The organism is Mesorhizobium sp. M1027 (genome assembly GCF_040318745.1).
GTDB lineage: Bacteria > Pseudomonadota > Alphaproteobacteria > Rhizobiales > Rhizobiaceae > Mesorhizobium.
In genome coordinates, this window is record NZ_JAMYMW010000021.1 from 1 (window position 1) to 47,314 (window position 47,314).

Here is a 47,314-nt window from a genome sequence, read left to right on the forward strand (position 1 = left end):
TACTGGTGCGCTACAGCTTTCCCGGCCGCCGCATCGTCGATGCCATGGTCGACCTGCCCTTCGCGCTGCCGACAGCGGTCGCCGGCATTGCGCTGACCACGCTCTACGCACCGAACGGCTGGATCGGAAGCCTTCTGACACCGCTCGGCATCAAGGTCGCCTACACGCCGCTTGGCATCGTAATTGCGCTGATCTTCATCGGCCTGCCCTTTGTCGTACGAACCGTGCAGCCGATCATGGAGGAGATCGACAAGGAGGTAGAGGAAGTGGCCGCCACGCTCGGCGCCAATCGCTTCCAGATCATCAGCCGCGTTCTGCTTCCCGGACTGGCGCCGGCCATCGTCACCGGTTTCGCGCTGGCCTTCGCGCGCGGCGTCGGCGAGTACGGTTCCGTCATCTTCATCGCCGGCAATCTGCCCTATAAATCCGAAATCGCACCGCTTCTGATCGTCATCCGGCTGGAGGAATATAATTACGCGGCGGCGACCGCGATCGCGGCGATCATGCTGGTGCTGTCATTCGTCATGCTGCTGGTCATCAACCTGGTGCAGACCTGGAGCCGCAAGCGCTATGGCTGACCCGGAGATCAAATCCTACGCGCCGCACCATGAAAGCCAGTCGCCGGCGGTGACCGAAAGCCGCACGGCGAGAACCGTGCTGATGGCCGTAACGTTTGCGTTTCTTGCCATCTTCCTGCTCTTGCCGCTGATCATCGTCTTCAAGGAAGCTTTCGCCAAGGGCATCGAGGCCTACACACAGGCGCTAGGCGAACCGGATACGCGCTCGGCGATCCGCCTGACGCTTCTCGTCGCGGCGATCTCGGTGCCGCTCAACATCGTCTTCGGCATTTCCGCCGCCTGGGCGATCGCCAAGTTCGAGTTCAAGGGCAAGGCGTTCCTGACCACGCTGATCGACCTGCCCTTTTCCGTCTCGCCGGTCATTTCGGGGCTTGTCTACGTGCTCTTGTTCGGCGCGCAAGGCCTGCTCGGCGCCTGGCTCAAGGCGCATGGCATCGTCATTCTGTTTGCGGTGCCGGGCATCGTGCTGGCCACGATCTTCGTCACCTTCCCCTTCGTCGCCCGCGAGTTGATCCCGCTGATGCAGGAGCAGGGCAATGGCGACGAGGAGGCGGCCCTGTCGCTCGGGGCCAATGGCTGGCAGGCGTTCTGGTACGTGACGTTGCCCAACGTCAAGTGGGGATTGCTCTACGGCGTGCTGCTGTGCAATGCCCGCGCCATGGGCGAGTTCGGCGCGGTCTCGGTGGTGTCCGGCCACATACGCGGATTGACCAACACCATGCCGCTGCATGTCGAAATCCTTTATAACGAGTACAATGCCGCCGCCGCCTTTGCCGTCGCTTCGCTGCTTGCCGGCCTGGCGCTCGTCACGCTGGTCTTGAAAACACTTCTCGAGATGCGCTACGGCGCCGAGATCGCCGCGACGCGCGGACACTGACAAAATGCATGTCGCCCAAAAGTGGGAACCGGTTTTGGGATAACGACATGCATCAACTACAAAAGGGATTTGCATGGAAGTTCGCGTTGCCAACGTGCGCAAGGAGTTTGAGCGGTTTCCGGCCCTCCGCGACGTTTCGCTCGACATCAAGTCGGGAGAACTGATCGCTCTGCTGGGACCGTCCGGTTCCGGCAAGACGACGCTGCTCAGGCTGATTGCCGGATTGGAGCGGCCGACCCGCGGAAAGATCTTCTTCGGCGAAGAGGATGCCTCGCAAAAGTCGATCCAGGAGCGCAATGTCGGCTTCGTCTTCCAGCACTACGCGCTGTTTCGCCATATGACGGTCGCCGACAATATCGGCTTCGGACTCAAGGTCCGGCACGGGCCGTCGCGCCCGTCGGCGAAGGAAATCCGCCGCCGCGCCTCGGAACTTCTCAACCTCGTTCAGCTCTCCGGTCTGGAAAAGCGCTATCCGGCGCAGCTTTCGGGCGGCCAGCGCCAGCGCGTGGCGTTGGCCCGCGCCATGGCGATCGAACCTGCCGTGCTTTTGCTCGACGAGCCGTTCGGCGCGCTCGATGCCCAGGTGCGCCGCGAACTGCGCCGCTGGCTGCGCGACATCCACGACGCCACCGGCCACACGACGGTCTTCGTCACGCATGACCAGGAAGAGGCGCTGGAGCTTGCCGACCGCGTCGTGGTGATGAGCCAGGGCCGCATCGAGCAGGTCGGCACCGCCGACGAGATCTACGACACGCCGAACTCGCCGTTCGTCTACGGCTTCATCGGCGAATCGAGCTCGATCCCGGTCAAGGTCGAGGACGGCCAGGTCTGGATCGCCGACCGGCCGATCGGGCTCTCCGCGCCGCACGCACCGCAAGGCGAAGCGACGCTGTTCTTCCGCCCGCACGACGTCGATCTGGTGGAAGAATGCAACGGATGCATCGCCGGCACGGTCGCCGCCAGCCGCCGCGTCGCCGGCACCCGAAGGGTAGAACTCGAAATCGGCGGCGAGCGCCAGCGGGTCGAGATCGAATTGCCCGTCGACCATCCGGCGGCGCAGAAAAGCCGGGTAGCTTTCAGACCGCGGCGCTGGAAGCTTTTTCCGGCTGCTTGATCTTTTATCAGGCGCTACGCCAGCCAGTTCTCGACCTTCAGGCCTTTGATCCGGTTGAACGCCCCGGTATTGGCCGTCACCAGGGTAGTTCCCAGCGCACGGGCGTGAGCAGCAATAAAAAGGTCGTTTTGGCCGATGGTCTGGCCCCTGCCTTCCAGTTCTGCGCGAATCGCGCCGTACTCGGCATCCACTGGCACATCGAGCGGCAAGACGGGAATCTCAGCCAGCAATTCCTCGACCTTCTTGTGCAGTTTGGCCGATCTGTTCCTGACGCAGCCATATCGCAGTTCCGACGCGACCACGATGCTGGTACACACGGCGGCGTCTCCCACGCGCAGGACAGCGCTTGCGGCTTTCCCGGCCGGATTTCGGATCATGTCGCTGACAATGTTCGTGTCCAGCATGAACCGCATCAAAAAAATTCCTCGGATTTGACAGGCATATCCTCGACATCGGGAAAGTCTTCCTCGACACCGGGCGGTGGCTCTTTCGCCCATTGCGCGAGCAGTGCGGTGAGGCCAGGCTTGCGGACCGGCTCGATGATCAGGCGGTCGCCTTCACGGCTGATCAAGACCTTTTCGCCGGGAAGTTCGAACTCGACAGGAATGCGAACCGCCTGGCTGCGATTGTTACGAAACAGCTTTGCCTCTTTCGGCGGGGTTGTTGAATGGCGGTGTTGAGGCATGACAACAGCTCCTTGTATATACTATTTGTATATGCCAGACAGCGCGGCGATGCAATCGCATTGCACCGCGTTGGCCGGCCGGGAACCATCGTACACGCCGACGGGATCGGCACCCTGCCAAGCTGTCCTGAGACTCTGCTTGAAAGAAAAAACTAGAAATCGCCCACAGCGGGACTACTTTTTCTCGCGATAACGTCGAGGGGCCGCTCTGCGTGCCTCGTCGCGCACGAGGCCTTGCCGCTATGGTCCGGCAATAAGCGTACCGCATTGGAGCCCTGTTTTCATGAAGCGATTTTTGCTTGGCGTCGCCACATTGGCCGGCCTGGTCCTCGCATCCTCCCAAGCCTGGTCGGCCGACAGATTGCTGAACGCCTCTTACGATGTCGGTCGCGAACTGTTTGCGCAGGTCAACAAGGCGTTCGTCGCCGGCCATCCTGGCGTTACCATCGATCAGTCGCATGCCGGAACCTCGGCACAAGCACGCGCCATCGCCGAAGGCCTCGGCGCCGACGTGGTCACGTTCAACCAGGTCATCGACATCGACTTCCTGGTCAAGAAGGGCCTCATCTCCGCCGACTGGCAGAAGGACTTTCCGGACAACGCCTCGCCTTTCTATTCGCTGCCCTCCTTCCTGGTGCGCGCCGGCAATCCGAAGCACATCAAGGATTGGAACGACCTCGTGCGTGACGACGTCCAGGTGATCTTCCCTAATCCGAAAACATCGGGCAATGCGCGCTACACCTATCTCGCGGCCACCGCCTACGCCAAGGAAGCCTTCAAGGGCGACGATGCCAAGGTGAAGGAGTTTGTGACGAAGCTGTTCAACAACGTGCCGATCTTCGACAGCGGCGGACGCGCCGCGACCACCACCTTCGTGCAGCGCGAAATCGGCGACGTGCTGATCACCTTCGAGTCGGAAACGCGCGGCGTCCGCAGGGAGTATGGCGAGGAGAAGTTCGAGCAGGTGACGCCTTCGGTCAGCCTGTTGGCGGAATTTCCGGTGGCGATCGTCGACACGGTCGCAGACGCGCATGGCACGCGCGATCTTGCCAAGACTTATCTCGACTTCCTCTATACGCCGGAGGGCCAGGACATCGCCGCCCGCAACGGCCTGCGGGCCCGCGACCCGGCGGTCGCCGCCAAATACAAGGCTGAGTTTCCCGACGTCCGGCTGCTGACGGTGGAGGAGGTCTTCGGCGGCTGGGCCAAGGTCCAGGCCGAGCATTTTGCAGCGGGCGGCCTGCTCGACCAGACCTACGGCAGCCGCTGAGGTCGCCAACTTATTGAAAGCCGGCCCTTGCCGGCTTTTCCTTCATTTTGCCCGCCGAAATTGCAGCTTCCGCACGTTCCGGACCGCCCGCCCGCCAAAACGTTACGAAGAATCAACGCGTTTGCGCGCAATATGTCGTCGGGCGGCCTGTCTGCGAACGGCATCGCACGGCCAAACTGTCATTATTTGCACACAAACAGCCGCCAGATGCGGGTGGTTGGGGCTTTATGGGTTGGTTCGGGCATGCTTACCAAAAAAGGCAAATACGGCCTCAAGGCCCTCGTGCATCTGTCGGGCCTGCCGGTCGGCCAGCTCGCATTCGTCAATGACATCGCGGTCGCCAATAACATCCCGAAGAAATTCCTCGATGCCATCCTGGGCGAGTTGCGCAACGCCGGCTTCGTCCAGAGCCGCAAGGGCAAGGAAGGCGGTTACCGCCTTGCCCGGCCGGCTTCCGAGATCAAGATCGGCCATGTCGTGCGTGTCCTCGACGGGCCGCTGGCGCCGATCCCCTGCGCCAGTCGCACGCAATACCAGCGCTGCGAGGATTGCGACGAGGCGACCTGCCAGGTTCGGCACATGATGCTGGAGGTCCGGCAGGCGATCGCCGAGGTGCTGGACAACCGCAGCCTCGCGGCCATGCGCGACGCCGACAATGACGATTTCCCAGTCGAACTGACGTCGCAAATCTAGCGCGCGAGCAGGCTCAAGGCAGTCGCGACGGTGTCGGCGACCGGACGCGTGCCATCCAAGGTTATCGCCGCCTCGTCCGCCGCTGGCGCCTCGAGCGTGGTGAACTGGCTGTCGACCAGGCTTGCCGGCATGAAATGACCCTTGCGATTGCCGACGCGCTGTTTTGCCGTTGCCGGGTCGATCTCCAGGTAAACGAAAACGATATCCGGGCAAAAGCCGCGCAGGCGATCACGATAACTGCGCTTCAGCGCCGAGCAGGCGGCGACCACACCTTGCCCGCTTGCGACCGACGCGGCCATCCGCTGGCCGATCGCGTCGAGCCAGCCCTCGCGCAGCGCGTCGGTAAGCGGCTGCCCGCTCGCCATGCGCGCGACGTTTTCGGGCGGATGCAGCCTGTCGCCTTCGATAAAGACGGCGCCCAATGCCGCTGCAAGCGCTTCGCCGACAACCGACTTGCCGCAGCCGGCAACGCCCATCACCACGATGACGGGTATCGTTCGAACAGTGCTCGCCGGCTTATATGCCACGTCTTTACCGGTCATGCAGGTCAGCGGCTTGCCGGCGCGCGGCCATAGAGCAGCAGCATGGCGACGATGACGACGCCGTAGATGATCTGCCGTCCCGCCTCCGGCATCTGCATGACAGAGAGAATGGACTGCAAGAGGGTGATCAGGATTACCCCGGCGACGGTGCCGAGATAGGAGCCGCGCCCGCCGAGGATCGAGGTGCCGCCGAGCACCACCGCGGCGATCGACGGCAGCAGATAGGCATCGCCCATCGACTGTGCCGCCTTGGAGGCATAGCCGGCCAACAGCACGCCGCCGAAGGCGGAGAGCCCGCCCGAAACCGCAAAGGCGATCATCACCACGCGCCTTGTATCGATGCCGGAAAGATAGGCGGCACGCTCGCGATTGCCGATGCCGTAAACGGTGCGGCCGAAGCCGGTGCGGCTCAGCACGAACACCATTGCGGCGCCGATCAGCGCCCATATGAGAACTGCGTTAGGCACGGCAGGAACGGCAAAGCCGGTCGCCAGATAGCGCATCGCACCGGTCGCCGAATCCTGCGGCGAGAAACCGCCCGTGTAGACCACCATCAGCCCCTGCGCGACGGCGTTGGTGGCAAGCGTGATGATCATCGAGGGAATGCGCAGATAGGCGACGCCGATGCCGTTGACGATGCCGATCAGAACACCGCAGAAGATGCCGAACGGAATGGCAAGCGCCACGCCGACGGTACCGTATGCGGCCGCGGCGCAGGCCATCATGGCGCCGGCCGCCACCGACCAGGGCACCGACAGGTCGATCTGGCCGAGCAGGATGACCAGCATCATGCCGGTCGCGATGACGCCGAGAAACGACGCCACCTTGAGCTGCTGCAAAAGGTATTCAGGCGACAGGAAGCTGCGCGAATAGAGGCTGCCGAGGAACAGCAGCAGCACGATACAGGCGAACGCCGTCAGCACCGCCGGGTCGGCGCGGCGGAGGAATTTCGGCATGCGGCCGGCGAGACCACTCACAGTCGTTTCGCTCACAGGAACCACTCCAGCCGGTTGCGGACCCGAAACAGGGCGAACGCGCCGAGGCTGACCGCGATCAGCAGAATGACGCCCTGGAACAGGGGCTGCCAGAGCGGATCGAAATCGAAGACGAACAGCAGGTCGCCGATGGTGCGGAAGGCAAGCGCGCCGAAGATCGCGCCGATGGCGCTGCCCTTGCCGCCGAACAGCGACACGCCGCCAAGCACGACCGCGGCAATCGAAAACAGCGTATAGGCGTTGCCGCTGGCATAGGCCGCATCACCGGTATAGGTGAAGAACGTCAGGAACAGCCCGCCGATCGCGGCAAGCAGACCGGCAAGCGCATAGGCGGCGAACTTTCCACGCCGGATCGGCACGCCGGACATGTAGGCCGCCATCTCCGAGGAGCCGGCTGCATAAGCGGCGCGGCCTAGCACCGACCGGCTGAACGGCACCCAGACCACGAGCACGACCGCCAGCAGCGTCACCAGGCTCGCCGGCACAAAACCAAACAGGCGCCCGGTCAGCGCATCGGCGAGCCCTTCATTGACCGAGCCGCCGGGAAACGGCCGAAGCAGCAGCGCGATGCCGAAATAGACCGCGCCCGTGGCGATGGTGGCGACGATCGGCTGCAGGCGTCCATAGATGACGATCGCACCGTTGATTGCCCCGCACAGCAGCCCGGTGCCGAGCACGGCGAGGACGCCGAAAACGGTCTCGATGCCGGTGCCGACGACCAGCCACGAGGCCAGGCAGTTGGTCAGCGTGAAGATCATGCCGACCGAAAGATCGATGCCGGCGGTGATCACCACCAGCGTCTGCGCCATGGCGACGAAGGCGAGCAGCACGCCCTTGTTCGAGGCCGTCTGTACGACGTTGGCGGTGAAGCCCGCCGGATGGTTCGAGGTGTAGATGACGAACATGACGACGAAGATGCCGAACGCCAGCAGCGTTCCGCGCTGTTCGGCAAGCCAGTAGCGCCAATCCTTCACGCGTCCGCTCCTTGCTTTGGCATCTCTTCGTGAATGTTGAGCGCGCTGGCGATCAGCGCCCGCTCGGTGATTTCGGCGCCGACCAGTTCGCGCTTGACCGCGCCGTCATAGAGCACCAGCACCCGGTCGCAGCAGCCGATCAGCTCGTCATAGTCGGTCGAATAGAACAGGATCGCCGCGCCCTGGTCGGCAAGCTTGCGCATCAACTGGTAAAGCTCCTGCTTGGTGCCGACGTCGATGCCGCGCGTCGGGTCGTTAAGCAGGATGATGCGCGGCTGCCGCATCAGCCATTTGGCGATGACGACCTTCTGCTGGTTGCCACCGGATAGCGCGCCGACCGGAATGTCGAGGCCGGCGGTTTTGATCGCCAGAAGACCGACCATGTCGTCGATCAGCCGCTGCTCGGCGGCGCGATCGATGATGCCGGCCCTGGACAGCCGATCGAGGGCGGCAAAGGAGAGGTTTTCGCGCACCGTCATCGGCAGCATCAAGCCTTCGGTCTTGCGGTCCTCCGGGATCAACGCCATGCCGATCCGGTCATCGCGCGCCGCGGCCGGGCTGGCGATCGCCACCGGCCTGCCGTCGATCAGGATCTGGCCCGACAGGCCACGCAGCACACCGAAGAAGGCGAGCAGCAATTCGCGCTGGCCCTGGCCGTCGAGGCCGCCAAGCCCGACCACCTCGCCCGCCCCGACCGATAGCGAGACATCGTGCAGCCGATCCGTCCAGGACAGGCTGCGCGCCTCGAGAACCGGCGCGGCTGCGGCAGCCGCCCGCGCGGGCTTGGGCGGAAAGATGTGGCTATATTCGCGCCCGATCATCAGCTCGACGACCTCGTTGTCGCTTTTTGTACCGGCCGCGTAGCTGGCGACATTGCGGCCATTGCGGAACACCGTGCACTGGTCGGCCAGCTCGGCGATCTCGTTCATGCGGTGCGATATATAGAGCAGCGCCAGCCCTTCCGAACGCAGCCGCTTCAACACGGCAAAAACCCTGGCGACGTCAGCCGCGGTCAGCGCCGAGGTCGCCTCGTCCAGGATCAGGATGCGTGGCTTGCGCGCCAGTGCCTTGGCGATCTCGACCATCTGCCGTCTCGAAAGAGGAAGATCCTTGACCAGCGCCAGCGGATGGATATCGGAGGCGCCGGCGCGAGCAAGGGCTTCTTCGGCGATGCGGCGCTGCGCCTTGCGGTCGATCATGCCGAAACGCTTCGGCGGATCGGAAATGACGATGTTGTCGGCAACGCTGAGTTCGGGGACGAGCGACAGCTCCTGGAAGATGCAGACGATGCCGGCCTGGTTGGCGGCGGCCGGCGAAGCGAAGGTAACTTCGCTTCCGTCCAGCATCATCCGGCCCTCGTCGGGCGCAACGACCCCCGCCATGACCTTGATCAGCGTCGATTTGCCGGCGCCGTTCTCGCCGAGAATGGCGTGGATGCTGCCTGGAGTGACCGACAGTTCGGCCTTCTCCAGCGCCCTCACGCCGCCATAGCGCTTGGATATGCCTTCCATGCGGAAGAGCGGAACCGCACCGTCCATCGGCCCTCCCCAGGCGCTTGGCAATCAGGATGTCGACCGCCGACGCCGCGGGATCTCCCGCGGCGTCGGGCTGTCGGAGTTTACTGGTTTTCCTTGCTCTGGCCCATGATTTCCTGCGCCGTGAAATTGATGCCGCAGGTCGGGAAGGAATTGCCGACGAAGAAATTGTCGGATTGGTCGGGGAAGTAGTCCTGGCCTGCCTTGAAGTTCGGATCCTCGACGATCGCCAGCGGCAGCTTGACCGCTTGCGGCACGACCTGGCCTTCAAGTGCTGCAATCGCCGTCTTGATGGCAACCGCGACCTGCGCCGGGCCGGTGCCGGCCGACGAGCATTTCAGGCCGTCAGCGGCGAACTTGGCGCAGAATTTGCGGAAGCCGTTCTCCGTCTCGCCACCGAACGGCACGAACGGATGCTTGGCATCGATCATCGCCTGCACGATGCCGGTATCGCCGCCCTGTCCGGTAATGCCGTCGAAGGGGCCGTTGGTGGCAATGGCATCGGCCGTAGCCTTTTGCGCAACGCCGTCATCCCACTTGCCGACGACCTCGGTGACATCCCATTTCTTGCCGGAAGCGTCGAGAACCTCGTGGATGCCGTTATGGCGGTCGGTATCGACGGATGTGCCGGCGACGCCGCGCACTTCCAGCACCTTGCCGCCGTTCGGCACGTGCTTGACCAGCCAGTTGCCCCACAATTCGCCAAGGCCTTTCTGGTCGACATTGACGTTGATGGCATCCTTGGTGTCGAGGATGTTGTCGAAGGCGACCAGCACCACGCCGGCTTCCTTGGCCCGTTTGATGACAGGACCGAATGCGGTCGGGTTCTGGGCGTTGACGACAATCGCGTCATAGCCGGAATCGATGAAATTGTTGATCGCCGAAATCTGCGCCGGCACGTCTTCGCCGGTCGAGACCACCTTGAATTCCTTGAGCTTGGCCGCGACGTCCGGCTGCGCTGCATAGGCCTTTGCCGTCTGCACCATCTGGATGCGCCATGTGTTGGCGATATAGCCGTTGGCCAGAGCGATGCGGTACGGGCCGTCTTTCTTGGGGAACTTGAAGAACTGCGTATCGGCCGACCAGGGCGCGAAGCAGTCAGGCTCGGCCGATGGCCCCTTGACGATTTCAGGATCGGCGATCGCCGACGAGCTCAGCATGACGAAAGCAGTGGCGGCAACGATACCGCCAACGAGTGACTTGATCATCGATATTCCTCCCAGTTGCAGTTTTGTTTGTTGTTACGCCGATGAATTTGCGCTTTTCCGGCCCGGCACCTCCCGCCGTACCCGTCGCGCGTTCAGGTGGCCGAATGCCGACCCGATCCCCTCCTTTGCTGCCCGGCTAGTCCCGCAAAAACTATCATATTATACATAATAAACAAGCATGAGCTGTCGCTTATGTATAATAAACAGCCTCCCATCTTCTGAGCGATGTACCAACCGGCGGTAACTGGTAGCGCTACCATGACGTAGTGTAAAGCACCATTGCGTTGAAGCTCGGTTCAGCGCGCCGTGCTCTCACGTCGCTTGAGTTCGAAGCCGAGATCGACAACGCGCGACTCCGGCCTGTTGCCCTCGATCGCCGCAAGCGCCATGGCGACAGCCCGCCGGCCGATCTCGTAACGATAGGTCCGAACGCTGGTGACCGACGGAAACGCCACTTCCATCATGTCGAGATCGTTGAAGCCGACGATGCCGATCGTCTTCGGCACGGCGATCGAAGCCCGATGGCATTCGAACAGCACCCCGAGGGCTATGTCGTCATTGTTGCAGAACACGCCGTCGAGGCTCGGCACCTTGGCCAGCGCGTCGCGGAACAATTCTCGGCCGACGGTGACGCTGGAGGGCACCGGCGTGGTGGTGGTTAGCCGCGCATCGAACAGGCCGGCCGCCTCCATCGCCGCGCGATAGCCGGCCAAGCGCCGCTGCGAACGCGGATCCATGCGCGCCCCGATGAAGCCAATCCGCCGATAGCCTGCCTCGATCAGATGTTCGGCTGCCGCCTTGCCGCCCTCGAAATGTGAGAAACCGACCATCATGTCGACCGGATCGGGCCCGGTCTCCATCACCTGCACCACCGGACAGCCTGCCGTTTCCAGCAATTTTCGCGATGCCGGCGTCTGGTCGATGCCGGCCACGATCAGCGCCGCCGGGCGTTGCGGGCCAAACACCTGCAGCAGCCGCTCTTCCTCGAGGCCGGAATAGTGAGTGTTGCCAAGCTGGATCCGGAAAGGGCCGTCCGACAGGCTGTCGTAGATGCCGCGAACCACTTCGGCAAAGACGTTGTTGGTAAGCGACGGCACCAGAACGCCAAAGACCTCGGCGCGCGCCGAAGCCAGCGCCCGCGCATTCGGGTCGGGCACATAGCCGAGCTCATTCACGGCGGACTCGATCTGGCGGCGCAGATCTTCCGAGACACGCCCCGGCTCACGCAAGGCGCGCGATACGGTAATGGCGCCGACCCCGGCCTTGCGCGCGACGTCGGCGATGGTCGGGCGGCCGCCGCCGCGGCGCGAGCGCGGCTTGATCACCGCATTGGTCCCGAGGCCGGGCAACCGCCCAGATGCGACCGTGAGACGATGTTCAGCGTCTTTGCCACTGCTGCCTGCCAACCTGGCCCGTTGCCACACCTGTCTGGCGTCGCGCAGCCTTCGGCTATTGTCAAGCGACGGACGGAGAGGCTGTACCCGTACCGCTGTGCTTCAGGCCGTCACAGCAGCGCTGCGCCGGGCCTTCCACAGCAGCAGCGCCATGGCCAAAATGTTCAGCAGGTTCCAGGCAATGCCGTTGAGGAACGCGGCGGCATAGGAACCGGTCAAATCGTAGATCCAGCCCGACATCCAGCCGCCGATCGCCATGCCGAAAATGGTCGCCATCATGACGATGCCGACGCGCTGGCCAGCCTCTTTGGCTGGCATATATTCGCGCACGATGATCGCATAACAGGGCACGATGCCGCCCTGCGACAGGCCGAAGACCAGCGAGACGACATAGAGCGAGGCAAGCCCGTCGAACGGGATATAGAACAACAGCGACAGGCATTGCAGCACCGAGCCGATCAGCAGGGTTTTCACGCCACCGATGCGATCGGCAAGGAAGCCCGAGCCTAGCCGGCTGACGACGCCCGCCGCCAGCATGATCGACAGCATATCGGCGCCATGTGCCACGCCGTAGCCGAGGTCCATGCAATAGGCGACGATATGGACTTGCGGCATCGACATCGCCACGCAGCAGCCGAGCCCGGCGACGATGAGCAATGCCTGCAAGGCCGCCGGCGACAGTGAGATCGGCTGCACCACGCGGCTCCCCGGCGATCCCGGAGCCGCCTGGGGCGGTGCGCCGCGCCGGAGCAGCAGGATCAGCGGCACCATGGTAACCAGGCAGACGGCGCCGATCGCGGCATAGGTGAAGCGCCAGCCTTGCGCCTGCATGACATAGGGCATCGCCGTCGGCCAGATCGCTCCGGCGAGATAGTTGCCGGACGCGGCAGCAGTCACCGCAACGCCGCGGCGCCGGTTGAACCAGTGCGAGATGTCGGCAATCAGCGGCCCGAAGATTGCCGACGAGCCGACGCCGATCAACACGCCCTGGACGAGGGTGAACTGCAGGATCGAACTGGTCAGCGACGCCAGCAGGAAACCGGCGCCAAGTGTAATCGCGGCAATCAGCGCCGGCACCCAATACCCCATGCGGTCGATGGCGCGGCCGACCAGCACATTGCCGGCGGCAAAGCCTACCATCGTCGCCGTGTAGGGCATCGAGGCAGCGGCGCGACCGACGCCGAATTCTGCCTGCACGGCGGGCAGCACCACGACCACAGCCCACATGCCGACCCCGCCGATCGTTGCCAGCAGCATCGAGATGCCCAGCCGTATCCAGGCATAGGCACTGTCGATGCCGGAACTTTCTGCCTGGCTTGAGACGATTGGGGTCAAGAGCGTTTCCTGTCCGCAGTTCTTGAATCGGCGGTTCAGACCACTATCGGCGCATTCGCGTCGCCGAGCAGCGCCACGATGGGCAAATCCGTGGCTCCAGGGATTTCGGGCCGAAGTGGAACAGTGGCCCACCATGGGGCGTTTTCCCGGCAACGACCTAGTTGAAGGAGTTTGCCATGACCGCGCAACGGAAATGGTCCGCCGACGTCACCGAGCATAGCGACGCGCTGGACCTCGAGGAACACATCTTCGAATCGCACGATCCAAGGAAGATCGCCGCCTCGCTGAAGCGGTCGGCCGAGCGCAGCGACCGACGCAAGGCAGGGCCGTTTCAATCGGCCATGTCGATGCTGAATTTTTACATCAACCGCGCCGGCAAGAACCTGCCGGCGGCGCAGAAGAAAGTGCTGGAGGACGCTAAAGATGAACTGCGCGTCCTTTTTGGCCGCCCAAAGGAAGACTAGAATCGCTCACATCGATTGGTTCTGCCAAATTCGGCCGAACTGGACCTAGTGACGGGTCCTCATTGCCGCCAGTCTGCAGGCTCGGCTTGTAGTCCCAAGCCTGCAAAAGTCTGGCGCCATGACGGTCACGATCGGCATCAATCCCATCACCTGGAGCAATGACGACGTTCCGGCGCTTGGCGGGAATACGCCCCTGGACACCTGCCTGTCGGAAACGGCGCAGGCCGGCTACCGCGGCACCGAGCTCGGCGGCAAATTTCCGCGCCAGGCCGAAGTGCTTGGGCCGCTCCTGTCTTCCTATGGCTTGGAACTCGTCTCCGGCTGGTATGATGGCCGCATTCTCGACCGCACGGTCGACGAGGAATTCGCGGCGATCACTCCGCATCTGAAGCTGCTGCGCGATCTCGGCGCCAGGATCGTCGTCTATGCCGACACCTCGCGTGGTCGCCATGACGGTATTTTCGCACCGATCTCCGAGCGTCCGCGCCTCGCCGACAGCGACTGGCCGTCCTATGGCGAGAAACTTACCGCCCTCGCCGACCGCATGGCCGCATTCGGGGTCGGCATGGCCTTCCACCACCACATGGGCACCATTGTCGAGACGGACGATGAAGTCGACAGGCTGATGACGGCGACGGGCCGAAGCGTCGGCCTTTTGTTCGATACCGGCCACTGCCTGTTTTCGGGCGGCGACCCGCAATCGCTGCTGCAACGGCATCTCGACCGTATCGTGCATTTCCATTGCAAGGACGTTCGCAGGGCGGTGCTGGAACGGGCACGCCGCGAGGACATGAGCTTCATGGCGGCGGTAATGGACGGCATTTTTACCGTGCCCGGCGACGGCTCGGTCGATTTCCTGTCATTGCTGAAACCCCTCGCCGCGCGCGGCTATGAAGGTTGGATCGTTGTCGAAGCCGAGCAGGATCCGGCCAAGGCGCACCCGCTGACCTATGCCAGCAAAGGCTATGTCTCGCTGCTCGCCACCGCCCGCGAAGCCGGCTTCGAAGTGGCGACGCGGCAGGCAGACTGACCGGACCGCATTGCGAGCCGGAGGAACATAATGGGCGCGCGCCTCGATGGGGTTAGCGACGCGAAAGCGCCCGGCGATCCGCGCCGCCTTGCTCCCTGTGCGGCGCGGATCGCAGAAATCCCCGCTCTGGATTTCAAACCCCGACTTTCAAGCTTGAGGCCGGCCGGAGGCCGTGCCTTGATGCAACCGAGGAGGAGCGACATGGCTTTCGAAGCTGCGCTTGGCATGGAACGGCTTTGCACCTTCCGGGAGATTGCCGAGAAGGCGGAACTTGGCGCCGCCACCGTGCATCGCGCGCTGAAGAACAGCCGCGAGGTCCACCCCGAAACCAGGCGACTGGTGCTTGATACCGTCTGCCGGCTCAACGAGGAAAAGATCGTCCGCGCTGCCCGGTCCGTCGGGGGATAGTGCCGTGGCCGACCACATGCGCCTTTCCCTCGACATCATGTCGGTCGACCGCGCTTCGGAAGAACCGATGCATCGTCAGATCTACGGCGCGTTGCGACGCTTCATCCTTGACGGCCAGATCCCGCAGAACACGCTGCTGCCGTCGACGCGCTCGCTGGCCGAAGATCTGAAGGTCGGGCGCAACACGGTCATCGCCGCCTATGACCAGCTCCTTGCCGAAGGTTTTATCGAGGCGCGTGCCGGATCGGGCACCTGGGTGGCGCCGATCCAGCAGAACCGCCCCTTGGCATCCCTGCGCGCCGGATTGCCAGCGCCGCAAAAGCTGTCGCGGCGTGGCCAGACCATCGTCAACGGCCCGCAACCGCCGCGCAATGCCGGCGTCATCAATTTCCATCCCGGCGTGCCTGAAACGGCATCGTTTCCGTTTACCATCTGGTCAAGCCTCCTGGTGCGCAACGCACGCAGCCGCGACGAGAGCCTGCTTGGTTATCTGTCCTTTGCCGGCCACCCCGGCCTGCGTCAGGCCATTGCCTCGACCATCGGCCTGTCGCGCGGCATCAGCTGCACCGCCGACCAGGTGATCATCGTCACCGGTGCGCAGGCAGCGCTCGATCTCGTCTCGCGCGTGCTGATGGACGAAGGCGACCATGTCTGGATGGAAGAGCCCGGCTATCTCGGCGCCAAGAGCGCCTTTCTCGCCAGCGGCGCCAAATTAGCACCATTGAAGGTCGACCGGCGCGGCTGGCATCTTGCCGATCCGGAGCTGCCGCCGCCGCGGCTGATCTATGTGACGCCATCCTGCCAATGGCCGTTCGGCACCATCATGCGCATCGAGGAGCGCCTGCAACTGCTCGACATCGCCGAGCGCAACCGCGCCTGGATAGTCGAGGATGACTATGACGGCGAATACCGGTTCCGCGGCCGGCCGGTGCCGGCCCTGCGCGGTCTCGACCACGCCGACCGCGTCGTCTACATCGGCAGCTTCGGCAAGACGCTGATCCCGGCGCTGCGCATCGGCTATCTGATCGTGCCGCGCGAACTGTCGGTGCCGTTCGATCGGGCAGTGAGCATCACCGGCCAGTTCGCGCCACTGATCCTGCAGGCAACGGTCAACGACTTCATCACGCAGGGCTATTTCGCCACACACCTCAAGCGCATGCGCCGGCTCTACGCGCGTCGGCAGGCGAACTTCGTCAAGCTGTGCCAGGAGCATCTGGCCGAATGGCTGACCGTCACGGAAAACGATTCCGGCATGCAGCTGCTGGCGAGCTTCGTCAGGCCCTACAAGGACAATGACGTGGTTACCGCCGCCCTCAAGGAGGGGCTCGACGTCCAGGGCATCTCCATCAACTATCATTCCACTGAACCCGAGCACGGCCTGCTGCTCGGCTATGCGGCGATGGACGAACGCCAGATCCTGCGCGCCGTGCTGGCGCTGCGCGCCGCATTCCTAAGGTTGGACAGAAGCTAGGGCAAGCGCGTCATCTCGTTCACCGCGGTTGCAACAGTCGCCCGAGGCGATTAGAAATGCGGCATCGGTCCTGGTCCTTCGCCGCGTTCGCGCAAGGAGCCACTCACAAGGCCGAACTCCCCGAAAACCTGAAGCATGCCACCGCCGCTATGGCCCGGCGGCGCTTTCATCTGAACCATGAGGATTGCCATGAGAACCGCATCCTGTGCCTGCGGGCAACTGAGGATCTCCTGTGAGGGAGACCCGCGACTGGTTGCACAGTGCCACTGCCTCGACTGCCAGAAGCGAACCGGCAGCACGTACGGCGTCGCAGCCTTCTTTCCGCGCGACAAGGTAGAAGCCGAAGGCGAGGCCAGCACCTACAGGCGATCGGCTCGGAGCGGCCATCACGTCACTTTCCATTTCTGCCCGGGCTGCGGCTCGAGCGTCTTCTGGGAGCCCGAGCGAAAGCCTGAATGGATCGCCGTCGCGGTCGGCTGCTTCGCCGATCCCGCCTTTCCGGCTCCGGCGCATGCTGGGTGGGAAGAACGGCGCCATCCCTGGGTTTCCGGTTAGCGACGCCAACCCGCCAGGGCAGCGCTTTATCCTACTGGTTGATCTCGGGTTCAACGAGCTTCGCCAGATTTCGCAACGACTCCTGCCAGCCGAGATAGCAGGCCTCAACCGGGATGGCGTCTGGAATACCTGCCTGCGTGACATTCACTTCGGTGCCGACCGACACTTTCTTCAATGTCACGGTCACCTCGATCTCGCCGGCCAGGTTGGGGTCGTCGAACCGGTCGGTGTAACGCAGCTGCTCATTGGGCACGAGCTTGACATATTCGCCGCCGAACGAGTGGCTGTCGCCGGTGGTGAAGTTGCGGAAGGACATTTTGAACGTACCGCCGACCTTTGCCTCGAAGTGATGAACCGTGCAGGTGAAGCCGTTCGGCGGAAGCCATTTCGCAAGTGCATCCGCTTCGAGGAACGCGCGGTAGACCTTCTCCGGGCTTGTTGTCAGAACGCGGTGCAGCCGTACGGTGCCGGGCATATCGTTAATCCTCCGTGTTGGTGATCGATGCCCCCTAGGACGAGCGGAGCCCGGCCTATCCGACACGGGCCCGCGGATTTTTTGACAACCGGTTATGCCGGCCGGAAACCTCGCCCGGCCACCGGACAAGGAACTCGACCGCAGGGTAGCAAACCACGCCGGATCTGGTCTAGTTCACACTGTCGAACTTCTGCAGATCAACCGGTGCCGCCTTGCGCAATTCGATATCATCGAGCGAAGCATTCTCCAGCGACACCCGCGCCGCCGCGTCGATGTTGTGGATCATGTCCTGAATGTCGCTATCGCTGTGCGCTGGGTTCATGGCGACCATCACGGTGCGGTTGAGGATGTCGAGCGAGCGCTTGCCGAGGTCGTCGGGATAATCCAGCCGCAGGCCCTGGTTCTCGGGCAGCGCGTAGGGATTGAGCGCGGGGTGATGCGCCCCTTCATGCATCAGCACCTGGTCCCACTGGGTGAAATTGTGACGGCCGGTCTTGCCGGCAACGACGCTCGGAATGGTCCTCGAAAAAGTCTGCGCCGCCTGCTCGCTCGGCAGCAGGTACATCACCTGTGCGGCGCAATCGTCGTCCGCGCTGTTCATCGGCGACGGCGTCAGCCCAAGATTGCTAAGATGGCGGGTACCGGCCAGCACCGTCTTCTTCTCGGCCCGCATCGCCTCGATGATGCCGTCCAGCCGGTCGAGCTGGACGTTGAGCATCGCCCCCATCAGTTCGGAAGCACGCGCGCCGATGCCGGCGAAGGGTTTGATGCTGTCGCTTCTGCCCTGCCAGTAGAAATGGCAAGGGTCGATGGCGCAGCGCGCCCGCTCCGCCACTTTCGGATCGCTGGTGGCGATGCCGCCGCCCTCGCCCGAGGTCATGTTCTTGAAGTAGTTAAAGGAATAGGCGCCGGCATGGCCGATCGAGCCGAGCCTGCGGCCCTCATAGCCGCCGCCGATGCCTTGGCAGACATCCTCCAGCACCAGCAGACCGCGCTTGGCAGCAATGTCCATGATCGCATTCATGTTGCAGGCCGCGCCCCACATATGCACCGGGATGACCGCCCTGGTGCGCGGCCCGATGGCGTCCCGCAAGGCGATGGGATCGATGGTCAGGCTCTCGTCGATGTCGACGATGACGGGAATGGCCCCGACCGAAAGCACCGCCGTCGCGGTCGCCATATAGGTGTGCGCCGGCACCAGCACTTCGTCCCCCGGGCCGATGCCGAGGCCGATCAGGCCGGCGGCGAGCCCATAGGTGCCGCTGGCGGCCAGCGCGAAATGCTCGACGCCAAGATGCTGCGCATAGCGGGCCTCGAAGCGGTCGCATTCGCTGTCCTTGCCGTAACGAAACAGCGCGCCAGAGCGGATCACCCTGGCAATGGCTTCGATTTCCTCTTCGCCGGCGGTGTACATGACAGGCCTCCAAGTTACTTGGTAATGTGGGGTCGCTCGATGGTGTGGACAGCTGTAGGCTTGTCGGCACAGTTTGAAAGAACCACTCCGCCGCTATTCGACCAAGCCATCTGCGCCCGGAAAGACGGTTCCTATGAGTGGTTTTGAACCCTGATTGGGGAAATCGGCAGCTAAGTGTCTCAGCCGGCAGGCAAATCGTATCCATCCGAATTCGCCAAAGTGGCCCTGTCGGAAAGCCGGGTTTCGGCGTTCCATTCCGGCCAGTTGGGCAAACGGTTGGTTCCATGAAATACGGGACACACTTTGGAAGACCCTCGAAACCGGTATGCCGGCGGGAAGGCGGCCATTCGTGAACGCCGCCGGCTCCAGCAAACGGATCGTGCTCCACGAGGACGATGTCGGCATGTGCCACGGCGCCAACAGCGCCTTTCTCGAATTGAGCGGGCTGGGTGTCTGCAGTTCCGGCGCGGTGATGGTGCCATGCCCCTGGTTCCTCGAAATGGCCGAAGGCGCCGCCGCCAACCCCAGCCTTGACCTTGGCGTCCACCTGACGCTGAACAGCGAGAAGCAGCATTACAAATGGCGGCCCTTGACCGCGCCGTCGCGGGCGGCCGGCCTGACCGACGAGTTCGGCTTCTTCTGGCCCGATGTGGCGACCACGCGCCGCAAGGCGGTGCCGCAGGCGGTCGAGGCCGAGCTTCGCGCCCAGATCGACACCGCCTATCGCGCCGGCATCGACGTTACCCATCTCGACGCGCATATGGGCGCGGCATTGTCGCCGGAATTTTGCGAAATCTACATCAAGCTCGGGCTGGAATATCAGCTGCCCGTGCTGCTGACCAAGACGCTCTCCGCCTATTCCCCCAACGACAATCTGGTCGGCGTTACCGAGGAGGCGTTCCAGCGCGGCGTGGCGCTGGCCCGCGCCGGCGGCTTTGCCATTTTCGACGCCGCGATCCAGACAACCTGGGGCCGGCCGCGTTCCAGGCCGATCGAGCCCGCTTACAAAGCGCTCATCGAGGGCGTGCGCGAGGGCCTGACGTTCTTTTGCCTGCATTGCAACGCGCCCGGTGAACTCGAGCTGATCGAGCCGCGCTCCGCCTATATCCGCACCGAAGAGTACGAGCTGTTCCGCGACCAGGGCTTTCGCGACTGGCTCGCCGCCCAGCCGATCGACGTCATCGGCATGAAGCCGCTGCGCGAGGAGCTTCGCGCCACGCTCTCGGCCGGGCGATCATCGACAACGGCCCGCGGCAGCAATGCGGGCGAACAGCGATTGGCGTCGGCAAAGGCCCGCAAAGCGGCCACCCGATCCGCGACGTGAGCCGATCGTCGCGGCCGGAAAACGGCGCCAGAGGGATTGGAACTGCAACGATAAATGGGAGAATAAGATGAAAACTCTTCTGAAAGCGGCATTGGGCGCCTTCCTCTCGGCGGGCCTGATGACAGGCATTGCGTATGCCGCGGGCCTCAAGGATCCGAAGGACGTCCGCATCACCTTCGTGGTGCACGGGTCGGCGTCCGATCCCTATTGGTCGGTGGTCAAGCGCGGCGTCGATGACGCGGCCGCCCTCACCGGCGCCAAGGTCGAATACTACGCGCCGCAGGTCTTCGACGTGGTCGAGCAGGCCCGGCTTCTGGACGCCGCCATTGCCACCAAGCCGGACGGCATCGCCGTCTCCATCGCCGACGCCAATGCACTCGGCAAATCGGTCAAATCCGGGCTTGCCGCCAATATTCCCATGGTGGTTCTGGATTCCGGCGAAAAGGAAGGCGCCGAGCTCGGCACGACGCTCTATGTCGGCACCGTTTCCGAATATGATTCCGGCAAGAAGGCCGGCGAGCGGCTGGCCAAGGAAGGCACGCTGAAGGTCGTTTGCATCAATCACGAAGTCGGCAATGTCAGCCTCGACCAGCGCTGCCAGGGCCTCAATGACGGGCTGAAGCCATCCGGCGGCGGCACCGAGGTTCTGGCCGTAGCGCCCGATCCCGCAGACATTCAGCGCCGCACGGAAGCCTATCTGTCGGCACATCCCGACACGCAGGCCGTCTTCGCGCTTGGCGCCACTGCCGCCAATCCGCTGATCCCGATGTTCCGCGACAAGGAACTGTTCGGCAAGCTCAAGCTCTATACCTTCGACATCAGCCCGGAGGTTCTCGACTCTGTCGTCGCTGGCGAAATGGGCTTCGGCATGGACGCCCAGCAATATCTGATGGGCTATCTGCCGGTGATCTATCTGGTCGAGCAGGCGACGCACGGCTTCTGGCCGCAGAACAACGCCTATACCGGACCGCTGTTCATCGACTCGCCGGAAAAAGCCAAGGCGATCCTGGCGCTCGCCAAAGAGGGCATCCGCTAAAGCAGTCGCGCAAAAGTGTGCAGCGGTTTTGCGGTAATGACATGCATCAAAATTTAGGCGAGCGCTCCGACGGAACGGGAGAATGCGCCAAGCGCTCTCCCGTTCGTTCGAAGATTGCGATTTGAGCGATTGGAGAGCCTAATGGCAGTCGTGGAAGACAAGGCGATATCTCCGGGTGAACTGAAGGCGACCGACCGCTTCGGCATGACGTCGAAGCGGGCCGCCGGCGCCGACGAACGGTTGGCCAGCACCGACAAGCTGACCCAGTGGCTGCGCCGGCCGGAAGCCGGTGCCGCCGGTGGGCTGCTTGCGACGATCATCATCTTTGCGCTGCTGCCGGGCGCGGCGAACCTCTATTCGCTGCAGGGGTCAATGACCTTCCTGACGCTGTCGGCGGAGCTCGGCATCGTCGCCACCGCGGCAGCACTCCTCATCATCGCCGGCGAGTTCGATCTTTCGGTCGGCTCCATGGTCGGCTTCGCCGGTGTTGTCATCGGGCTGACGGTGAAGTACTGGGGACTGCCGCTATGGGGCGGCATCGCCTGCGCCTTCGCCGTTGCCATCCTCACCGGCTATCTCAATGGCCTGATCGTGGTGAAGACGCGCCTGCCCTCCTTCATCGTCACGCTGGCCACGCTCTATATCCTGCGCGGACTGTCGATCGGCATCACCCGCGCCGTCACCGGCCGCACCCAGATCCCCTACATACTCGAGGGCGCACCGGATCCGGCGACGGCCGGCATTTTCAACGGCCATCTGCTCACCGGCCTGTTCCACTGGATGGGCGCGCAAGGCTGGATCGCCACCCGCAGCGACGGCATCCCGTTCGTCGCCGGCATTCCGATGTCGATCGTCTGGTGGCTCGGCCTGACGGCGCTGGCCGGCTACGTGCTGACCCAGACGAAATACGGCAACTGGATCTTCGCCACTGGCGGCGACCTGATCGCAGCCCGCAACGTTGGCGTGCCGGTCGATCGCGTCAAGATCAGCCTGTTCATCTACACCGCCTGCGCGGCGACGCTGCTTGCCGCCATCCAGGTGATGGAGGCGGGCTCCGCCGACACCACGCGCGGCCTGCTCAAGGAATTCGAGGCGATCATCGCCGCCGTCATCGGCGGCGTGCTGCTCACCGGCGGCTACGGCACCGTCTATGGCGTGCTGTTCGGCGCGCTGATCTTCGGGCTGGTGCAGATGGGCATCTTCTACACCGGCATCGACACTGACTGGTTCAAGGTCTTCCTCGGCATCGTCATCCTGATGGCTGTGCTGGTCAACAACTACATCAGGCTGAAGGCGCTCGGCCGCGGAGGTGGCAAATGACCGAGCCGGCCCAAATGACCGCGCCAGCAATGGAACTGCGCGGCGTCAGCGTCAATTTCGGTTCGGTGCGCGCCCTCCAGGACATCGACATCAAGGTCTATCCGGGCGAGGTCCACTGCCTGCTCGGCGACAACGGCGCCGGCAAGTCGACGCTGATCAAGGTTCTGTCGGGCGTCTACCGGCCGAGCAAGGGCGAAATCCTGGTCGACGGCAAGCCGGTCACCTTCCGCAGCCCGCGTGACGCGCAGGAACTCGGCGTGGCAACGGTGTTCCAGGACCTCGGCATGATCTCGCTGATGTCGATCACCCGTAACTTCTTCCTCGGCCGCGAGCCGACCAAAAGCAGCCTGCCCTTCTCGCGCATCGACAAGGAGCGCGCCAACGCCATCGCCAGGCAGGCGATGGCCGATATCGGCATCGACGTGCGCGATCCGACGCAAGCCGTCGGCACGCTGTCGGGCGGCGAGCGCCAGTCGGTGGCGATCGCCCGCGCCGTGCATTTTGGCGCGCGCGTGCTGATCCTCGACGAGCCGACCTCCGCACTCGGCGTCCACCAGGCGGCGATGGTGCTGAAATTCATCATCGAAGCGCGCATGCGGGGCTTGGCCGTCATCTTCATCAGCCACAACATCCACCATGCCTATCCGGTCGGCGACACCTTCACCCTGCTCAACCGCGGCCGCAATCGCGGCACCTACGCCAAGTCGGAGATCTCGCGCGACGAGGTCATCTCGATCATGTCGGGCGGCGAGGATCTGAAGGCGGTCGAGGCGGAGATTGCCGGCCTGCTCGCCCAGATCGGCAACCGGCCGCCTGCGGCGCCTTGAGCTGACATCAGGACATTGCGGGGAATGGATCCAATGAGCAGGATACGCGTCGGGGTCGTCGGCGCCGGCATGATCTCGCAGGTCGAGCATATTCCCAATCTGCTGCGCCTTGGTGAATTGTTCGAGGTCGTCGGGGTCGCCGATCCCTCCAGGATTTCGCGGCAGTTCCTCACCGACATCCATGGCATTGCCAATTTCGAAACGATCGACCAGCTCTTCGACCAACGCCTCGACGCGGTGGTGATCGGCTCGCCGGACCCGCTACATCACGAACAGGTGCTGGCGGCGCTGGCGGTTGGCCTGCATGTCTTTTGCGAAAAGCCGCTCTGCTATTCGCTGGCGGAAATCGCCGAGATCATCGCCGCGCGCGACGCCGCCAGGAAAATCGTTCAGGTCGGCTATATGAAGCGCTTCGATCCGAGCTACCGGCTGGCGCTCGCTTCGCTGCCTGGAACATCAAGCACGCTGCGCGCGGTCTCGGTGGAAGTGAACGATCCCGACGCCTGGCCGTTCATCACCCACCAACCCTACAGGCGCGGCACCGATATCCCCAACGACCTGATCGCTGCTGTCGCCGCCAAGCAGAAGCGCCAGGTCGAATACGCCATCGGTGTCCCTGTGACGAAGCTCGCTTTCCGTGGATTTATCGGCGCTTACAGCTCGGCCTTGATTCACGACGTCAACGCCGTCCACGGCCTGCTCGACGCGCTCGGCGTGCCGGACGGCGAGGTCGTCGGCGCGCAGATCTTTGCCAATGGCGACGGCGGCCAGGGCGCCGTCAAGTTGCTGGACGGGCAGGCGCTGTGGACCATGACCCATCTCACCGTGCCCAAGCTTGCCGACTACAAGGAGCGGATCACGCTGTTCTTCGACGATGCCAGCCTCGAGCTCGAATTCCCCTCGCCCTGGCTCAACCATCATCCGACCCGGCTGACGGTGACGACCTCGGACGGTCACATACTGTCGAAGCGTGATTTGCGCGCCGGCTACGCAGAAGCCTTCGTCGAGGAGATGCGTGGCTTCCGGGCGGCCATCGTCAATGGCGACCCCGTCGTCAACCCGCCCGAACACGCCGCCCGCGACCAGGAGCTGCTGCTCGGCCTGACATGGCAGCATCTGGCGACCGCACCCTTCGACTGAGCGCTCAACCTGTAGCCGAACGGCCGCTACCTGGACTTGATGACGCTGTCGGTATTGGCAAGCAGCTTGCGCACCGCATTGCGCGCCGCGTCCGGCCGCTGCAGGCGGATGCTCTTCTCGATTGCCTCGTGCAGCCTCTGCGCATGCTGCAAATCGTCGAGTTCCCGCGTCGTAAAAGCGAACAGATGATCGAAGGCCGATTCGATCAGCACGCCGAGCGGCACCAGCAGATCGTTGCCCGAGGCGCGCAGGATGGCGAGGTGGAACCGCGTGTCGGCGCGCGTTCGCTCCTGCAGATTGGTCGCCTCGCCCATCTCGCGGCAGGCCTGGCTGATCTCGGCCATCTGCTCGTCGGTGCGCCGCATCGCGGCAAAGGCGCTGGCCTCCGGCTCGATGATGTGGCGGAATTCCTGCACGGTCCTGAGGAACACCTCACGATCCGGCGAGGTCGCGTACCAGGCCAGCACATCGCGATCGAGCAGGTTCCAACGCTCTTTCGGCTCGACCCAGCTGCCGATTTTGGGACGTGACGACAGCAGGCTCTTGGCCATCAGCATTTTGATGGCTTCGCGCACCGCCGAGCGGCTGACGTCGAAGGTCTCGGACCATTTGGCTTCGTTGGGCAGGATGGTTCCCGGCGGATAGTCGCCGCGCACGATCCTCAGCCCGATTTCGTTGGCCAGCGACGCGTGAACGCTCGACCCGGGTATGCGCGCCGCATCGGCCCGGCGAATACCGCTCGTGCGTTCGGCGAACGCCTCGGCCGCTGTCTTTCCCTTGTTCGGCTTCGCGTCCTGCATGGCTCCACAAAGTCCGGATTTGGAGGCGTGTCAAGGAGATGAAATCGACGGCAATATCTCAGTTTGGTTTTCCGCCTCAGTCCCCTCCCCGACACCGCGCTTTGCCGAGCGCTCCCGCCGGAGCGGCACAAACGGCTTCTCTTTGTTCCGATTGAATTCCTCGATCAGGAAATCAAGGAAGACGCGGATTTTCGGGGCAAGATGCTGCCGTGCCGGATAGACCGCGTAGAGCGTGGTTTCGACCTTTTCCCAGTCATCCAGAGCCGATTGCAGCCGGCCTGCTTTCAGGTCGCTCTCGACATAGGGATAAGGGATCAGGCTGACGCCGAAGCCGGCGCGCAGCGCATCGCGCACGGCAAGGCTTGACGAGACCGTATATCGTCTGTCGATGGCGACCCGCTCGACGCGGCCGTCCTTGCGGAATTCCCATATGTCCGCATGCCCCGAGAGGCTGAACCGGATGCAATTGGCCGCCTTCAAATCGGCAGGCGTCTTGGGCCGGCCATGCTCCTCGAAATAGGACGGAGCTGCGCAAAGCACGTGCGGCATGACCGCAAGCTTTCTCGCGACCAGGCTGGAATCCTCGAGATTGTCGCTGCCGCGAATGGCCAGGTCAAATCCCTCCCGCACGATATCGACGCGCCTGTCGTCAAGATGCAGATCGAGTTTCAAATCGGGATAGCGCGATAGAAACGCGGGGATGGCAGCCGAAAGCCGCGTCAACGTGACAGTCATCGGCGCGCTGACCCGCAACGTGCCGCTCGGCGCCGTCTTGATCGGGCCGAGGACCTGGTCGGCCCTGGCAAGCGCATCGAGCCCCTGCGTGACATGCTCCAGATAGATTCTGCCTTCTTCGGTCAGGGCCATGCGCCGCGTTGTCCGGTTGATAAGCCGCACCCCCAGATGCGCCTCCAATTCGGCGATGTTCTTGCTGACCGCGGGAGGAGAGAGACCGAGCCGCCGTCCGGCTTCGGCAAAGCTGTTCAGTTCCGCCACATGGCGGAAAACCTGCAACGCAGTCAGGCGATCCATCTCATCATTCTCTTCTAGTAAACAATGTCTTTCAATTATCGCGTATTATCGCTCGTTGGTAAATTCTCTATCTGCTATCCGAACGGCTTGCTCAATTTCGGAATGACATGATGACCAACCCCACAATCTCCCTGATCGAGCGGCGCATGTCTGCCAATCGGTTCGATGCCTCGCATGCATTGACGGATGCCGAGGTCGAGGAACTGGCACGCCTCGCAACGCGCGCGCCAAGCGCCTACAACCTTCAGAATTGGCGGTTCATCGCCGTGCGGACGCCGGAAGCAAAGGCGCGGTTGCGCAGCGTGGCCCATGGCCAGGCCAAGGTACAGGAAGCAGCGGTCACCTTCGTCATCTGCGGCGTACTGCCCGACCACGCTGCCCTCAATGCCAGGCTCCGTCCTTTCGTGGAAGCCGGTTTCATGCCGGCGGATATGGCTTCGGGCTGGCGGGAGGGCGCCCGCGCCCAATATGCCGATCCTCTAGCGGCCCGCGACGAAGCCGTGCGCTCGGCAACGCTTGGCGCCGCAACGCTGATTTTCGCGGCCGAAGCGCTGGGGCTCGTCTCCGGTCCGATGGCCGGCTTCGATGCCGAAGGCGTGGCGCGCGAGTTTGGCCTTGGGCGCAACGAAGTGCCGGTGATGCTCATCGCGGTCGGCCGCGCCGCGCCCGGAAACTGGCCGCAAAAGCCCCGCCGCCCTCTTGCCGAAGTACTGGAAATCTTATGAAAACGCGCCGTTCCGATCTGTTGCTTACAGCCATTGCGCCGGCGATATGGGGCAGCACCTACATCGTCACCACGCAGTTCCTGCCGAACTTTTCGCCGATGACGGTTGCGATGCTGCGAGCCTTGCCCGCCGGATTGCTGCTGCTCGCGATCGTTCGGCAACTGCCGACGGGCATCTGGTGGCTGCGCAGTTTCGTCCTCGGGGCCCTCAACATCTCGATCTTCCTGAGCCTGTTGTTTGTCGCCGCCTACCGGCTTCCGGGCGGGGTCGCCGCGACCGTGCTGTCGGTCCAGCCGTTGATCGTGATTTTCCTTGCCGCTGCCCTGCTTGACAGCCCTGTCCGTCGGTTGGCGATCGTCGCCGCCCTTGTCGGGATCGCAGGTGTCGCATTGCTGGTGCTGACCCCGAATGCGGCGCTCGATGCGGTCGGCGTTGCCGCCGGCCTCGCCGGGGCGGCCTCCATGGCCTTCGGAAGCGTATTGGCCCGTAAATGGCAACCGCCAGTATCGCTGCTTACCTTCACGGCATGGCAACTGACCGCCGGCGGTCTGCTGCTCGTTCCAGTGGCTCTGCTGTTCGAGCCTTCCATCCCGCTCCCGACCGGCGCCAACCTGTTTGGACTGGCGTGGCTCGGGCTGATCGGTGCGGCGCTGACCTATGTCCTCTGGTTCCGGGGCATTGCGCGACTGGAATCCGCAGTGGTGTCATCGCTGCTTTTCCTCAGCCCGGTGACCGCCGTGCTGCTTGGATGGGTATTCCTGGACCAGACACTGACCTTGCCTCAAATCGCCGGCGTCGTTTTCGTCATCGGCAGCATCTGGCTGGGTCAACGGCCCAATCGGAACGAGGCTTGAGCCTGGCGGGAGCGGGTCAGTTTGAAAATTCGATCAAGACGGATGGCCGAAGACGGTTAAAATAAGCGGGACCGCACCGAAGCTGCAGAAAAACACAACAGCACCATACGCAATCACCCGGCGCGGTATCAGGAAGTGGGCTGACCAAAATCTAGTACGAAGCCTTGCGTCTCGCCTCCCCAGTCGTTTGCTCCATGGAAGGTTCTGCTCATCAATTGACCCATAGAAATCGGTGCACAGAATTATGCTTAGGAGTGCGACGAACATGGCTGCGAAGCTCAGGGCCAAGACAACGACACAGACCGTTATTGGAATAAACAAGTGAGGATTGTTCGCCCACTCGTACTTCAAATGTCCTCACTCCCCTGCTATTTGTCCGCGGACCATAGGCTTCTCTGCCTCTTTGGCTTGGATCAGCGCGACGATTTCACTGATCTCCCAAAGCTCGCCAGTGACGCCAGCGGTCGGTGATGTCTCAGTTTGAAATTTGAAATATCCGAAAGCGCCTATCCCGGTTTTGTCGGCCAAGGCGGAAACGCCTATATGCTTACCCGAAAGCATGGAGAGCGACAGTGCTCAGTTTCACGCAAGATGGATTGGAGGGCTGGACGTTCGTGGCTGACGAGATATCGGTTGGCCACTACCGAATCCGTGGCCGTCATTTTGACGGTCGTTCGGTCGAACGCCACGGGTCCGACTACAATGCCCTTAAAACTGAAGGTATAAATGATGCGCGGACGCTTGGGGCGAGGCTGAATGCCAACCGGACCTAAAGGCCAGAAGCGCCCCGCCGACGTTATCGGCAACGCCGTCCGCGTCATGCGCATTGCTACCGGCGAGGAAGCCGACGACGTGCAGGACGACGGCAAAGACCCTGCCGCAAAGGCACTTGGCGCAAAGGGCGGAAAGAAGCGCGCCGAGACCATGACGCCGGTGCGGCACGCCGAGATCGCTAGGAAGGCTGCTGAGAAGCGTTGGGCGGCTAAGAGATAAGTTTCTCTAATTCCGTAAGTGTCTCGATATGGTCATCGGTCGAGAGCGGCGCTAGTGAAAAGAACGTGTTGGAATCCCAAGCATGACCAACGCGCCGTTCAAGACGGAATGGCTCTGGCGCTGGCCCCTCAAGGCTGCCAACAAAGCTAATCCCAATCCCACGGAATTCATCATTAGGGCCGCCAGCACGTCGCTCGGTGAACGGCAGATCCTTACCATGCGCATGCAGATGCGCCCCCTTACGCGCCTGGCTAATGCGTTCTCAAAGAAAGTTCGAAAACCGCGCTTACATGGTCGCGCTGTTCACTGGCTGGTGCACTTCATCCGTGTTCACAAGACTCTGAAAAATGTCCAAATTTCAAAACTGACTCACTACCGCCTAAGTCGTCGACTTGTGTCGGCGGATTGTTCGGCACTATGGTCAAGCGGCGGAGGATCTGCCGATGCCACAACGGCCCTATGATGAGCGTCTGCTCCGTCAGGCGTTCGAAGTCGCGCGCCGAGCCCGCGATGCTGGCGAACATCCCTTTGGTTCGCTCCTCGCCGATAAGGACGGCAATGTGTTGCGCGAGCAGCCCAACGGTTACAAAGCCGGCGGGGGCGACCGCACCGCTCACGCCGAAAGGCTGCTGGCCTCGTGGGCGGCGATGAATGTCAGTCTCGAAAAGCTGGCTTCCTGCACCCTCTACACCTCGGCCGAACCTTGCGCGATGTGCTCTGGGACAATCTATTGGGCGGGCATCGGACGGGTCGTCTTTGGGCAGAGCGAACATGACCTCAAGCGGGTAACGGGTGCACATGTCGAGAATCCCACGCTCGACCTGCCCTGCAGGATCGTCTTCGAAGCCGGGCAGCGTCCGACTGAAGTCGTCGGCCCGCTGCTTGCCGATGAAGCGGCGCAACTCCAGGCCGATTTCTGGAAAGACAAGTAGCTCGATTGCCCGCGCGCGGCAAACGCGTGAGCCTAGCCTCATGACGAAAAAATCGGGGCTGGCCCAGTGCCGGCTCCGCGTCAGATCCGCCCGTCAGCCCGTCTTGACGTATTTCCGCCAGCTGTGCTCAGGCCGGAAGCCGAGCATGTCGCGCGCCTTGCGGTTGGAGAGCAGCGTCTCGTATTCGCTGAGATCGCCCTTGACGGGCACGTCGGGATAAAACCGCTTCAAAAGTTCGGCCGTCGGCAGGTCGGACGAGGTGTCGTCATTGGCGGCGTTGAACACCTGATAGCCGAGCCCGTCCTTCTCGATGGCGCGCAGCGTGATCTGGCCGAGGTCGCGCGCGTCGATATAGCTCCAGGCGATGCGCTTGCGGAAACCCGGATCGGCGAACCATTTCGGAAATAGCGAATATTCATGCGGCTCGATGACGTTGCCGATGCGCAGGGCGTAGATGTCGCTGCCATCGCGTTGTGCAAACGCCCGCGCGGTCTTCTCGTTGACGACCTTGGACAGCGCATAGCTGTCCATCGGATCGACGTCGTACTCCTCGTCGAGCGGGAAATACGTCGGATCGCGCGGTTCGTTGGCGAAGACCAGGCCGTAGGTGGTTTCGCTGGAGGCGATCACCACCTTGCGGATGCCGAGCTTCACCGCGGCCTCGATGACGTTGTAGGTGCCGAGCGCGTTGATGCGGAACACCTCGTTGTCGGGCGTGATCATGATGCGCGGGATCGCCGCGAAATGCACCACGGCATCGACCGGCTGCGTGCGCAGCGACGGGTCGAATTCATGCAGGCCCATATAGCTCGACAGCGCGTTGAACACCTGCCCGCTGTCGGTGATGTCGGTGATCAGCGTGCGCACCTTGGGATTGTCGAGCGGCTTGGTGTCGATGTTGAGTACCTGGCAGCCCTGCTCGACGAGATACTGCACGACGTGGCGCCCGGCTTTGCCGCTGCCGCCGGTGAACATAATCCGCTTCGTCATTTTGCTCTCCCTGGAATTCATGTGTATTGTCAGACAATATCGAACTCTGCAATCGCCTGCCATGGCATGCGGCAAAAACCCGCTTCCACAATTCGCCGGCAAGCTGCAGCGCCGTCATCCATCATTGCAAAATAGGACGAAACGACATGAACACGACCGCCGCGAGCGAAAAGATTGGCTTCATCGGGCTTGGCCTGATGGGGCACGGGATAGCAAAGAACATCGTCGACAAGGGCTATCCGCTGACGTTTCTCGGCCGCAAGAACCGTGCGCCGGCGCAAGACCTGCTCGGCCGCGGCGCCAGGGAGGCGACGACCTCGCGCGACGTCGCGGCGGCCTCCGATATCGTCTTCATCTGCGTCACCGGCTCGCGCGAGGTGGAAGCCATCATCCGCGGCCCAGGTGGCCTCAAGGAAGGCCTGAAGCAGGGATCGGTTGTCGTCGACTGCTCGACCTCTGATCCCGTTTCGACGGTGGCGCTGGCCGCCGAACTCAAGGGGCTAGGCGTCGATTATGTCGATGCCCCGCTCAGCCGCACGCCGAAGGAGGCTTGGGAAGGCACGCTCGACGCCATGGTCGGCGCGCCCGATGCGGTCTTTGCCCGGCTGAGGCCGGTGCTCGAAACCTGGGCCGGGCGCATCGTCCATATCGGCGACACCGGCGACGGCCATCGCATGAAGCTGCTCAACAATTTCATTTCGCTCGGCTACGCCGCGATCTATTCCGAGGCGCTGGCGCTGGCGCAGAAGGTCGGCATCTCGCCGCCGCGCTTCGACAGCGTCATTCGCAACGGCCGCATGGATTGCGGCTTCTACCAGACCTTCATGCGCTGGACGCTGGAAGGCGACCGCGACGCGCACAAATTCACCATCGCCAACGCCTTCAAGGATCTCACCTATCTCGAATCGATGGCGGGTGCGGCCGGCATCGCCAACCCGCTTGGCAACGCCACCAAGAACGCCTTCGCCGGCGCCTTCGCGGCCGGCCCCGCCGACCAGTATGTGCCGATGCTGGCCACGCATATCGGCAAGGTCAACGGCGTCGACCTGATGCCGACCTGGGACGGCAAGAAGCAGACGATCTGAGAACGTTGGGATTAACGTCTGTCGCAAAACACCAACATTCGACTGCCGCAGGCTAGTTCGTTTGCACAGAGCATTTGGTTCTTCGATTGAGCCCGAAAGGAACTGTAGACGTTCGCTGCCGACCAGCTACAGCCGCCAATCTCCAACGCTGGCGATTAGCCACATGCCACCACACCTTCGTCATCCCAGGGCGGAGCAGGAGCGAAGCGACGTCGCGCAGACCCTGGGATCCATGCCGTGACATCCGCCGATGAATGCAGCGGCTCAGAGCGGCGCTTGCATCCGCCATTGCGCTCGTTGCCGTTCCACCATGACCGCGAGCCAGAAGCTGCTGAAGCGTTGGCTCCACCAATGGGAGACCGAATTGATCGAGACGACCAATCCAGAGTGCTTCGAGCTTTTTCGTAGGACAGGGGTGGCAGCGTTTGTTCTGGTCCGCTGGAGCATTGCCGCAAGGTAACGGCATGGATCCCAGGGTCTGCGCTGCGTCGCTTCGCTCCTTGCTCCGCCCAGGGATGACGAAGGGAGGATTTCGGCTAATCTCCTAAATTTGCGATTTGCTACCGACAGCAATGATCGACCTCGTCGCCGGTTGACCCGAGTTACACGCTATTGGCCGAGAAACGATCGAATTAGCGCCTAGACCGGCCGATAACGTCATCTGTATTCGCGAGAAGTCTGTGCACCGCAACACGCACAACTTCCGATCGGAAGACGTCAGAAACAAAAAACCCGCCTCGGGAGGCGGGTCGTTGGAGCCAATTGGCACCATACCCAAATCAGTAGCATAGCTGCCGGCACAAAGCAAGAACAAAATGGTCTGCAACGGCAAAAAAGTCCGAATTCCTGTCCCACCCGAGGTCGCCGCCCTCATTGCCTGGCGCTAAGGTTGGCGATTGGCGAAAGCCCGAAGTGGCATCCAATCTCCCCCCACGTGGGGGAGATGTCCGGCAGGACAGAGGGGGGCGCGAAGGAATGCGAGTTTTGCAATCGTTCTGAGCAACGCTAGCCCTGGAGCATAGATCACCGCCGCGACCGGCGGATAACATCGTCGGTGTTGGCGAGAAGCCTGTGCACCGCGGCACGGGCTGCAGCCGGCCGCTGCAGGCGGATGTTTTTCTCGATCGCCTCGTGCAGCCTCTGCGCATGCTGCTGGTCGCTGGTTTCGCGCGTGACGAAGACAAACAGGTGATCGAGCGCCGATTCGATCAGCACGCCGAGCGGCACCAGCAGATCGTTGCCCGAGGCCCGCAGGATGGCGAGGTGAAACCGCGTGTCGGCGCGGGTGCGCTCCTGCAGGTTCGTCGCCTCGCCCATCTCGCGGCAGGCCTGGCTGATCTCGGCCATCTGCTCGTCGGTGCGCCGCATGGCGGCGAAGGCGCTGGCCTCCGGCTCGATGATGTGGCGGAATTCCTGCACGGTTCTGAGGAACACCTCGCGGTCCGGCGAGGTCGCGTACCAGGCCAGCACGTCGCGATCGAGCAGGTTCCAGCGCTCCTTCGGCTCGACCCAGCTGCCGATCTTGGGGCGTGATGCCAAAAGGCTCTTCGCCATCAGCATTTTGATCGCTTCGCGCACCGCTGAGCGGCTGACGTCGAAGGTCTCCGACCATTTGGCTTCGTTGGGCAGGATGGTTCCCGGCGGATAATCGCCGCGCACGATCCTCAGCCCGATTTCGTTGGCCAGCGACGCGTGCACGCTCGAGCCGGGAAAGTGTGCGGCGTCGGCACGCCGAACGACGGCCGGCCGCTCAGCCTCTGCCTTCAACTTGGCGGGTCGCTTTTTTGATGTCGCGTCCGGCATTCGTATTCCCCGGCAGCTGCTTGTCGAAAGCCTGAACTCAGGACACGACAAAGCAACGGCCTACGCTCCAAAGCAGCGTCGCCTCGTGCGTTTGTATGGACGATGCGTAACGGGGCGCCCGCCGAACGGGCGCCCCGAAACTGCGAACCTACTTCTGGATGCAGGTGTCGACGGTGTCCTTGGTGCATTCGTCGAGGCCGGTGAACACCGGATCGGCGACCGGCTTGCCGTCGACCAGGTCGATCATCACCGAGGGCGCCTTGTAGCCCATCTCGAACGGCCGCTGGCCAACCAGTGCGGTCACCAGCCCGTCACGAGCAATCGCCACCTCGTCGCCGATGGTGTCGGCGGCGCCGATGACAAAGGCGTTGCTGGCGATCTTGTCGGCCATCGGCTTGAACAGGTCGCGGTAGGGCTGCGGAGCGCCGAACAGCGGCCAGCCGCCCATGATGCCGAAGGCGTCGAGATCGGGATTGGCGGCGAGGATGTCGGTCATCGCCTGCACGCCCTTGGCGCCGTCGTCATTGGTGAACACCGGGCAGCCGGCAACTTCCGTCCAGCCGCCTTCGCCCGCGAGCGCCGCGAGGCCTTCCTTGCCCGAAAGCGCGTCACGCATACCCTGCGCGCGGCGCAGGATGTTGTCGGCCGCCGGATTGCCTTCGATGGTGCAGATCTTTCCGCCATTCGGCTTGGCCTTCTTGATGTATTCGCCGATCTTGTGACCCATCAGGTAGTTGTCGGTGCCGAGATAGGTCTTGCGCAGCGCCGCATCGTCCTTGCTGAGGTCGGCGTCGAGGGTCATGATCGGGATCGACGGATTGGCGCTTTTGATCGTCTGCGCGATCAGCGGTGCGTTCGATGGCGAAATCGCCATTGCCACCGTGTCGGGCTTGCTCAACATGTCCTGGACGATCTGGGCTTCACCGGCCTCGTCCGAGGTCGACGCCGGTCCGGTGTAGAAGCACTCATATTCCGAGCTGGCGTTTTCCTTGTTCCATTTCTCGCAACCCTGATGGATGGCCTCGAAGAATGGATTGTCGAGACCCTTCACCACGATGACGAGCTGTTTCTTGGCCATGGCCGGCCCGGCACCCAACGCCATGACGGCGGCGGCAGCGAGCAATAGTGATTTCCTCATGTCAGTCCTCCCTTTTGAAACAAACGGACACCGCGTGCCCGCCACACACAGACCGACCCGGAGCAAGATGACAGAGGACGTCGCACTCGTGTCGCCAAGCCAGGTCGATAAGCATTTTCATCTTCAGTCTCAGACCGGCACCGACAGACATCGCTGGTTGCCAAATCCCTGACCGACAAACCCTCACCGATTCCTTCCGGCAACCCGGGAGACCGGCGCAAGCTCCTCCGACACTTAGCTAATATCGCCTTGTCACCGACGTCAATGCTATTTGTCCTACAAAACTGATTTTTCGAAAGAGGCCGTGGTTGACGCCAAGGTGGCTTATGCGTAAATGGGCAAAATCGCTGCCTCCGGGAGGAACTTGGGAGAGCGAAAGGCCGCGGCAGAACCGCAGGCCGCAAAGCACGGGGAGGCAAGAAGGCTGGTGGCGGTTCTCGAACTCACCAACATCTCGAAGCATTTTGGCGCCATCCAGGCGGTCAACGACGTTTCGTTGTCGATCGAGGCCGGACAGGTTGTCGGCCTGATGGGCGACAACGGCGCCGGCAAGTCGACGCTGGTCAAGATGATCGCCGGCAATTTCCCACCGAGCCATGGCACGATGCAGATGGACGGCAAGGAGTTGATCCTGCACAAGCCGGTCGAGGCGCGCCAGCACGGCATCGAAATCGTCCATCAGGACCTGGCGCTGTGCAACAATCTGACGGCCGCCGCCAACGTCTATCTCGGCCGCGAATTGCGCCGCGGCCTCGGGCCGCTTCGCATCCTCGATTATGCCGCGATGTACAAGCGTGCCGGCCAGATCTTCGCCGAGCTGAAATCCGAAACGCGCCCGCGCGACCTGGTCAAACAAATGTCGGGCGGCCAGCGGCAGGCGGTGGCGATCGCCCGTACCATGCTTTCGCAGGCCAAGATCGTGCTGATGGACGAGCCGACGGCGGCGATCTCGGTGCGCCAGGTCGCCGAGGTGTTGAACCTGATCCGCCATTTGCGCGACCAGGGCATCGCCGTCGTGCTGATCAGCCACCGCATGCCCGACGTCTTTGACGTCGCCGACCGCGTCATCGTCATGCGGCGCGGCCGCAAGGTCGCCGACAAGACGATCGCATCGAGTTCGCCGGAAGAAGTCACCGGACTCATCACCGGCGCCATCGAACAGGTATGATTGACGCCTCAACCATGAGTAAAAAAGGTCGATAATGGCAGTCACCCTTGATCAGACGATCGCGCACAAGCAGCACACCTTGCTGAGCAAGGTGTTTGCCAGCCAGACCTTCTGGGTGGTGATCGCGGTCATCCTCGCCTGCCTGTTCCTGTCGGTGGCAACGGATTCCTTCGCCACAACCAAGAACCTCTACAACATCACCCGCAACGTCACCTTCGTCGCCATCGTCGCGCTCGGCATGACCTTCGTCATCATCACGGGCGGTATCGACCTGTCGGTCGGCTCGGTGCTTTGCCTTTGCTCGATGGTGCTGGCCGTGACCATGCATGCCGGCTACGGCATCGAGATCGGCATTGGCGCTGCGATCGCGACAGCGCTGATCATCGGCGCCTTCAACGGGGTTCTGATCGCCTATCTCGGCTTTCCGCCCTTCGTGGTGACGCTCGGCATGCTGTCGATTGCGCGCAGCCTTGCCATGGTCGCCTCCAACAACACCGTCGTCTTTCAGTTTGGGCCGGACCACGACAAGCTGCTGGCGCTGGGCGGCGGCGCATGGGTGTTCGGCATCGCCAATCCGGTGCTCTACATGATCGTGCTCGCGTTGATCACCGGCTTTGTGCTGCGCTGGACGAAATTCGGCCGGCACATCTTCGCCATCGGCGGCAACGAGCATGCGGCGACGCTGACCGGCGTTCCGGTGCGCCAGATCAAGGTTGTCGTCTACATGATCTCGGCATTGGCGGCTGGCCTTGCCGGCGTCATCCAGACCGGCTGGCTGGGCGCGGTCACCACCAATCTCGGCAACGGCATGGAGCTTCAGGTGATCGCCGCCACCGTCATCGGCGGCGCCAACCTGGCCGGCGGCATGGGCACCGCTTTCGGCGCGGTCGTCGGCGCGGCGCTCATCGAGGTCATCCGCAACAGCCTCGGCCTGCTCGGCATCAATGCCTTCTGGCAAGGCGTGTTCATCGGCGGCGCCATCCTGCTCGCCGTGCTGTTCGACCGCATCCGCAATTTCAGGCGCAACGACTGAATATTCGGCCGGATCTCGACGCCGAAGCAGATCGTTCGCTAGTCGAATTGCCGGCCCCGAGGCCTCGCTGGCGCTGGTCGCCGGCCGACGGCATCGGTCTTGCCATAGCGGCCTGGAAACGCTCGCCGTCCTCCTATCGCCGAGTCTGAAAATCCGCCGGTGCGGCGCATGGCCGGCGCCCGGACGTGCACATGCGTCTTGACGCAAGCCCAAACTGAGCCGCACAATCGCCCGCAGCAGGCGAAGGGAGGCCAGTCGCCTGCGGGAGGATATACCCATGACGGAAGCGATCAGGCTCTACTGGGGCCGGTTCGGACATGTTTCTGTCTTGAACGTCGCCAGCGACTTCGTCACCCATGCCCATGTCGAGGCGCATATCATCATCTGGCTGGAAGGCACCGCCGGCGAGATGACCATCGGCCGCGAGACGGTGCGGCTTGGACCGGGCACCGCCGCCGGCATCAATTCCTTCCAGCCGCACAGCCACGCTCTGTCCCGCGACGGCACGCCTGGCCTGTTCCTCGCCTTTTACATCGATCCGGACTGGGCACGGAAACGCCGCGAGCTGCCTTCCGCCGCGCCGCTGTTCTCCGCGCCGGCAATCACGCTCGAGCCTTGGCTGCACAAGGCAGCGGCTAACCTCCTCGACCATCTCAGCGACAATGAGAGCATCGACGACATCGCCAATTACGAGATCGAGCGCTTCATCGACAGCGTGCTCGATGCCGCCGACGCATCCGCACCGCAGACCGTGCGTGCCCGGGTCAACACCATGCAGGACTTCCGCGTCCGCAAGGCGATCCAGCTGATGAAAGCCAATGTCTGCGAGCGCATCTGCTTCGACGACGTGGCGCGCAGCGTCGGCCTGTCGCGGCCGCATTTCTTTGCACTGTTCAAGGAACAGACCAATCTGACGCCCAACGTCTATTGGAACACGCTGCGCATGGAGGAAGCGGTGCGGCAATTGCAATGGTCGCAGGAGCCGCTGATCTCGGTCGCCTGCAATCTCGGCTTCACCACTCAGGGCAATTTCTCGCGCTTCTTCCGCGACCATGTCGGCGTCCCGCCGACGCTTTACCGCGAGGCGGCACGGGCGATCGGCTGAGCGCCCGTTTTTCAGACTATTTGATAGGCGTTCAAGACGCATTGATAAGCGCCGCCAAGTCCGCCGCCCTACCCTCCCAGGCAGCTGATTTGCGAGGGAACGATCAAATGGCGAAAGTCACCATCTCCAGCGTCATCGACGCGCCGGTCGAAAAGGTCTGGGCGCGCATACGCGACTTCAACGGCCTGCCGACCTGGCACCCGCGCATGGTCGAAAGTCATATCGAGGACGGCAAGGATGCCGGCACGATCGGCTGCGTACGCAATTTCCAGCTCGCCAGCGGCGCCCGCCTCCGCGAAAAGCTGCTCGATTTCTCCGACGAAAATTTCCTCGTCAGCTACTCCATCCTGGAGACGCCGCAGCCGCTCACCAACCACAAGGCGACGCTGCAGCTGCGACGGGTGACCGACGGCGACCGTACCTATGCCGAATGGACCGCCAGCTTCGACGCGCCCCCGGAGGAAGCCGACAAGCTGGCCGAAGGCATGGGCGCAAACGTCTTCCAGGGCGGCTTCAACGCTCTGAAGGCCCATTTTGCCGGCCAAGGTTGAACTGGACTGAGCTGACAAACAGGAGCGTTCCATGACGCTTGCACTGCAGACCTTCCCGACGGTGAAGGACGCCGGCGCGGCGCTGAAAGCCGCCGGCGCCCGCTATCTCGGCGGCGGCACGCTGGTCGTTCGCGCCGCCAATGAAGGCGATGTGTCGATCTCCGGTTTCGTCAGGTCGACCGAGCCGGCGCTGTCGGTCATCCGCATTTCCGGCGGCGAGGTCCGCATTGGCGCTTCGGTGACCATGGCGGCGATCGCCCGCCATCCGGATCTCGCCCCCCTGGCCCACGCCGCGCGCGGTGTCGGCGGACCGGCGATCCGCAACATGGCGAGCGTCGGCGGCAATCTCTTCGCGCCGACACCTTACGGTGATTTCACCGTTGCGCTGCTGGCTCTGGACGCAACCGTCAGCACCGGTGACAGCGAGCTGCCGATTGAGACATTCCTCGCAAGGCGCGAGAGCAATGACGCCATCGTCACCGCGGTCGGCTTCAAGCTTCCGAAGGAAGGCGGCTTTCGCTTCCTGAAAGTGTCGAGGGTCAAGCCAAAGGGCGTCTCGGTGCTGAGCATCGCCACCGTGCTGGAACAGGCGCCGGACGGAACCGTGTCGTCAGCGCGGATCGCGTTCGGCTGCATGGCCGACCGGCCGATCCGTGCCAGGGCGGCGGAGAAAGCCTTGATTGGCCGCAAACTCACCGCAGACGGCATTGCACCGGCACTGGCTGTTGCCCGCGACGGCACTTCGCCCCCAACCGATCCAATCGCCAGTGCCTGGTATCGCAACGAAGTCCTGCCGGTCCATCTCGCCCGGCTGCTGCTCGCCTGAAAGCCCATGGCGCGCATGTCCGTCTGGCTGCGGCGCAAGGAGTAAAAAAGATGGCAAAGGTCCCGGTTCAGTTCACGCTCAATGGTGCGGAGAAAGCCGAGTTCATCGACAGCGGCACGACGCTGCTTCACGCGCTTCGCGACAAGATCGGCGACACCTCGCCGAAGGGCGGCTGCCATCAGGGCACCTGCGGTGCGTGCTCGGTCATCATCGATGGCGAACTCAGGCTCTCCTGCCTGACGCTGGCAGAGGCCTGCAATGGTGCGACTATCACCACAACATCAGGGCTTTCGGAAGGCGGCGTGCTGCATCCGCTGCAACGCGCTTTCCTCGATGCTTTCGCCACGCAATGCGGTTTCTGCACACCGGGCATGATCATGGCAGCCAAGGTGCTGCTCGATCACACGCCGAACCCCAGCCGCGAGGATGTGGTCGAGGCGCTGTCGGGCAATATCTGCCGCTGTACCGGCTACGAGCCGATCATCCAGGCGGTGCTGACCGCCGCGCAGTCCAATTCGCAGAACGCGGCTTGAGGGGGTTAAGAAAATGGAACTCCGCAAGAGCTATTTCGCCGACCAGCGCAAGGACGATCTGCACGAGATCGGCCAGCCGCGGCCGCGTTCGGATTCACCCGGCCATGTCACCGGCAAGACCACCTATTTCGCCGACCGCAATTTTCCCGGCATGCTGCATTTGAAGATGGTGCGCAGCCCGCACCACCACGCCCGCATCCGCAGCATCGACATATCCGAAGCGGAAAAGCACCCAGGCGTCGTCAAGGTGCTGACCGCCAAGGATGTGCCACACAATGTCTACACCATCCTGATCCTGATCCAGATCGGGCCGGAGGACGAGACGGTGCTGGCCGACGGCAAGGTGCGCTGGAAGGGCGAGGCGGTGGTGGCGGTGCTGGCCGATACCGAGCGTGCCGCCCAGGAAGCCGCCGCCAAGGTCAAGGTTGATTACGAGGTGCTGCCGGCCGTCTTCGACATGGACGAAGCGCTGAAGCCCGGCGCGCCGATCGTCAACGAATATCACGGCCGCAATTATTACCTCTACGACAGCGGCAAATGCCGCAAGGTGCGCTTCGGCGATGTCGAGGCAGGCTTTGCCGGAGCCGACCACGTGCTCGAACAGACCTACCAGTCTTCACCGATCGAGCATGCGCCGACCGAGACGACAGGCTGCATCGTCGCACCCGAGGGTAACGACCGCTTCACCTGCTACACCAACACGCAGGCGATGTTCTTCACCCTCGACAACACCTCGATCATCCTGCAGATGCCCGGCAACAAGCTGCATTTCGTCGGCGGCACCGTCGGCGGCGGCTTCGGCGGCAAGGTCGACGTCATCGTCGAGCCGATCGCCATCCTTGGCGCCAAAATAACAGGACGACCGGTCTGTTTTATCTACAGCCGCGAGGAAGAGATGCAGATTTCCTCGCCGCGCGCCGCCGAGAAGGTCGTCATCAAGGACGGCGTCATGAACGACGGCCGCATCGTCGCGCGCAAAGTGACCGGCTACACCGATGCCGGCGCCTATTCGCGCCATTCGCCCTACGGCGCGCAGAAGGGCGCAGGCCACTATCCCGGCCCGTATACGATCCCGAACGTCTGGATCGACACTTATTGCGTCTACACCAACCGCACCCCGTCCTCGGCGATGCGCGGTTTCGGCGTCACCATCGGCGATTTCGCGCTCGAGGTGCAGATGGACAAGCTCGCACGGCTGATCGGCATGGACCCGCTCGAATTCCGCTTCATCAACGCCTACCGCGACGGCGACATGAAGGCGCATCGCCAGCCGACCGAGGGAGCGGCGCTGATCGAGTGCATGCAGGAAGCCTCACGCGCCGCCAACTGGCCGGTGGCGGAGAAGTTCATGGCGATGTCGTCTTACGCGAAGGGAGCTTGAGATGGCGATCAGGCGCGGACGCGGCGTTGCCGCGATCAACTATCCGACCGGCATGAATCTCGGCGGCGACCCGACCCAGGCGCTGGTGCATTCGACGCCGACCGGCAATTTCATGGTGACGCTGTCGAGTGTCGATCTTGGCCAGGGCATGAAGCAGATCATGGCGCAGATCTGCGCCGAGACGATCGGCGTGCCGACCGACCGTGTCGTCGTAGACACCGCCGACACCGACACCGGTCCGCACTGCATGGGCACCTTCGCCTCGCGTGGCACGCACCGCGCCGGCAACGCCGTCATCGAGGCGGCCAGGGAAGCCCGCCAGGTGATGTTGGCAGTAGCGGCCGAGGAGCTGGAGGTGAATGCGTCGGACCTCGAGACTGATGGCCAGGGCAACATCCTGGTCAAGGGCGCGCCACAAAAATCGATCTCGATCTTCGATGTCGCGCTGTCGGCGCATTTCAAGCGCGGCCGCTCGATTTCCGGCCGCGGCATGTTTTTGATTCCCCGCTCCTATCCCGAAAAGGAAACCGGCGCGATGAAGCCGTCGACCTGCTACGCCCACGCCTGCACGGTTGCCGAGGTCGAGGTCGATGACGAGACCGGCGAAGTCACCGTGCTGACGGTGAAGAACGTCTTTGAGATCGGCCGCGCGCTGAACCCGAAAATGGTCGAGCAGCAGCTCGTCGGCGGTTCGTGGATGGGCATCAGCCATGCTCTCTACGAAACGACCGAGCCCTATTATCCCAACCGCGACCATGGCGGCACCGACTTCAACCAGTATCTGATGCCGGGTCCTGGCGATCTCGCGCAAACCGAGATCATCGTGCTGGAGAGGCCCTCGGCCGACGGGCCGTACGGCGCCAAGGGGCCGGGCGAAATGTGCGCCAACCCGCAAATCCCGGCGGTGGCCAACGCCGTCTTCGACGCCGTCGGTGTGCGCATCGACACGCTGCCGATCACGCCGGAGCGCATCCTGCGGGCGCTGAAGGCGCAAGCATCGAACTGAGTGCTGGAAATGCCCAAGAGAAGCGCCCGGACTTCAAGCGCAGAGACAGTCGCGACCTCGCCGGAGGCGGTGGCGTTCCGCCTCGCCGCCTCGCGCTATCTCGCCGATGAAAGCCTGGCCACCGCAATCTTCCTGGCGATCAGGCTGGGTAAGCCGCTGCTGCTAGAAGGCGCCCCCGGCGTCGGCAAGACCGAAGCGGCGAAGGCGATAGCCGAACTGCTCGGGCGCGATCTGGTGCGGCTGCAATGCTATGAAGGCATCGACGCCGCACATGCGCTATACGAGTGGAACTACCAGCGCCAGCTGCTCGCCATCCGCCATGCCGGCGAGCACGAGGTCGACATCTACGATGACCGTTTCCTGATCGCGCGGCCGCTGCTGCAGGTGCTGAAGGCGCCGGAAAAGCGCGTGCTGCTGGTCGACGAAATCGACCGTTCCGACCATGAATTCGAAGCGCTGCTGCTGGAGTTCCTGTCCGATTTCCAGATCAGCATTCCCGAGCGCGGCACCATTCGCGCGACGGCGCAGCCGATCGTCATCCTGACCTCGAACCGCACCCGTGAACTGGCCGAAGCGCTGCGGCGGCGCTGCGTCTATCACTGGATCACCTATCCCGACGCCATTCGCGAGGCCGAGATCATCATGCTGCGCGCCCGCGACGTCGCCGAGGCCACGGCGCGCGCCGTGGCTTCCGCCGTGCGCGACATCCGCGCGCGTCCGCTGGCCAAGCCGCCAGGCATCGCCGAGGCGGTCGAATGGGCCAATGCCGCCACCATCCTCGAAAAGGGCGGCAGCCCCTGGCCGGAAGCCTTCCGCCGCGCCATCGGCGTGCTGATCAAAGACGAGGAGGACTTTTCCTGCATCGCGCCCGAGCTCGGCAAGATTATCGAGGAGGCGCTGGCGTGAGCGCGGCGGGCCTGCCTCAAGGGGCAGCACCCTTCCTCGGCTTCGGCCGGCTGCTGCGCCGCTACGGCTTCCCGGTAGCGCCCGAGCAGGTCTCCGGTTTCATGCAGGCGGTTACGTTGCTCGGCCCACGCTCGATGGCCGACATCCGCGAAGCGGCCCTCGCCACGCTGGCGCCGCCGCCCGACCGCCGCGACGAATTCGAGGCGCATTTCCGGAGCCATTTCTATGGGGATGCCGCGGCGCTGGTCGAAGGCGATGCCGACGAGGAAACCCGCATCAAGGACGATGGTGCAACGGGCGAAGAAGAAATCGAGGTGGTCCGCCAGGAGCAAGGCGGCGAACTGTCTTCGGCCAGCGAACAGTTGAGCGTCCGCGAGTTCCAGCGCGATCGCGACGGGCTTGCCGCCTTCCGCCGCAAGCTCGCCACCGCTTTGCCCGCCCGCCGGTCCTTCCGCACCGTGCGCACGCATGCGCGCGGCAAGCTCGACCTGCGCCGCTCGCTGCGCGAAATCGTCAGTGCCGACGGCGATATCCCCTCGCCGCTGCTGCGCCGGCGGCAGACAGTGCCGCGCAAGCTTCTCATCCTGATCGACGTTTCGGGCTCGATGAAGCACTACACATCGGACTATCTCAAGCTGGCACACGCGGCGGTGCAAGGCGCCGACCGGGCGGAGGTATTCACTTTCGGCACACGGCTGACCCGCATCACCTCGGCGCTGCGTATTCGCGACCGCGACCAGGCGCTGGCCCGCGCCGCTGCCCAGGTCGACGACTGGGACGGCGGCACCCGCATGGGTCCAACGCTGCTAGCCTTCCTCTCGGTGCCGCGCTTCTCCGCCTTTGCACGCGGGGCGGCAATCGTCATCCTGTCGGATGCGCTCGAGCGCGGCGATCATGCCGAGCTGGAAATGGCGATGCGCCGGCTGAGTGCCCGCGCCTTCCGACTCTCCCTGGCGACGCCGTTGGCCGGCGATCCGCGTTTCCAGCCGGCAACGGCAGCACTTCGCGCCATCCTGCCGATGCTCGACGACCTGGTCGACGGCTCGTCCATCGCGGGCCTCACCGATTTCATCCTGTCGCTCGCCCGCCCCGCCCCCGTGGCCGCGGCAATCTGGAAGAGGGTTTCGTGATGCAGAAGGCGATCGACGCGCATTTCCACATCTGGCGCCAAAAGGACCAGCCGTGGCTGGTCGGGCCGATGGTCCCGCGCATCTTTGGCCCCTACGAGCCGATCCGCCGCGACTATCCGATCGAGGAATTCCTTGCCGACCAGCAAGGCTCGGGCGTCGAGAAGGCGGTCTATGTCCAGACCAACTGGGCCAAGGAGGATTTCGAGAACGAGGTCGCCTTCCTGCAGAAGACCGCGGAAGAAACCGGCTGGCCGCACGCCATCGTCGGCTATGCCGACATGACCGTGGACGACGTGCGTTCCCAGATCGACCCGCTGATCAAATACCCGCTGCTGCGCGGCGTGCGCATGCAGCTGCACTGGCACGAAACGCCGGCCTTCCGCTTCGCCGCCTCGGCCGATCAGGTCATCGACCCGAAGGTGCGGGCCAATGTCGCGCGGCTCAAGGATTACGGCCTGTCCTTCGACCTGCAGGTTTTCCCCGACCAGATGAAGGATGGGCTGACGCTCGTCGGCGAGAACCCCGAGACCAATTTCATTCTCACCCACGCCGGCATGCTGACCGGCTTGGAGCCCGAAACCACCGAGGCCTGGAAGGCAGGGCTGCGCACGCTGTCAGCGGCGCCCAACCTCTATGCAAAGCTGTCCGGCCTCGGCACCTTCGTCCACCGTAACGATCCGGCGCTCATCGGCTATATCGTCGACAATGCCATCGACATCCTCGGCAGCGATCATCTGATGTTCGGCTCGAACTTCCCGATCGAGAAACTGTGGACCAGCCACGCCGAGCTGATCAGGGCGCACCGGCAGGCCGTGGCAAAACACGGCGCGACCGCCGAGGCGGATGTCTTTTGGAACACGGCGGAGAAGATATATCGGCCGGTGTAGCGCCGCTCTTTCCTTCTCCCCTTGTTGTGGGAGAAGGAAAAGCTCCCCGCCTCCGCCGACACAGGACGGACAACTGCGGCCGATTTCAGCTCCGCAAAACATGGCCCGAGACCTCGGCGCCGGCAGCGTTCGGCAACGCCAGAAAGCGGCACGAGGCCGCGAGCCCGATTGCGCCGATCACCAGGAAGGCAAGGCGGAAGTCGATCAGATCGAGCGCTGCCGCGCCCCTGGCGATCTGCGACAGGTTGAGCAGTGCCGCCGCCACCGCCACGCCGAACAGCATCGCCACCTGTTGCAGCATGCTGGATAACGTCGCCGCCGAGCTGCGCTGAGGTGGGGCCACATCGGCGAAGGCCAGTGTGTTGAGCGCGGTGAACTGCATCGAACGCGACAGTCCGGCGATCAGCATCAGCACCACCACCAACGCTTGCGGCGTCTGCGGCGAAAGCGCCGCGCAGGCCGTGATCGACAAGGAGGCGATCACCCCGTTGACGATCAGCACCGAACGGAAGCCGAAGCGCCTCAGCGTCGGCGACGTCACCGCCTTCATGCCGAGGTTGCCGAAGAAATAGGCCAGGATCATCATGCCCGCATCGATTGGGCTCAGTCCGAAGCCTACCTGGAACAAAAGCGGCAGCAGGAACGGCGTGGCGTTGATGGCGATTCGGAAAATCGTGCCGGCCGACAGCGTTGAGACGGCAAAAGTCTGCACCTTGAAAGCTGTGAGATCGAGCAGCGGATGGTTGGCGCGTCGCAGATGCCGCACCGCCAGCCAGCCGACCAAAATGCCCGTGCCGAGCAGTGCCACGGTCGGCAACACACCGTTTTGCGGATGCGCGATGCGCTCGAGGCCGTAGAGCATCGAGGCGAGCCCCACCGAAGTCAGCAGGAAGCCCGGCCAGTCGAGCGGCTTGGCTCCGGCTTCGCGGTCGCCCGGAATGAAGCGGGCGACCAGCGCCAAACCGGCAACCCCAAGCGGGATGTTGATGAAGAAATTCCAGTGCCAGGAGAGATAAGTGGTGATGAAGCCGCCAAGCACCGGCCCGACCACCGGCGCAAACAGCGCCGGCCAGGTGATCAGCGCCGTGGCGTTGAGAAGCTCGGATTTCGGTGCATTGCGCAGCACCAGGATGCGGCCGACCGGCGTCATCAGCGCGCTGGCCAGGCCCTGCACCGCGCGCGCGGCAACGAACTCGGCCAGGTTCTGTGAGATGCCGCAAACGAGCGAGGCCAATGTAAACGGGGCGATCGCAACGAGGAAGATGTTGCGCGCGCCAAAACGGTCGGCGAGCCAACCGGACAGCGGCACGAACACCGCCATGGTCAGCATATAGACGGTGATGCCGATGCTCATCGCCACCGCGGGCACGCCGAAGGATTCTCCCATCTGCGGCAGCGAGGTCGAGATGATGGTCGAATCCAGAAGCTGCATGAAAAAGGCGACGGCGACGATCAGTGCCACCCGCCGAGCTTGCCGCGCCGCCGGCGCGGTTTCGGGCAAGGCTTTGTTTTCGGGAATGGCGGTCATACACAGACTGTCCGAAGGGGAATTTTCACCCGCTCCATCGGCAACCGCGCAATTGTCCGGCAAACCGATGACGCACCGGTTTCAACAGCATCTGGCCGGTGCCGTCCAGACCTGGTCCAACAAACTTTCGTGTGGCATCGCAGGCGGCCATGCGATGACCTAGAGCGGTTCCTGATTTGACGGAATCGAAGGGGATTCCCGATCAGTCGGTTCTGTGATTCAAGATGCTGGCTGGAGTGGAGGC

50 protein-coding genes are annotated in these 47,314 nt (G+C 63.3%); 32 read left to right on the plus strand and 18 right to left on the minus strand.

The window, feature by feature from the left end; all coding sequences use genetic code 11:
• The 3 genes from cysT to NKH50_RS28160 form a co-directional block, all read left to right on the plus strand.
• A partial coding sequence (gene cysT / locus NKH50_RS28150) for a sulfate ABC transporter permease subunit CysT (RefSeq protein WP_352882426.1) occupies positions 1-578 on the plus strand: 578 nt, incomplete at its 5' end.
• The gene (gene cysW, locus NKH50_RS28155; RefSeq protein ID WP_254819066.1) at positions 571-1,455 is read left to right on the plus strand and encodes a sulfate ABC transporter permease subunit CysW; all 885 of its coding nucleotides are present in this window, start codon (positions 571-573) and stop codon (positions 1,453-1,455) included. The genes cysT and cysW, both read left to right, overlap by 8 nt.
• A gap of 73 nt (positions 1,456-1,528) precedes the next feature.
• A complete protein-coding gene (locus NKH50_RS28160) occupies positions 1,529-2,569 on the plus strand; it encodes a sulfate/molybdate ABC transporter ATP-binding protein (protein WP_254819067.1) in 1,041 nt (346 codons plus the stop codon).
• A gap of 14 nt (positions 2,570-2,583) precedes the next feature.
• On the opposite strand, the gene NKH50_RS28165 is transcribed toward NKH50_RS28160, so the two are convergent.
• Both NKH50_RS28165 and NKH50_RS28170 read right to left on the minus strand, forming a co-directional pair.
• On the minus strand, positions 2,584-2,982 hold the full coding sequence (locus tag NKH50_RS28165) for a type II toxin-antitoxin system VapC family toxin (RefSeq protein WP_352882429.1): 399 nt from the start codon (positions 2,980-2,982) through the stop codon (positions 2,584-2,586).
• Entirely contained in the window at positions 2,982-3,254 is a 273-nt protein-coding gene (locus tag NKH50_RS28170; RefSeq protein ID WP_254819069.1) for an antitoxin, read from the minus strand. The genes NKH50_RS28165 and NKH50_RS28170 overlap by 1 nt, the downstream gene beginning before the upstream one ends.
• A 283-nt stretch (positions 3,255-3,537) precedes the next feature.
• Between NKH50_RS28170 and NKH50_RS28175 the strand changes: the two genes are divergently transcribed.
• Positions 3,538-4,524, plus strand: a complete 987-nt coding sequence (locus tag NKH50_RS28175; protein ID WP_352882431.1) for a sulfate ABC transporter substrate-binding protein — start codon at positions 3,538-3,540, stop codon at positions 4,522-4,524.
• Between the two features lie 243 nt (positions 4,525-4,767).
• Complete coding sequence (locus NKH50_RS28180; RefSeq protein WP_006202816.1) at positions 4,768-5,217, plus strand: RrF2 family transcriptional regulator; 450 nt, start codon at positions 4,768-4,770, stop codon at positions 5,215-5,217.
• Here NKH50_RS28180 and NKH50_RS28185 read toward each other — a convergent pair.
• The 7 genes from NKH50_RS28185 to NKH50_RS28215 all read right to left on the minus strand — a co-directional run bounded on the left by NKH50_RS28185 (position 5,214) and on the right by NKH50_RS28215 (position 13,200).
• The gene (locus NKH50_RS28185) at positions 5,214-5,759 is read right to left on the minus strand and encodes a gluconokinase (protein ID WP_352705122.1); all 546 of its coding nucleotides are present in this window, start codon (positions 5,757-5,759) and stop codon (positions 5,214-5,216) included. The two genes, NKH50_RS28180 and NKH50_RS28185, sit on opposite strands and share 4 nt — an antisense overlap.
• 5 nt (positions 5,760-5,764) lie before the next feature.
• Positions 5,765-6,751 carry an ABC transporter permease gene (locus tag NKH50_RS28190; RefSeq protein WP_352705124.1) on the minus strand — a complete coding sequence of 329 codons (987 nt, stop codon included), beginning with the start codon at positions 6,749-6,751 and terminating at the stop codon, positions 5,765-5,767.
• Positions 6,748-7,728: an ABC transporter permease gene (locus NKH50_RS28195; RefSeq protein WP_352882433.1), complete on the minus strand. Its 981-nt coding sequence runs from the start codon at positions 7,726-7,728 to the stop codon at positions 6,748-6,750. Before NKH50_RS28195 ends, NKH50_RS28190 begins: the two co-directional genes overlap by 4 nt.
• Positions 7,725-9,266, minus strand: a complete 1,542-nt coding sequence (locus NKH50_RS28200) for a sugar ABC transporter ATP-binding protein (RefSeq protein WP_352705128.1) — start codon at positions 9,264-9,266, stop codon at positions 7,725-7,727. Before NKH50_RS28200 ends, NKH50_RS28195 begins: the two co-directional genes overlap by 4 nt.
• 80 nt (positions 9,267-9,346) lie before the next feature.
• Positions 9,347-10,471, minus strand: a complete 1,125-nt coding sequence (locus NKH50_RS28205) for a sugar ABC transporter substrate-binding protein (RefSeq protein ID WP_352473506.1) — start codon at positions 10,469-10,471, stop codon at positions 9,347-9,349.
• Positions 10,472-10,767: 296 nt separating this feature from the next.
• Positions 10,768-11,796 carry an HTH-type transcriptional regulator GntR gene (gntR, locus tag NKH50_RS28210; protein WP_352882435.1) on the minus strand — a complete coding sequence of 343 codons (1,029 nt, stop codon included), beginning with the start codon at positions 11,794-11,796 and terminating at the stop codon, positions 10,768-10,770.
• 171 nt (positions 11,797-11,967) lie between these two features.
• Complete coding sequence (locus NKH50_RS28215; RefSeq protein WP_352882438.1) at positions 11,968-13,200, minus strand: MFS transporter; 1,233 nt, start codon at positions 13,198-13,200, stop codon at positions 11,968-11,970.
• Between the two features lie 176 nt (positions 13,201-13,376).
• On the opposite strand from NKH50_RS28215, the gene NKH50_RS28220 reads away from it, so the two are divergent.
• The 5 genes from NKH50_RS28220 to NKH50_RS28240 all read left to right on the plus strand — a co-directional run bounded on the left by NKH50_RS28220 (position 13,377) and on the right by NKH50_RS28240 (position 17,128).
• Complete coding sequence (locus NKH50_RS28220) at positions 13,377-13,664, plus strand: DUF3175 domain-containing protein (RefSeq protein ID WP_254819078.1); 288 nt, start codon at positions 13,377-13,379, stop codon at positions 13,662-13,664.
• A 118-nt stretch (positions 13,665-13,782) separates the two neighbouring features.
• Entirely contained in the window at positions 13,783-14,694 is a 912-nt protein-coding gene (iolE, locus tag NKH50_RS28225) for a myo-inosose-2 dehydratase (protein ID WP_352882440.1), read from the plus strand.
• Positions 14,695-14,895: 201 nt separating this feature from the next.
• Positions 14,896-15,102 carry a LacI family DNA-binding transcriptional regulator gene (locus NKH50_RS28230; RefSeq protein ID WP_352882442.1) on the plus strand — a complete coding sequence of 69 codons (207 nt, stop codon included), beginning with the start codon at positions 14,896-14,898 and terminating at the stop codon, positions 15,100-15,102.
• A 4-nt stretch (positions 15,103-15,106) separates the two neighbouring features.
• Positions 15,107-16,573, plus strand: a complete 1,467-nt coding sequence (gene mocR, locus NKH50_RS28235) for a rhizopine catabolism transcriptional regulator MocR (protein WP_352882444.1) — start codon at positions 15,107-15,109, stop codon at positions 16,571-16,573.
• A gap of 189 nt (positions 16,574-16,762) precedes the next feature.
• Positions 16,763-17,128: a GFA family protein gene (locus tag NKH50_RS28240; RefSeq protein WP_352882447.1), complete on the plus strand. Its 366-nt coding sequence runs from the start codon at positions 16,763-16,765 to the stop codon at positions 17,126-17,128.
• A gap of 31 nt (positions 17,129-17,159) precedes the next feature.
• Here NKH50_RS28240 and NKH50_RS28245 read toward each other — a convergent pair whose 3' ends face one another.
• Together NKH50_RS28245 and NKH50_RS28250 are read right to left on the minus strand one after the other, a co-directional pair.
• A complete protein-coding gene (locus NKH50_RS28245; protein WP_352882450.1) occupies positions 17,160-17,603 on the minus strand; it encodes an SRPBCC family protein in 444 nt (147 codons plus the stop codon).
• A gap of 169 nt (positions 17,604-17,772) precedes the next feature.
• A complete protein-coding gene (locus NKH50_RS28250) occupies positions 17,773-19,017 on the minus strand; it encodes a DegT/DnrJ/EryC1/StrS family aminotransferase (protein ID WP_352799418.1) in 1,245 nt (414 codons plus the stop codon).
• A 349-nt stretch (positions 19,018-19,366) separates the two neighbouring features.
• Between NKH50_RS28250 and NKH50_RS28255 the strand changes: the two genes are divergently transcribed.
• The 5 genes from NKH50_RS28255 (at position 19,367) to NKH50_RS28275 (ending at position 24,664) form a co-directional block, all read left to right on the plus strand.
• Positions 19,367-20,341, plus strand: coding sequence for a polysaccharide deacetylase family protein (locus NKH50_RS28255; RefSeq protein WP_352799417.1), 975 nt, complete (start codon positions 19,367-19,369; stop codon positions 20,339-20,341).
• A 67-nt stretch (positions 20,342-20,408) separates the two neighbouring features.
• Entirely contained in the window at positions 20,409-21,377 is a 969-nt protein-coding gene (locus NKH50_RS28260; RefSeq protein WP_352882452.1) for a rhizopine catabolism ABC transporter substrate-binding protein, read from the plus strand.
• A gap of 204 nt (positions 21,378-21,581) precedes the next feature.
• Positions 21,582-22,697, plus strand: a complete 1,116-nt coding sequence (locus NKH50_RS28265) for an ABC transporter permease (protein WP_352882490.1) — start codon at positions 21,582-21,584, stop codon at positions 22,695-22,697.
• A gap of 14 nt (positions 22,698-22,711) precedes the next feature.
• A complete protein-coding gene (locus NKH50_RS28270) occupies positions 22,712-23,524 on the plus strand; it encodes an ATP-binding cassette domain-containing protein (RefSeq protein ID WP_352645042.1) in 813 nt (270 codons plus the stop codon).
• A gap of 33 nt (positions 23,525-23,557) precedes the next feature.
• On the plus strand, positions 23,558-24,664 hold the full coding sequence (locus NKH50_RS28275; RefSeq protein WP_352882454.1) for a Gfo/Idh/MocA family protein: 1,107 nt from the start codon (positions 23,558-23,560) through the stop codon (positions 24,662-24,664).
• 26 nt (positions 24,665-24,690) lie between these two features.
• Here the strand turns inward: NKH50_RS28275 and NKH50_RS28280 are convergent, their stop codons facing one another.
• Entirely contained in the window at positions 24,691-25,464 is a 774-nt protein-coding gene (locus NKH50_RS28280; RefSeq protein WP_254819087.1) for a FadR/GntR family transcriptional regulator, read from the minus strand.
• A 30-nt stretch (positions 25,465-25,494) separates the two neighbouring features.
• Positions 25,495-26,496 (minus strand): LysR family transcriptional regulator, encoded by a 1,002-nt coding sequence (locus NKH50_RS28285; protein WP_352882457.1) that lies wholly within the window; start codon positions 26,494-26,496, stop codon positions 25,495-25,497.
• A gap of 110 nt (positions 26,497-26,606) precedes the next feature.
• Between NKH50_RS28285 and NKH50_RS28290 the strand changes: the two genes are divergently transcribed.
• Together NKH50_RS28290 and NKH50_RS28295 are read left to right on the plus strand one after the other, a co-directional pair.
• Positions 26,607-27,221 carry a nitroreductase family protein gene (locus NKH50_RS28290; RefSeq protein WP_352882459.1) on the plus strand — a complete coding sequence of 205 codons (615 nt, stop codon included), beginning with the start codon at positions 26,607-26,609 and terminating at the stop codon, positions 27,219-27,221.
• On the plus strand, positions 27,218-28,075 hold the full coding sequence (locus NKH50_RS28295; RefSeq protein WP_352882460.1) for an EamA family transporter: 858 nt from the start codon (positions 27,218-27,220) through the stop codon (positions 28,073-28,075). The genes NKH50_RS28290 and NKH50_RS28295 overlap by 4 nt, the downstream gene beginning before the upstream one ends.
• A gap of 357 nt (positions 28,076-28,432) precedes the next feature.
• On the opposite strand, the gene NKH50_RS28300 is transcribed toward NKH50_RS28295, so the two are convergent.
• Positions 28,433-28,603 carry a hypothetical protein gene (locus tag NKH50_RS28300; RefSeq protein ID WP_352882462.1) on the minus strand — a complete coding sequence of 57 codons (171 nt, stop codon included), beginning with the start codon at positions 28,601-28,603 and terminating at the stop codon, positions 28,433-28,435.
• Positions 28,604-28,831: 228 nt separating this feature from the next.
• On the opposite strand from NKH50_RS28300, the gene NKH50_RS28305 reads away from it, so the two are divergent.
• The 3 genes from NKH50_RS28305 to NKH50_RS28315 all read left to right on the plus strand — a co-directional run bounded on the left by NKH50_RS28305 (position 28,832) and on the right by NKH50_RS28315 (position 30,000).
• On the plus strand, positions 28,832-29,068 hold the full coding sequence (locus NKH50_RS28305) for an RNA-binding protein (RefSeq protein WP_352882463.1): 237 nt from the start codon (positions 28,832-28,834) through the stop codon (positions 29,066-29,068).
• 82 nt (positions 29,069-29,150) lie between these two features.
• On the plus strand, positions 29,151-29,531 hold the full coding sequence (locus NKH50_RS28310) for a hypothetical protein (protein WP_352882465.1): 381 nt from the start codon (positions 29,151-29,153) through the stop codon (positions 29,529-29,531).
• Positions 29,512-30,000: a nucleoside deaminase gene (locus NKH50_RS28315; RefSeq protein ID WP_254819093.1), complete on the plus strand. Its 489-nt coding sequence runs from the start codon at positions 29,512-29,514 to the stop codon at positions 29,998-30,000. The genes NKH50_RS28310 and NKH50_RS28315 overlap by 20 nt, the downstream gene beginning before the upstream one ends.
• Before the next feature lie 93 nt (positions 30,001-30,093).
• On the opposite strand, the gene NKH50_RS28320 is transcribed toward NKH50_RS28315, so the two are convergent.
• Positions 30,094-30,990 carry an NAD-dependent epimerase/dehydratase family protein gene (locus NKH50_RS28320; RefSeq protein WP_352882467.1) on the minus strand — a complete coding sequence of 299 codons (897 nt, stop codon included), beginning with the start codon at positions 30,988-30,990 and terminating at the stop codon, positions 30,094-30,096.
• A 146-nt stretch (positions 30,991-31,136) separates the two neighbouring features.
• Here NKH50_RS28320 and NKH50_RS28325 point away from each other — a divergent pair, with 146 nt between their 5' ends.
• The gene (locus NKH50_RS28325; protein WP_352882469.1) at positions 31,137-32,075 is read left to right on the plus strand and encodes an NAD(P)-dependent oxidoreductase; all 939 of its coding nucleotides are present in this window, start codon (positions 31,137-31,139) and stop codon (positions 32,073-32,075) included.
• A gap of 1,023 nt (positions 32,076-33,098) precedes the next feature.
• Here the strand turns inward: NKH50_RS28325 and NKH50_RS28330 are convergent.
• Both NKH50_RS28330 and NKH50_RS28335 read right to left on the minus strand, forming a co-directional pair.
• Positions 33,099-33,878: a FadR/GntR family transcriptional regulator gene (locus tag NKH50_RS28330; protein ID WP_352709819.1), complete on the minus strand. Its 780-nt coding sequence runs from the start codon at positions 33,876-33,878 to the stop codon at positions 33,099-33,101.
• A 148-nt stretch (positions 33,879-34,026) separates the two neighbouring features.
• The gene (locus NKH50_RS28335; protein WP_352491047.1) at positions 34,027-35,016 is read right to left on the minus strand and encodes a sugar-binding protein; all 990 of its coding nucleotides are present in this window, start codon (positions 35,014-35,016) and stop codon (positions 34,027-34,029) included.
• A gap of 427 nt (positions 35,017-35,443) precedes the next feature.
• On the opposite strand from NKH50_RS28335, the gene NKH50_RS28340 reads away from it, so the two are divergent.
• The 11 genes from NKH50_RS28340 to NKH50_RS28390 all read left to right on the plus strand — a co-directional run bounded on the left by NKH50_RS28340 (position 35,444) and on the right by NKH50_RS28390 (position 45,542).
• Positions 35,444-36,184, plus strand: coding sequence for an ATP-binding cassette domain-containing protein (locus NKH50_RS28340; protein WP_023675804.1), 741 nt, complete (start codon positions 35,444-35,446; stop codon positions 36,182-36,184).
• A 34-nt stretch (positions 36,185-36,218) separates the two neighbouring features.
• A complete protein-coding gene (locus tag NKH50_RS28345; protein ID WP_352882473.1) occupies positions 36,219-37,217 on the plus strand; it encodes an ABC transporter permease in 999 nt (332 codons plus the stop codon).
• Between the two features lie 277 nt (positions 37,218-37,494).
• Positions 37,495-38,322, plus strand: a complete 828-nt coding sequence (locus NKH50_RS28350; protein ID WP_352882475.1) for a helix-turn-helix domain-containing protein — start codon at positions 37,495-37,497, stop codon at positions 38,320-38,322.
• Between the two features lie 107 nt (positions 38,323-38,429).
• Positions 38,430-38,873, plus strand: coding sequence for an SRPBCC family protein (locus tag NKH50_RS28355; RefSeq protein ID WP_352752308.1), 444 nt, complete (start codon positions 38,430-38,432; stop codon positions 38,871-38,873).
• Positions 38,874-38,904: 31 nt separating this feature from the next.
• Positions 38,905-39,699: an FAD binding domain-containing protein gene (locus tag NKH50_RS28360; protein ID WP_352882477.1), complete on the plus strand. Its 795-nt coding sequence runs from the start codon at positions 38,905-38,907 to the stop codon at positions 39,697-39,699.
• 50 nt (positions 39,700-39,749) lie between these two features.
• Positions 39,750-40,232, plus strand: a complete 483-nt coding sequence (locus NKH50_RS28365) for a (2Fe-2S)-binding protein (RefSeq protein WP_352644876.1) — start codon at positions 39,750-39,752, stop codon at positions 40,230-40,232.
• Between the two features lie 13 nt (positions 40,233-40,245).
• Positions 40,246-41,613: a xanthine dehydrogenase family protein molybdopterin-binding subunit gene (locus tag NKH50_RS28370; protein WP_352705165.1), complete on the plus strand. Its 1,368-nt coding sequence runs from the start codon at positions 40,246-40,248 to the stop codon at positions 41,611-41,613.
• A gap of 1 nt (position 41,614) precedes the next feature.
• A complete protein-coding gene (locus NKH50_RS28375; RefSeq protein WP_352882479.1) occupies positions 41,615-42,619 on the plus strand; it encodes a xanthine dehydrogenase family protein molybdopterin-binding subunit in 1,005 nt (334 codons plus the stop codon).
• Between the two features lie 9 nt (positions 42,620-42,628).
• Entirely contained in the window at positions 42,629-43,525 is an 897-nt protein-coding gene (locus NKH50_RS28380; protein ID WP_352882481.1) for an AAA family ATPase, read from the plus strand.
• Positions 43,522-44,655: a vWA domain-containing protein gene (locus tag NKH50_RS28385; RefSeq protein ID WP_352882483.1), complete on the plus strand. Its 1,134-nt coding sequence runs from the start codon at positions 43,522-43,524 to the stop codon at positions 44,653-44,655. Before NKH50_RS28380 ends, NKH50_RS28385 begins: the two co-directional genes overlap by 4 nt.
• On the plus strand, positions 44,655-45,542 hold the full coding sequence (locus NKH50_RS28390; RefSeq protein WP_352882485.1) for an amidohydrolase family protein: 888 nt from the start codon (positions 44,655-44,657) through the stop codon (positions 45,540-45,542). The genes NKH50_RS28385 and NKH50_RS28390 overlap by 1 nt, the downstream gene beginning before the upstream one ends.
• A gap of 85 nt (positions 45,543-45,627) precedes the next feature.
• Here the strand turns inward: NKH50_RS28390 and NKH50_RS28395 are convergent, their stop codons facing one another.
• Positions 45,628-47,070, minus strand: a complete 1,443-nt coding sequence (locus tag NKH50_RS28395) for a DHA2 family efflux MFS transporter permease subunit (protein ID WP_352882488.1) — start codon at positions 47,068-47,070, stop codon at positions 45,628-45,630.
• Between the last annotated feature and the right edge of the window lie 244 nt (positions 47,071-47,314).

What these genes read in the sequence shown, in the direction of transcription:
- NKH50_RS28240 (WP_352882447.1), top strand. Translation starts at nt 16,763, where the DNA reads ATGAGAACCGCATCCTGTGCCTGCGGGCAACTGAGGATCTCCTGTGAG.
- NKH50_RS28330 (WP_352709819.1), bottom strand. Translation starts at nt 33,878, where the DNA reads ATGCCGGACGCGACATCAAAAAAGCGACCCGCCAAGTTGAAGGCAGAG.
- NKH50_RS28275 (WP_352882454.1), top strand. Translation starts at nt 23,558, where the DNA reads ATGAGCAGGATACGCGTCGGGGTCGTCGGCGCCGGCATGATCTCGCAG.
- NKH50_RS28375 (WP_352882479.1), top strand. Translation starts at nt 41,615, where the DNA reads ATGGCGATCAGGCGCGGACGCGGCGTTGCCGCGATCAACTATCCGACC.
- NKH50_RS28285 (WP_352882457.1), bottom strand. Translation starts at nt 26,496, where the DNA reads ATGGATCGCCTGACTGCGTTGCAGGTTTTCCGCCATGTGGCGGAACTG.
- NKH50_RS28310 (WP_352882465.1), top strand. Translation starts at nt 29,151, where the DNA reads ATGACCAACGCGCCGTTCAAGACGGAATGGCTCTGGCGCTGGCCCCTC.
- NKH50_RS28220 (WP_254819078.1), top strand. Translation starts at nt 13,377, where the DNA reads ATGACCGCGCAACGGAAATGGTCCGCCGACGTCACCGAGCATAGCGAC.
- NKH50_RS28185 (WP_352705122.1), bottom strand. Translation starts at nt 5,759, where the DNA reads ATGACCGGTAAAGACGTGGCATATAAGCCGGCGAGCACTGTTCGAACG.
- NKH50_RS28245 (WP_352882450.1), bottom strand. Translation starts at nt 17,603, where the DNA reads ATGCCCGGCACCGTACGGCTGCACCGCGTTCTGACAACAAGCCCGGAG.
- NKH50_RS28230 (WP_352882442.1), top strand. Translation starts at nt 14,896, where the DNA reads ATGGCTTTCGAAGCTGCGCTTGGCATGGAACGGCTTTGCACCTTCCGG.
- NKH50_RS28305 (WP_352882463.1), top strand. Translation starts at nt 28,832, where the DNA reads ATGCCAACCGGACCTAAAGGCCAGAAGCGCCCCGCCGACGTTATCGGC.
- NKH50_RS28165 (WP_352882429.1), bottom strand. Translation starts at nt 2,982, where the DNA reads ATGCGGTTCATGCTGGACACGAACATTGTCAGCGACATGATCCGAAAT.
- NKH50_RS28345 (WP_352882473.1), top strand. Translation starts at nt 36,219, where the DNA reads ATGGCAGTCACCCTTGATCAGACGATCGCGCACAAGCAGCACACCTTG.
- NKH50_RS28250 (WP_352799418.1), bottom strand. Translation starts at nt 19,017, where the DNA reads ATGTACACCGCCGGCGAAGAGGAAATCGAAGCCATTGCCAGGGTGATC.
- NKH50_RS28160 (WP_254819067.1), top strand. Translation starts at nt 1,529, where the DNA reads ATGGAAGTTCGCGTTGCCAACGTGCGCAAGGAGTTTGAGCGGTTTCCG.
- NKH50_RS28260 (WP_352882452.1), top strand. Translation starts at nt 20,409, where the DNA reads ATGAAAACTCTTCTGAAAGCGGCATTGGGCGCCTTCCTCTCGGCGGGC.
- NKH50_RS28290 (WP_352882459.1), top strand. Translation starts at nt 26,607, where the DNA reads ATGACCAACCCCACAATCTCCCTGATCGAGCGGCGCATGTCTGCCAAT.
- NKH50_RS28175 (WP_352882431.1), top strand. Translation starts at nt 3,538, where the DNA reads ATGAAGCGATTTTTGCTTGGCGTCGCCACATTGGCCGGCCTGGTCCTC.
- NKH50_RS28315 (WP_254819093.1), top strand. Translation starts at nt 29,512, where the DNA reads ATGCCACAACGGCCCTATGATGAGCGTCTGCTCCGTCAGGCGTTCGAA.
- NKH50_RS28335 (WP_352491047.1), bottom strand. Translation starts at nt 35,016, where the DNA reads ATGAGGAAATCACTATTGCTCGCTGCCGCCGCCGTCATGGCGTTGGGT.
- NKH50_RS28365 (WP_352644876.1), top strand. Translation starts at nt 39,750, where the DNA reads ATGGCAAAGGTCCCGGTTCAGTTCACGCTCAATGGTGCGGAGAAAGCC.
- NKH50_RS28170 (WP_254819069.1), bottom strand. Translation starts at nt 3,254, where the DNA reads ATGCCTCAACACCGCCATTCAACAACCCCGCCGAAAGAGGCAAAGCTG.
- NKH50_RS28360 (WP_352882477.1), top strand. Translation starts at nt 38,905, where the DNA reads ATGACGCTTGCACTGCAGACCTTCCCGACGGTGAAGGACGCCGGCGCG.
- NKH50_RS28350 (WP_352882475.1), top strand. Translation starts at nt 37,495, where the DNA reads ATGACGGAAGCGATCAGGCTCTACTGGGGCCGGTTCGGACATGTTTCT.
- NKH50_RS28205 (WP_352473506.1), bottom strand. Translation starts at nt 10,471, where the DNA reads ATGATCAAGTCACTCGTTGGCGGTATCGTTGCCGCCACTGCTTTCGTC.
- NKH50_RS28265 (WP_352882490.1), top strand. Translation starts at nt 21,582, where the DNA reads ATGACGTCGAAGCGGGCCGCCGGCGCCGACGAACGGTTGGCCAGCACC.
- NKH50_RS28295 (WP_352882460.1), top strand. Translation starts at nt 27,218, where the DNA reads ATGAAAACGCGCCGTTCCGATCTGTTGCTTACAGCCATTGCGCCGGCG.
- NKH50_RS28355 (WP_352752308.1), top strand. Translation starts at nt 38,430, where the DNA reads ATGGCGAAAGTCACCATCTCCAGCGTCATCGACGCGCCGGTCGAAAAG.
- NKH50_RS28270 (WP_352645042.1), top strand. Translation starts at nt 22,712, where the DNA reads ATGACCGCGCCAGCAATGGAACTGCGCGGCGTCAGCGTCAATTTCGGT.
- NKH50_RS28320 (WP_352882467.1), bottom strand. Translation starts at nt 30,990, where the DNA reads ATGACGAAGCGGATTATGTTCACCGGCGGCAGCGGCAAAGCCGGGCGC.
- NKH50_RS28280 (WP_254819087.1), bottom strand. Translation starts at nt 25,464, where the DNA reads ATGCAGGACGCGAAGCCGAACAAGGGAAAGACAGCGGCCGAGGCGTTC.
- NKH50_RS28380 (WP_352882481.1), top strand. Translation starts at nt 42,629, where the DNA reads ATGCCCAAGAGAAGCGCCCGGACTTCAAGCGCAGAGACAGTCGCGACC.
- NKH50_RS28325 (WP_352882469.1), top strand. Translation starts at nt 31,137, where the DNA reads ATGAACACGACCGCCGCGAGCGAAAAGATTGGCTTCATCGGGCTTGGC.
- NKH50_RS28370 (WP_352705165.1), top strand. Translation starts at nt 40,246, where the DNA reads ATGGAACTCCGCAAGAGCTATTTCGCCGACCAGCGCAAGGACGATCTG.
- NKH50_RS28395 (WP_352882488.1), bottom strand. Translation starts at nt 47,070, where the DNA reads ATGACCGCCATTCCCGAAAACAAAGCCTTGCCCGAAACCGCGCCGGCG.
- cysW (WP_254819066.1), top strand. Translation starts at nt 571, where the DNA reads ATGGCTGACCCGGAGATCAAATCCTACGCGCCGCACCATGAAAGCCAG.
- NKH50_RS28200 (WP_352705128.1), bottom strand. Translation starts at nt 9,266, where the DNA reads ATGGACGGTGCGGTTCCGCTCTTCCGCATGGAAGGCATATCCAAGCGC.
- NKH50_RS28180 (WP_006202816.1), top strand. Translation starts at nt 4,768, where the DNA reads ATGCTTACCAAAAAAGGCAAATACGGCCTCAAGGCCCTCGTGCATCTG.
- iolE (WP_352882440.1), top strand. Translation starts at nt 13,783, where the DNA reads ATGACGGTCACGATCGGCATCAATCCCATCACCTGGAGCAATGACGAC.
- NKH50_RS28390 (WP_352882485.1), top strand. Translation starts at nt 44,655, where the DNA reads ATGCAGAAGGCGATCGACGCGCATTTCCACATCTGGCGCCAAAAGGAC.